This is a genomic window from Georgenia sp. Z1344 (assembly GCF_049856295.1).
Taxonomy (GTDB): Bacteria; Actinomycetota; Actinomycetes; order Actinomycetales; family Actinomycetaceae; genus JB111.
Map to the genome: position 1 here is coordinate 173,015 of NZ_JBNDMZ010000007.1, position 57,342 is coordinate 230,356.

Consider the following 57,342-nt stretch of genomic DNA (forward strand, 5'->3'; position numbering starts at 1 on the left):
GGACGCGGATCTGGTGGTCCGCTCCGGCATGGGGGGGGATGTTCGACCGTGACCTTACGGTGATGCGTCTGTGACTGGTGGTGTTCGTGAGGAAGATCACGCGCAGGTGTCGGCGCGTCACGCGACGGTGACGACGACTCGGAGTAATGAACTCGCCCTACACCACTGTGACCGATGGGGCAAACGCGTCACGTGTGACGGGACGCGTGAGGGCAGGAGCGCCCGCTGTGACGGGTGGTGCGTGAGTGGGTGTAGGGAATGTCACGAACGGGTCTCGGCGTGTGCGCCACGATCCGCCCCACGCACGACGACGAACGACCCCGCACGCCTCACCTGCTCCCCCGTACACGCGGTCCACGCACGACGACGAACGACCCCGCGCGCCACCCGTGCACCTCACCCACCCGCCGCACGCACGACGGCGGCCCGGCACCTCGTGAGGTGCCGGGCCGCCGTGGGTGAGGCGCGGAGCTGGTGTCAGCGGACCACGCCGAGGGTGTCGGTGCCGTTGCGGTCCCAGTCGCCGGCGATGACCCGGTCGTCCGCGCGGCCGAAGCCGATCTCGCGGTGCGCGTCCCCGGTCCTCAGGTCGTTGCGCATGAAGTACCGGTTCCCCCGGCGCACCGTGAACGTGTCCGTCCCGTTGCCGTCCCAGTCGCCGACGACGACCTGGTCGCCCGCCCGCCCGTAGTCGAGGACGGTCGACGCGGGGCCCGCGGCGAGCCCGTTCGTCAGGAAGTACCGGTTGCCGCGACGCACGGCGAACGTGTCCCGGCCGTTGCCGGTCCAGTCGCCCACGAGCAGCTCGTCGTCGGTCCGGCCGTAGGCGAACTCCACGTGCGCGGGACCGGACTCCATGTCGTTGCGCAGGTAGAGCACGTTGCCGCGGCGCACGCCGAGGGTGTCGGTGCCGTTGCGGTCCCAGTCCCCCACGAGGAGCTCGTCACCGGGGCGGCCGTAGTTGAGGACGATGTCCGGCACGGAGTCGTGCCCGTTCGTCAGCTCGATCGTGTTGCCGTGCCGCACGCCGACCGTGTCCCGGCCGTTGCCGGTCCAGTCGCCGACCAGCACCTCGAGGCCGCGCTCGCCGAACTCGAACTCGACCTCCGCGGTCGTGGTCCACGTGTTCGACAGGTAGAACTCGTTGCCCACCATGCCGCGGATCTCGGCCATCATCCCGGGCAGCGCCGCGGCCACGTAGGGGCCGGGGCAGATCGTCCGGGTCTGGTAGGCGACGTCCCGGTGGCCCATGATCGCCGGCAGCGGCTGGCCTGCGTAGGCGAAGCTCGTGCCGCGCGAGGTGATGCCGGTCGGGGCGTCGACGTCGACGTCGGCGAGCGCGAAGCGCCACGCGATGACGTCGCGGACGGAGTTCATGGCGGCCTGCGGCGCCGGGCCGTAGGTGAAGTCGCCCATGATCGAGACGCCGACCGTGTTCTGGTTGGCGGGCGCCGCGTGCGCACCGATCGTCATCTGCTCGTTCGGCGACCACAGCGAGCCGTAGCGGCCCTCGTACACGCGGCCCCAGCGGTCGACGAGGAAGTTGTAGCCGATGTCCCCCCAGCCGCGCGTCTGTGCGTGGTAGTAGTAGATGCTCCGCACGACCCCGGGGGCCTCGGCGTACGTGTAGGTGTTCGTCCCCGCGGTGTGGTGAACGACCGCGGCGCGCAGCTCCGAGTACTCGGGCGGCCAGAAGAAGTGGTCCTGGTTCGCGCCCCACGACCAGCGCGAGATGATGTTCGGCCGCGAGGCGATGATGTCCGGCTGGGCCTGGGCGTCGACAGAACCGGCGTCGGGAGCCGCGTCGGGCGTCGAGCCCGCGTCAGGAGCCGAACCGGCGTCGGGCGATCCTTCAAGCGCGGGCGCGTCGCCCGACCCCTCGACCTCTCCCCCGGAGCCGGCCGTCGCCGGGGCGCCGGACACGGACTGCTCGTCGATCGTCACGGCCGCGGTCCCGGGTCCGTCCGGGGCGAGCTCGACCGCGCCGGAGACGTCGGTCGGGACCAGCGTGAGGCGCAGGTCGGCGGGCAGCTCGCCGGAGCCGGGGTCGACCTGGACCTGGACGCCGTCGGACTCGGTCGTGAGGAACGGCTCGGTGCCGCCCGGCAGCGAGTCGTCACCGGGCGACTCGGGCTCGAGGTCGGCCCACGAGGACCACTCGCCGCCCGCGCGCGTGCGGACGTAGATCGAGGCGTCCTGCGGCAGCATCTCGCCCGCCGCCCACGTGACACCGGCGAGGTTGAAGCCCTCGGTGTCGATCTCCTCCGTGAGGATCGTCAGGTCGCCGGACTCCTGGGCGTCGGCCACCTCGGCGTCGATCGCGTTCGGTGCGCTCGCGCCGGGCAGCGCGCTGGCGGAGACCCGGCCCGGGTCGGCCGCGCCCGCGTCGCCGGACGCGGTGGGCTCGCCGGCGTCGTCGGTGAGGTCGAGGACCTGGAGGGGCGTCGGGTCGGAGCCGGGCGCCGGGGAGTCGGTCATGAGGTCGGCGCCGGAGTCGTCGGCGCCCTGCGGGGCGGGTGCGACCGGGTCGGCGGGGTCGGTGGACGCGGTGGGCGCGTCCGTGGGCGAGTCGTCGGGCTCGGCGACGGCGGGGCTCAGGATCGCCGGCACGCTCAGGGCGGTGACCAGGGCGGACGCGAGCACCGCCCGTCGTGGTCGTCGAAGGATCCGGACAGGGCGCTGCGGAGCAGACATGAAAGCGACACCTCGGGGGAAGGACGGGGTGGGTGATGGCGGTTGCCGCGCGCGACGGTACCGTGGCGACATGAGAATGTCTGTAGTCGGAACGGGTTATTTGGGCGCCGTTCACGCGGCATGCATGGCCAAGCTGGGCCACGAGGTCGTCGGTCTCGACGTCGACGCGACCAAGGTGGCGATGCTCTCCGAGGGGCGGGCTCCCTTCCACGAGCCGGGCTTCGACGAGCTGCTCCGCGAGCAGGTCGACTCCGGCCGGCTGACGTTCACGACCGACCCCGCGGACGTCGCCGGCGCGCGCCTCCACTTCATCGGCGTCGGCACCCCGCAGATCGAGGGCGGCTACGCGGCGGACCTCAGGTACGTCGACGCCGCCGTCGACTCCCTGCTCCCCCACCTCTCCCCGGTCGACGGCGAGCGCCCCGTCGTCGTCGGGAAGTCGACCGTGCCCGTCGGCACGGCCGAGCGCCTGTCGACCCGGATCGAGGAGGCCGGCGGCCTGCTCGTCTGGAACCCCGAGTTCCTGCGCGAGGGGTTCGCCGTCGAGGACACGATCAACCCCGACCGCATCGTCTACGGCCTCCCGAAGGACGAGGCCCTGGCCGCCGAGGCCCGCGCACCGCTCGACGAGGCCTACGCACAGCTCCTCGCCCGCGACATCCCGCTCGTGGTCACGGACTGGGCGACCGCCGAGCTCGTCAAGGTCGCCGCGAACTCGTTCCTCGCCACGAAGATCTCGTTCATCAACGCGATGGCCGAGCTGTGCGACGCCACCGGCGCCGACGTCTCCACCCTCGCCGAGGCCATCGGGCACGACGACCGGATCGGGAAGAAGTTCCTCCGCGCCGGCATCGGCTTCGGCGGCGGCTGCCTGCCCAAGGACATCCGCGCCTTCATGGCCCGCGCGGGCGAGCTCGGCGCCGACCAGTCGCTGACCTTCCTTCGCGAGGTCGACCTCATCAACGACCGCACGCGCCTGCGCGCCGTCGACATGGCCAAGAAGATCGTCGGCGGCAGCCTGCGGGGCAAGTCGGTCGCCGTGCTCGGCGCCGCGTTCAAGCCGGACAGCGACGACATGCGCAACTCCCCAGCCCTCGACATCGCGCGCCGCATCCACGACGAGGGCGCGAACGTCAAGGTCACCGACCCGGCCGCCGGTCCGGTGCTGCGCGAGCGCGGGACCCGACTCGAGGTCGTCGACTCCGCGCGCGAGGCCGCCGAGGGTGCCGACGTCGTCATGCTGCTCACCGAGTGGAAGCAGTTCAAGGAGCTCGACCCCGAGGAGCTCGGCGAGGTCGTCTCCGTCCGCGCGATCGTCGACGGCCGCAACGCGCTGGACCCGAAGGCGTGGCGCGCAGCCGGCTGGACGTACGCCGGCGTCGGCCGTCCCTGACCCGACCGCCCACGAGCCAGGAGAGACCATGAAGATCCTCGTCACCGGGGGCGCCGGGTTCATCGGCGCCAACTTCGTCCACCGCACGATCGCCGAGCGCCCGGACGCCGACGTCACCGTCCTCGACAAGCTGACCTACGCGGGGCACTCCGAGTCCCTCGCGGGGGTCGAGCGCACGCGCCTGGTCACGGGCGACATCGCCGACCGGGACACGGTCGACCCGCTGGTCGCGGAGTCGGACCTCGTCGTCCACTTCGCCGCCGAGTCGCACAACGACAACTCGCTCAACGACCCCAGCCCGTTCGTGCAGACGAACCTCGTCGGCACGTTCCAGCTGCTCGAGTCCGTGCGGCGGCACGACGTCCGGCTGCACCACATCTCCACCGACGAGGTGTACGGCGACCTCGAGCTCGACGACCCGGAGCGGTTCCACGAGACGACGCCGTACAACCCCTCCTCCCCGTACTCGGCCTCGAAGGCCGGCTCGGACCTGCTCGTGCGCGCCTGGGTGCGGTCCTTCGGGATCACGGCGACGATCTCGAACTGCTCGAACAACTACGGGCCGTTCCAGCACGTCGAGAAGTTCATCCCGCGCCAGATCACCAACCTCATCGACGGCGTGCGCCCGCGGCTCTACGGCGCGGGCGCGAACGTGCGCGACTGGATCCACGTCGACGACCACAACTCGGCGGTGTGGACGATCATCGAGAAGGGCACCCCCGGCGAGACCTACCTCATCGGCGCGGACGGCGAGAGGTCGAACAAGGAGGTCGTCGAGCTCATCCTCCAGCTCATGGGGCGCGACGCCGGCGACTACGACCACGTGACCGACCGCCCGGGCCACGACATGCGCTACGCGATCGACTCGACGCGGCTCCGCACCGAGCTCGGCTGGGAGCCGGCGTTCACCGGCTTCGAGGAGGGACTCGCCGCCACCATCGAGTGGTATCGCGAGAACGAGGGCTGGTGGCGGCCGCAGAAGGCCGCCGTCGAGGCGCGGTACAAGGCCCAGGGCCACTGACCCCTTCGCCCAGGCGGCGGGTCAGCGGGTGAGGAGGCGGGCGCGGGCCCTGAGGCCGCCCGCCACGGCGACGCGCAGCGGCAGCTGCCACCACGCGTCGTACCGCCCGCGCAGGTAGCGCTCGGCGCTGCGATGGTGCGCCCGCACCATCGGCGCCGGGCGCTCCCGCCAGCTGGCGCCCTGGTCGTGCACCACGCGCGCGGCGGGGACGTAGACGTTCTCCCAGCCCGCGCGTCCGAGCCGGTCCCCGAGGTCGGTGTCCTCGAAGAACATGAAGTAGCCCTCGTCGAAGCCGCCGACCTCGTCGAACGCCGCGCGCCGCAGGAGCAGGCACGAGCCGGACAGCCACCCCACCGCCCGGTCGGTCTCCGCCCCGAGGCCGGAGCGCTGCTGGTAGCGCGCGGTGAACGGGTTCCCCGGCCAGACCGGCGCGAGCACGGCGTGCGCGCCGCCCACCACGAGGCTCGGCACGGCGCGCGCCGAGGCGTAGACGCTCCCGTCGAGGTTGAGCACGGTCGGTCCGAGCGAGCCGGCCCGCGGGCGGGCCTCCCCCGCCTCGAGGAGCGCGTCGAGCGACCCGGGCTCCCACTCGACGTCCTGGTTGACCACGACGAGCCACGGCTCGGTCCCCCCGCGCGCGCCGAGGTTCGCGCCGGTCCCGTACCCGAGGTTCGCGCCCGGCCGGATCACCTCGGCGTCGTGCTCGGCCGCGACCCGGTCGACGTCCGCGTGCTCGCGGCCGTTGTCGACGATCGTCAGGCGGACGTCGGCGCTGGTCGCCGCCTCGAGCGTCTCCGCCATCCGCCCGAGCAGCGGCCCGGGGTCGTACGCGATCGTCACGACCTGGACGGCCCGCCCCCCGGCGCCGTCGGTGCCGTTCACCGGGCCCGCCAGGCCTTCCACGCCGAGTCCACCATCTCGTGCAGCCCGAGCTCGGCGGTGAAGCCGAGGAGGTCGCGCGCGAGCGTGACGTCGGCGACGGCGCGCGGCGGGTCGCCGGGGCGCCGCGCGGTCACCTCGGCCTCGACCGGGTCGCCGGTCACGGCCCGGACCTCGGCGAGCACCTCGCGCACGGAGCTGCCCACGCCGGTCCCCACGTTGACGACCGTGGGCGAGGGCGGCGCCCCCGCCGCGCGCCGCTCGCCGGCCCCCGCGAGGTGGTCGAGCGCGAGCAGGTGCGCCCGCGCGAGGTCGAGCACATGGACGTAGTCGCGCACGCACGTGCCGTCCTCGGTCGGGTAGTCGTCGCCGAAGATCCGCGGCGACTCCCCGGCGTCGAGCCGCTCGAACACCATGGGGATGAGGTTCTGCACGAAGGTGTCCCCGAGCAGCGGCGAGGCGGCGCCGGCGGCGTTGAAGTACCGCAGGGACATCGGGTCGAGCGTGCCGGCCGCGGCGGCGTCGTCGAGGATCTGCTCCCCGACCATCTTCGTGCGCCCGTACGGGCTCAGCGCGCTGGTCGGCGCGGTCTCGGCGAGCAGCTCGGCGTCGGAGACGCCGTACACCGAGGCCGACGACGAGAAGACGATCCGCCGGCAGCCCGTGGACTCCATCGCCCGCACCACGGTCAGCAGTCCGCCCACGTTCTGCGTCCAGTACCAGGTGGGCCGCTCCACGGACTCCCCCACCTGCTTGCGGCCGGCGAAGTGCACGACCGCGTCGATCCTGCGCTCCTCCATCACCTTGGCGAGCTTCTCCTCCGACCCCTCGGCCGCGAGGTCGAGCGTGACGAGCGTGACGCCGTCGATCCGCTCGGCGATGCCGGTGCTGAGGTCGTCGACCACGACCACGTCGTCGCCGCGCTCCCGGAGCAGGGACACGACGTGCCCGCCGATGTAGCCGGCTCCGCCGGTGATGAGGACTGCCATGCGAGCAGGTTATCCGCGCGCCGGGCCGCCGCGCGGGAGGGGCGTGCCCATGAGCACCGGCGGTGGCAGAGCGAGGCACCCTCAGTCGCAGGCCGTGATCTCCCACAGCTCGCCGTGCCCGCCGGTGGCGACGAGCTCGAACCCGTCCCCGGGCCGGAAGGTGAACAGGGTGGGGTCCCCGAGCGGCGCCATCTGGTGCCACGGCGCGGGCCCCGTGTCCCGGGTGTTGGTCCAGAAGTGGGTGACTCCGAGCCGCTCGACCACCGTGCAGACCTCGGGGTTCTCGCCGATCTCGTCGAACCGCGCGAGGAGGAACTGCCCGTCCGGCCCGCGCGGCCCGGCCAGGTGCGGGTAGACCACGTCGACCCCGCCCATCGAGTACCAGTAGGGCGTGCCGCGGAACCGGTCGCCGAGCACCACGGCGTCCTCGGGCAGCAGCTCGTCGGCCCGCCGGAACAGGTCGAGCTCGCCCTCGCCGGCGAGCATCCGGTACGTCAGGTGGCCAGGCACGAAGCTCTCCACCGCGTGGTAGGTCCGCAGGGTGTGGCGCAGCCCGCCGGAGCCGACGACGAGGACCACCAGCAGCGCCCCCGCGACAACCACCTCGGTCCGACGACGACGAACCCCCGCCGCGCCCGCCGCCTCGCGCCCGTCGCCCTTGTCGCCTGCGCCCCGCGAGCCACCCGCCCCACGCCCTCGACGCGCCGCGAGCACACCAGAAGCCAGGGCGACGCCGTCGCGCACGAGCACCGCGAGGGCGGCTGCAGCGAGCGGCGCGGCGCAGATGACGACCAGCGCGTCGAGCCGCATCGTCTCCGAGTACCAGACCCCCGTCGCCCACCGCAGCGGGTGGTCGGCCGGCCCCCAGGAGACCGCGGTCAGCGTGACGGTGACGACGAGCCCGACGGCGAGCCACCGTCCCCGCCGCAACCACCACACGAGCACCGCCCCGCCCACCGCGAGCCCGCTGATCGCGACCTGCGCGAGGGAGTCGAGCCCGCCGAGCTCGTACCCGCCGAACGAGCGCAGCGGCCGGTCGACGAGCAGGGAGGTGAGGATCCAGTCGTACCCGTCGTCGCCCGGGCGCTCGAAGGCCTGGACGGACTCGACGACGCCGTCGGCGAGGAGGGGCACGGACGCGAGGACGGCAAGCCCTGCCGCCGACCACACGGCGACGGCGACCGGGAGCCGCCGGTCGGTGCGGCGCAGTCGCCGGAACGCGCCGACCGCGGTGGCCACGAGCAGCGGCGCGGTGAGCACCAGCGTGGAGAACCAGGCGCTGCCGTGGACGAGGGCGAGCCCGAAGGCCGCGACGGCGGCGGGCAGCGCGGGGGCGGCCGTCGCCCGGACGTCGGGCAGGTTGCGCACCGCGAGGACGACGAGCGTGAGCAGCCCGGGAAGCAGGACGTGGGCGTAGGTGTAGGGGAACTGCCCCATCTGCGTGATGAGCCCGACGGGCAGGGCGAGGAAGGAGTGGGCGAGCACGGGGGCCGCCGCCGCGGCCACCGGGAGGGTCGGCCACGTGGCGCGGACGAGCCCGGCGACCGAGAGGGTCCACAGGAGCCCGACGACGACGATCGACGCGTTGACCGCCGCCGGGACTGACGGGAGGAACGGCACGACGGCGACGACCGAGTGCCAGCCCGTCGGGTAGAACGGCGCGTACCCGTAGTCGTAGAGGGGCGCGAGGCCGCCGAACGCGGAGGCGTCGCCGTACTCCCGGACGGTCTGGATCGCGCTGAGGTGGAACACGCCGTCCCACACCTGGCTGGGCCGGTCCGGCACCCCGATGCCGCGCGTCATCGCCACGACGTACAGGCCGGTGGCGACCGCCGCGGCGACGACGGCGAGCACGAGGTGGGGGCGGGCGAGCGGCGCCGGCTGGAGGACCGCGCCGGGGGCCGACAGCAGGGTCGAGCGGTCGGGGGTCCGCGGGGGCCGCGCCCGCCGAGCCGCCACGGACCGTCCCGCTCGCGGGGCCGCGGCCGAGGGCCCGGCGCGCTCGGTGAGGTCGGCGGCAGCATCCGCGGCGTCGTCGACCAGCCCGGCGGTCCGCCACGGCGCGGTTCCCAGCACGTGGCCGAGACCCGCGCAGGCCGCGGCGCCGAGCAGCATGCCGAGCAGGAATGTCGCCAGGCCCCAGCGCACGCCGAGCGCGCCGAGGACGACCGCCCACCCGGCCGAGAGCGCCACGGTCAGGGTGGCTGCGGGACCGAGCGCCACCAGCCCCCGCAGCCCGAGGAGGCGCAGCATCCCCCACCCGGGCCCCACCATGAGCGCGGTCATGGCGGCCAGCCCGGGCAGGGTCTGCGCCCAGGTCATCCGCCCGCGGGCGTCCCGGCCGCCGGGTCGTCGCAGTAGGTGAGCCGCCAGATCGAGGTGGTGCCCGCGCTGGCGACGAGCTCGAAGCCCTCGGCCGGCCGGACGTAGGCGAGACCCTCGGTCCGGTAGGAGTACTTCTGCTCGTCCTCCTGGGCGCCGCGCGGGTCGGTGTCCGTGTAGACGTGCGTGACGCCGAGGTCGCGGACGATCTCGCAGATCTCGGGGTTCGTGTAGATCTCGTCGAAGCTCGTCCCCAGGGTGGTCAGCTCCTCGCTGTCCCACTGGCCGAGCTGGCGGTAGAGCACGTTGACCCCGCCCATCGACCACAGGTAGCCGGCGCCGGAGAACGGGTCGCCGATGACGACGGCGTCGTCGGGCAGCACGTCGCCCGCGTGCGTGACGAGCTCGATCTCGTCCTGGCTGAGCATCGTGCCCCAGGCGATGCGGTCGGGCACGTAGGAGTTGACGATGACCTGGCTCTTGAGGTCGGCCCGGAGCCCGTTCGTCACGACGACGATCACCCCGAGCACGGCGACCAGCGCGACGAGCGCGGGCCGCGTGTCCGACCGGCGGCCGCGGTCGTTGAGAGTGGTGGTGGCCGCGGACGTCTCGGGCCGCCGGCGCGCGGCCGCCTGCCGTGGCGTGGCGGAGGGGTACGCGTGCTCGGCCTCCGCGCGTCCGGACCTCACGCGCTCGCCGGACATACGTTCGCCCTCCACGCGCTCGGAGTACGCACGTTCGGCCTCCGCGCGGCTGGTGTACCTGCGGTCGGCGTCGGCACCGTCGCGGGTCGGGCCGTCGACCATGCGCGGCTCCTCGACCTCGGTCGCCCTGCCCCGACCCGTCACGGTCACCCAGAGGTCCGCGAGCGAGCGGGCCGCGGCGGAGGCACCGAGCGCGGCGAGCGGCACGGCCATGATCCCGACGAGCACGACCACCCGGCTGGGCTGGGTGTACCAGGGGCCAGCGATCACGCGCAGGGCCCCGTCCTCGGGGCCGGCGGTGATGACGGTGAGGACGACGGCGCACACCCAGCCGAGCGCGACCCACCGTCCCGAGCGCAGGGTGAAGGTGACGGCGAGCCCCACCACCGTCAGCGCGGTGACGACGATCTGGCCCACGGACTGCCGCCAGTCGTAGCTGTAGACCATGGGGTTGTCGATGAGCACCTGCCCCAGCGGCCCCCAGTAGGTCTCCTGACCGCCGCGCTCGAAGCCGGTGACCATGTCGAGCACGGGGAAGTTGGCCAGGGCGACGATTCCGGCGACGAGCAGCGCCGCGAGCACCCCGAGCGTGACGTACACCGGCTGCCGGTGGCCGGCGTCCCACGCGTGGCGTGACGCCCGGTAGATGCCGACGGCCACGAGCGGCCCGGCAAGCAACATCATCGTGAAGGCCGCGGACCCGTGCGTGAGGCCGACCCCGATGAAGCCCACGAGGGACGGGACGGCGAGAGCGACCGTCGGCGCGGCGTGCGGGAGCTGGCGCAGGGCGAGGGCGACGAGTGCGAGCAGCCCGGGCATGCCGACGTGCGCCGCGCCGTAGGGCAGCAGCGAGACCACGCCGAGGAGGACGCCGGGCGTGGTGACGAACGAGGCAGCGACCAGCGGGGCCGCGACGGCGGCGAGGGGGCGCTGCGGCCAGACGGCCCGGGCGAGCGCGGCGCTCGAGATCAGCCAGATCGGACCCATGACGAACGAGGAGGCGTTGGCCGCCGTCGACGGGAGGTCGAACCCGGGCGAGACGGCGACGAACCCGTGCCACACGGCGGGGTAGAAGGGGCTCTCCAGCTCGTCGTACATCGGGGCGAGGCCGCCGAGCACGGAGGCGTTGCCGGTCTCCGCGATCGTGCGGATCGCGCCGAGGTGGAAGACGCCGTCCCAGGTCTGGACGGGCTGCCCGGGGGCAACCATGCCGCGGGCAAGGCTCACGCAATGGACGATCGTGCCGACCAGCACCATGGCCACGAGCACGGCGGTCGCGGTCCGGCCGAGCGGCACGGGCTGGACGATCTCCCTCGCGCGCGGCCCCGTCACCCACGGCGCGGTGCCGAGGCCGTGCCCGATCGCGGCGGCCAGGCCGACGCAGACGAGCAGGCCGAACAGCTGCGTGAATGTCGTGTACGGGACCCCGACGAGGTCATAGATGATGCCGAGCCCGCCCGCCGCGGAGATCGTGAGGACGGCGCCGCCGCCGACAGCGATGAGCCCGCGCACGCCGACCGCCGCGAGCATGAGCGCTCCCGGGACGATCGACGTCACGAGCATGAGGGTCGTCGGCAGGACGAACTGCGCCCAGGTCATCGCTCTCCTTCTCGATCGGCCTCGCCATTGTGGGGCGTGGGCCCGGTCGCGTCGCGGCCCGCTCCGGTCGCCTTGCTCACACCACGCCCCCCGAGGTCACGAGTCAGCCCGCGACGGCGAGCCCGTCACCCGCAGACGGCGATCTCCATGAGGCGCGCGTCCTCGTGCGCGGCGACGGTGCGCAGCGTGTCGGCGGGCACGTCGGCCTGGTCCGGGTAGCTCCAGCCGAGGAGCCGGTGCCCCGGGGTGTCGAGGTAGACGTGCGTGATGCCGAGCTCGATGATCCGTTCGCACACGTCAGGGTCCTGGCCCAGATGCTGGAGGTCGTAGAGGAGCTGGTCGGCCGGGTCGTCCGCCGCCGGGTACAGGGGACGGGGCACGACGTCCCAGCCGGCGAGCGCCGGGGCGAGGACGGCGCCGCTCGCGGGGGCACCGAGCACGCGGGCGTCCTCGGGCAGCTCGCCGGCGAGCGACCGCAGCCACTCGGCCTCGCCCACGTGCATCGAGTAGGGCCGGTCCGGGACGGCCTGGCGGGGCCCCTGGCGCACGGTCTCGGCGGAGACGGAGGCGTGCAGCCCGCCGGTGCCGAGGACGATCGCGGCGGTCACCGCCACGAGGGACACCGCCGCCACGGCGGGGGTGCTGACCGCAGGGCGTCCTTCCCCACCCCGGCGCCGCACGAGCCGGACGGCGAGCGCGACGACGCCGGCACCGCCGGTCCCGGCGATGACCGCCATCGGGGCCACGAGGAGCGCCTCGAGCCGGTCGTAGTCCTTGTACCAGAGCGCCGTGAGGTCGCGCAGCGGCCCGTCCGGCCCGGCCGCGAGGACGCGCAGGACGAGCAGGAGCAGCGCGGTCGCGAGGATCCAGCGGCCGCGCACGTGCTGGACGAGGACGAGCAGCCCGAGCGCGGCGAGCGCCGTGAGCACCCAGGCCGGGTCCTGGACCCCGGTGAGCGGGGGCACCGGGACCGCGTACTGCAGCGTCTCGGTGACCTCGCCGGCCTGGTCGAGGGAGATCCGCTCGAAGTCACCCATCGAGGACAGCAGCGGGATCGTCATCACCGCGATCCACGCCAGTGCGCCCACGAGCAGCGGCAGCGCGAGCACCGCGAGACCTGAGCCGACCCGGTGGCCCGCGGGTCCGCGCGCGATGCCGCGGGCGAGGAGCGCCATGCCCCACGCGGTGGCGGCCACGACGACGACGGCGGGCGCCGAGCCGTGGGCGAGCGTGGCCCCGAGCCCCGCGACGCCGACCGCCACCCAGGCCCGCACGTCCCTGGGACGGGCGACGCACCGCAGCCCGAGGACGAGGACCGGGAGGGTGAGGACGAGCGAGAGCGCCCACGGCCACTGGCCGTGGAAGTACATCGAGTAGTACGGGAAGGCCACCGCGGCCGACGCCACGACGACGGACAGCCCGGCGGCGTACGGCACGCGCGGCGCCGCGGCCCGGGCGAGCGCGGCCACGCCGACGAGGAAGCACCAGGCCACGACGGCGACGACGACGTGGGACGCGACGACGACGTCCGAGGCGAACGCCGGCAGCGCCGCGAGCCCGTGCCACAGCGACGGGTAGTAGACGCCGGACTCGCCGGGGAAGAGGGCGTCGAGGCCGCCGAGCGGGAACGGGCTGCCGTCGCCGGAGGTGACGAGCGCGGTGGCGGAGTAGTGGAAGATCGCGTCGCGGTGCTCGATCGGCTGCCCAAGTCCGAGCCCGCCCAGTCCGGAGGAGACCACGGCGAGCAGCACGACGAGACCGCCCACGAGCGCGAGCCCTGTGACGAGGCGGTCGCCGCGGCCGAGGTCGGGATCGGCGTCGCGGGCACCCGCCCGATCAGGGCCGGGCGCCCCGCTCGGCACGCCCGATGCGGGGCGGCGTCGTCGTCGGGCGCCCGTGAGGACGGCGGCTCCGGTGACGGCCAGGAGGACGACCCACGTGGTCGGCACCCAGGGCAGCCCCAGGGTGGGCACGAGCAGCGAGAGCACGCCGACCACCCCCGCCGTCAGCGGCAGCGCCGCGGCGAGGAGGGTGAGTCGGCGCAGCCCCAGCCACGCGTGTCCGATCGCGAGGCCGGGGCCGAGCAGCGCGAGGAGGGACAGTGCCGCGGTGGCGGCGATCCCTCCCAGCGGGGCTCCGCTGGGGTCCAACTACTGGCCGCCGCCCACCGTGATCCGGGGCGTGCCGGCCCAGCGGGCGGGATCGGTGACGTTGCGGCCGTCGGCAAGGATGCGGATGCCCGGCAGGTCGTCCGGGGTCAGCTCCTTGTACTCCGCGTGGTCCGCCTGGACGACCGCCGCGTCGACCTGCTCGCCGAGGTGGTACGGGGCCCAGCCGAACTCGCCGAGCTCGGCGTCGGAGTACATCGGGTCGTGGACGGCCACCTCGGCGCCGCGGGCGCGCAGCTCGGTGACGGTCTCGAAGACGCCGGAGAACGCGGTCTCCTTGACGCCGCCGCGGTAGCTCGCGCCGAGCACGGCGACCCGGCGGCCGGACAGGTCGCCGAGGGTCGACTCGAGCCGGCCCACCACGTAGGCGGGCATCGAGGCGTTGAGCTGGCGGGCGGTGCGCACGATCGTCGCGTCGGCGTCGGTCGAGAGGTAGAGGCGCGGGTAGACCGGGATGCAGTGGCCGCCGACCGCGATGCCCGGGCGGTGGATGTGGCTGAACGGCTGGGAGTTGCACGCCTCGATGACGGTCATGACGTCGATGCCGACCGTGTCGGCGTATCGCGCGAACTGGTTGGCCAGGCCGATGTTGACGTCCCGGTACGTGGTCTCGGCGAGCTTGGCCATCTCGGCGGCCTCCGCGTTGCCCATGTCCCACACGCCGTTGGCGCGCTCGAGGTCGGGGCGCTCGTCGAAGGTGAGCACGGCCTCGTAGAACTCGATCGCGCGGCGCGTGCCCTCGTCCGACAGGCCGCCGACGAGCTTGGGGTAGCGGCGCAGGTCCTGGAACACGCGGCCGGTGAGCACGCGCTCGGGGCTGAAGACGAGGTGGAAGTCCTCCCCCTCGGTGAGGCCGGAGATCTCCTCGATGAGCGGCTTCCACCGGTTGCGGGTGGTGCCGACCGGGAGGGTCGTCTCGTAGGAGATGAGCGTGCCCGGCGTCAGGTGCTCGGCGAGCGAGCGCGTGGCGGCGTCCATCCAGTCGAAGTCCGGGTCCCACGTGGCGTCGTCGACGAACAGCGGGACGACGAGGACGATCGCGTCGGCGCCGGGGATCGCCTCGGCGTAGTCGGTGGTGGCGCGCAGGCGGCCGGCCGGGACGAGCTCGGTCAGCTTCTCCTGGAGGTGGGCCTCGCCCGGGAAGGGCTCCTTCGCGGCGTTCACCGAGTCGACCGTCGCCGCATTGATGTCGACGCCGATCACCTCGTGCCCGGCGTCCGCGAACTGCACGGCGAGCGGCAGTCCGATCTTTCCCAGGGCGACGACGGCGATGCGCATGAGTGTCCTCTCGACTTCGGTGCGGCACGCGGTGGCCCCGCGCCCGCCTCTTCCGCGGCGGGTCCCATCGTAGGTGCCTCGACCCGCCGGGACGCCCTACCGGTCAGGCCCGCCGGTCGAGCGCGGCGAGGTCGGCCGCGACCTGGCGGGCGCGCGCGGCCCACGTGTGCTCGTGCCGCGCCTCGCGCACGTGCGCCGCCACGGCCTCGACCTCCCCCGCGTCGTCGCGCAGGGCGGCGAGCCGGTCCGCGAGCGCGTCGGCGTCGTAGTCGACCGCCCACCCGAGCCCGCCGGTCTCGATCGTCCGGCCGGCGAGCGTCCCGGTGGCCGCGAGGACCGGCTTGCCGTGACCGATGTACTCGTAGAGCTTGATCGGCGCCGCGAAGTCCCGGTACTCCGAGGGCTCGACGACGATCGAGCACGCGTCGGCCCGGCCGAACAGCGGGAGCAGGCCGTCCCCGCGCTCGTGGACCACCTCGACCCGGTCGCCGAGCCAGTCGGCGTACTCCCCGCGCGCGGCCTCCCACGAGTCCTTCGGGGTGCACAGCAGGAGGTGGACGCCGGGCGTCGCGTCGACGGCGCGCAGCAGCTCGTGCATCCGGTAGTAGGAGGTGACGTTGCCGACGTAGAGGAGTGTGAAGGGGCCCTCGGTGCGCGGCACGTCGCGGAGTGCGCCGCCCGGCGGGAGCGGCGCCATCTGCTCGGGGCGCAGGTGCGGGACGTGCACGGCGAACTCCCGCGAGGGGACGTAGACGCGGTCGAGGAGGCGGCGGTAGGCGCGCAGCTCCGCGTGGTACAGCGTCCGGGTCCCGGCGGCCACGACCGGGTGCACGCGCTCGGTGTACTCGGGGTAGCGCCAGTAGATGTCCCGGTAGAACACGCTCGTCGGCACGCCGTGGCGCCGCAGCAGCCGGGCGAGGCGCACGTCGACCACGGGGTGCGTGGGCAGGTGGTGCGGCTCGGTCAGCACGGTCGGCATCGTCGAGGACTCGCCGTACGCGAGGTCGACCCGCAGCCCGTTCTCGAGGCGTCGGCCGAGGTCGCGGACGGCCGCCGCCCGCTCCTTGCCGTGCCCGGTCACCTCGACGACCTCGTACCCGAGCCCGCGGAACGCGTCGAGCATGCGCACGGGCCGGATGCCGGAGCCCGACGTCGAGCCCTCGCCCACCGGGTAGGGGGCGTGGTAGACCATCGTCCGGCCCTGCCCCACCGACTGCTCGCTCACCGGACCGAGCCGTGGACGTGGGCGGCGAGGGCGTGCGCGTCGGCGTAGCCGGCGGCCACGGTCTCCACGGAGAAGGCGTCGCCGATCGTCGCGGCGACGTCCTCGGCGGAGAGCGTGGCGGTGCGCTCGTGCAGGTCGAGGACCGCGTCGGCGTAGGCGCCTGCGTCCTGGACGTCCACGAGCGTGCCGACGCGCGGGTCGACGTACTCGCCCTGGCCGCCCGTCGAGCCCACGACGACCGGGCGCCCCGCCACGAGCGCCTCGGCGCAGGAGACGAAGAAGTTGTCGCCGCGGGTAGGGCCGAGGAAGAGGTCGGCGCGGGCGAGCTCGCCGAGGACGCCGTCGCGGTCGAGCGTGCCGGTGAGGTGGATCCGCTCCCCCACCCCGACCTCGTCCGCCCGGTCGCGGACGGCGCTCGCGAGCGGGCCGTCGCCGACGAGGGTGAGGTGCGCCGGGTGCCCGCGGCGGCCGAGCTCGGCCACGACGTCGACGGCAAGGAGCGGGTCCTTGCGCTCGACCAGGCCGCCGACGCTGACCATGCGCAGCTCGCCGGATGGCTCGGGCCTGGCCGGGACGGTCGCCAGCGGCGGGACGATGCACGGCACCACGGCGGTCGCGCGGTCGCCGCGCACCTCGCGGATCGGGTCGGCGAGGAACTCGCACACGGCGGTGACGACGTCCGGCCGGTCGAGCAGGCGGCGCACGAGCGGGAGGACGGCGCGCGTTCCGAACCCCAGGTTCTCCGGGCTCGTCAGTCCCGAGTAGTGCTCCGTGTGCACCCACGGGGCGTCCGGGCGCCCGACGACGAACGGCAGGAGCGCGGAGATCGCGGTGGTGTGGACGACGTCGGCGCCGTCGAGGATTCCCGGCAGGGCCGCGGCGACCTGGGCGATCTGGTCCGGGCGCGAGGGCGTCATCGGCAGGCGCAGGACCTTGAGCCCCTCGTGGTAGACGTGCCGCGTGCCGTCGTCCTGGTGGCCGGGGACGAGGTGGACGACGTCGACCGTGTCCCCGCGCGAGGCCATCGCGAGCGCGTCGCGGACGACGAACGAGCCGGAGCTCGGCGCCAGGGCGGTCGGGAACCAGGTGGTGACGACGACGACTCGCATGCCCCCGAAACTACCCGGCCGCTCCGCCTCCGGCGGGAGCAGGCCGCACTAGGCTCGGTGACCGTGAAGATCCTCTCCGTCGTCGGTGCCCGCCCCCAGTTCGTCAAGCTCGCGCCGATCGCGCACGAGAGCGCCCGCCGGGGTGCCGAGCACCTCATCGTCCACACGGGCCAGCACTACGACCCGCTGCTGTCCGACGTCTTCTTCTCCGAGCTGGAGATCCCGGCGCCGGACGTCCACCTCGGCGTGGGGTCGGGGAGCCACGGCCACCAGACCGGGTCGATGCTCGCCTCGATGGACGACGTGCTCACCGAGCACCGCCCCGACTGGGTGCTCGTCTACGGCGACACGAACTCCACGCTCGCCGGCGCCGTGGCCGCCGCGAAGCTGCACGTGCCGATCGCCCACCTCGAGGCGGGCCTGCGCTCGTTCAACCGGCGGATGCCCGAGGAGATCAACCGCGTGCTCACCGACCACGCCGCGGACCTCCTGCTCGCGCCCACGCAGGTGGCGGCCGGGCACCTCGCGGACGAGGGGCTGGCCGGGCGCACCGTCGTCGTCGGCGACGTGATGACCGACGTCCTGCTCGCCACCCGCGAGGCCGTGGGCGACGCCCGCCCGGCAGCGCTGGAGGAGGAGGGACTGGCCGACGGCGAGTTCTACCTCGCCACCATCCACCGCGCGGAGTCCACCGACGACCCCGACCGGCTGCGCGCGATCGTGCAGTCCCTCGCGGGGCTCGACGCGCCGGTCCTGCTGCTCGCCCACCCGCGCCTCGTGGCCAAGGCCGAGGCGGCGGGCATCGACCTGTCCGGCGGCGCGCTGCGCACGCGCACGCCGCTCGGCTACCGGGACCTCGTGGCCGTGGCCGACCGGGCGCGCGGCGTCGTCACCGACTCGGGCGGCCTGCAGAAGGAGGCCTTCCTCCTGCGCACGCCCTGCACCACGGTGCGGACCGAGACCGAGTGGGTCGAGACCGTCGAGCTCGGCTGGAACGTGCTCGTCGAGCCGGGCGACGCGTTGCTCGCGGCCGCCACCCGGCCGCGCCCCGCGGACACCGACGCCACCCCGTACGGCGACGGCGACGCCGCCGCCCGCGTGCTCGACGCCCTGCTCGCGCCCCGCTGACCAGCGTTCACCCTCACCCACCCGCTGCCCACACACGGCCGACACGACGGAGCCCCACCATGACCACCGGCACCGACCCGCTCGACGACTGGGGCCCACAGGCACCTGTGCACCGTGGACGCAGCGGCGGGGCCGACGCGCCCTCGGCCCACCACGCCTCCACCGGCGGCGCCGACGCCTCGCAGGCACCCGAGCGCTCGTCCGCGCCCTCCGGGACGGCCGCGGGGTTGCGCCGGACGCGGGCCTACGTGGTGGGTGCCATGGTCGTCGGTGACCTCGTCGTCATCGCGGTCGGCCTGTTCCTCTTCGAGCCACCGACCCGCTGGGTCGTCCTCGCCGCCGGAGTCCTCGGCTTCGCCGCGGCCGCCTACATGTGGAACCTGTACGGCCGGCAGATCAGGGGGCTCGAGGAGGACGAGGCAGGCATCCCGCGCGCGACCCCGCGCGACCCGAACGCCTGATCCAGCACCTCCCCTCACTCACTCACCCACCCACCCACCGACCTCACCCGCGCGCCGCGAGTCCCCCGATCGCGAGCAGCGCCGTCGCCGCGGTCGCCGTCAGCGTGCGCCACGCGTTCCACCTGGTCCACGGCCGCTCGAACGCCGAACGGGCGGCAGCGAGCAGGCGATCGTCGTCGTCGGGCGCCCGGTCGAGCCGCTCGTTGAGCGGCACGTTGACCGCGAAGGTGATCGCGAGCGTGAGGACCGTCCCCGCGAGGCCGGCGACCAGCCAGGGCAGCGCGGATCCAGCTCCGTCGGCCCCGCCGGCGTCGTCCACCCTCGTCCACCCGAGCACCACGGCCGCGACGGTCGCGACCGGCGTCCCCACGAGGACCACCCCGAACAGCGGGTTGAGGATCGCCCGGTTGACCGACCGCATCGTGGCGACGAACGCGGCGTCGTCGACCCGGCGCAGGCCGGGCATCACCGCGCAGGTGAAGCCGAGGAAGAGTCCCGCGACGAGCCCGTTACCCACGGTGGCCGTGACCAGCGCGGCGGAGGCGGCACTCATCGAACAGTCCCCACCGCAGCTCCTCCGACCAGCGCGCCGATCGTCTCCTCGACGGGCGTCGTCACGCGCACCGTCCGGTCGCCGCGGGGCGCGAGCAGCCCACGTGCGTCGGCGAGGTAGAGCTCGGCGAGACTCTCCGCGACGTGGGCGTCGAAGCCGGCGCCCGCGAGCGTGCCCGCCCACGCCTCCTCCGGTACGACGACGACGTGCAGCTCCCGCCCGAGCGCCCGGCCCAGGTGACCGGCGACCTCGGCCTCGGTGACCTCGGGCCCCAGCACGTCGACCACCTCGCTCGCCCCTCCCTGCTCTCGGATCAGCTGCGCGGCAACGGCCCCGACGTCGGCGGTGGCCCCGAGCGGCAGAGGCTCGTCGGCCGACGGCGCGAGGACCGGGTACACGCCCTCGGTACGCGCGACCTCGAGCACGTCGGTGACCTTCTCCTGGAAGTGCCCGGACCGCATCGCGGTCAGCACGCTCACCCCGCGCAGCGCCTCCTCGAGCCGGTGCAGGCCGTCGACCGGGCCGGTGCCGGCCCCGAGGTCCGCACCGCCCGAGGAGAGCAGCACGACGCGAGGCACCCCGGCATCCTCCACGGCGCCCGCGATCGAGGCGGTGAGCCGGTCGGCGTGCGCATCGAGGTCGTCGGCGGTGAGGTCGAAGGGCAGGAGGGCGAACATCGCTTCCGCCCCGCGCAGGGCGTCGGTCAGGCCCGCGCGGTCCGCGAGGTCGACGACCCTTGCGTCGGCCCCGGCATCGCGCCACCGCTCGGCGTCCGCGTCGCGGCGCACGAGGACCCGCACCTCCTCCCCCTCGTCGAGCAGCCGGCGCGCGGCGGCCCCTCCGACCCGTCCCGTGGCTCCTGCGACTGCGTACATGGCGTCCTCCCCGATGTCGGTGCCGACCGGCGTGCCCGGCGCGGCACCACCGACGCTAGAAGCTCCCTCCAGGCGTTCCCAGCCCCGTTCCGCCGTCGTTCTTGTCCGATCGTCCGGAAGCACTGTCGCGACCCGGCCGGATACGCAAGGCTGAGGTCATGCTGACGACACCCTGGGAGACCCGCGACCGGCTCGCGCGGGCCCTGCAGACGCTGCGGATGCGCGGCATCTTCTACGGGCACTCCGAGCTGACCGCGCCGTGGTCGCTGCGGATGCCGACCGTGCCCGACTCGCTCAGCTTCCACGTCGTCACGTCGGGGGCCTGCCGGCTCGAGGTCGGGGGCAGCGACCCGGTCGAGCTCGGCCCCGGCGATCTCGCGCTGGTCCCGCACGGGCGCGGGCACGACATCGCGAGCGGCGAGGGCGCCGGCACGCCGCGTCCCGTCGAGGACCTCCCCCAGGAGTGGCTGGGCGAGCACTACGCGGTCCTCGAGCACGGCGGTGGCGGCGCGCACACCCGGCTGATCTGCGGGATCGTCGGCTTCGACGAGCCGGCCGCGCGCGAGCTGACGAGCCGCCTGCCGGCCGTCCTCACCGTCGACGCCGACGCCTCCCCGGTCGGCTCGGCGATCCGCGACACGCTCCGCCTCATGGTCGACGAGCTCACCCGCCCGCGCGCCGGCAGCGAGGCCGTGGCCACCCGGCTGGCTGACATCCTCGTGGTCCAGGTCATCCGGGACTGGCTCGCGCACGACGACGCCGCACGGGACGGTTGGCTCACCGCCCTGCGGGACGACCGCATCGGCCGCGCGCTCGACGCGATCCACGCCGAGCCGGGCGGCGACTGGAGCGTGGATCGGCTCGCGCGCACCGCCACGATGTCCCGGTCGACGTTCGCGGCGCGGTTCTCCGAGCTGGTCGGCGAGACGCCGAACGGGTACCTCACCCGGTGGCGGATGCGGCTGGCCCAGGAGCGGCTCGCCGGCGGCGACGCGACGGCCGCCCAGGTCGCCGCCGAGCTCGGCTACCGGTCCGACGCCGCCTTCAGCCGCGCGTTCGTCCGTGCGGTCGGCCGGACGCCGGGGGCCGTCAGGGCGGCCGCGCGCGCGATCTCCACCTGAGCCTCCCCGTCACGCCGACCGCGGCCACGAGAGGTCAGCCGGACGAGGAACCCCGTCGCTCGCGCGCGGCCCGGTCAGCCGCGTCGGGTGGGTCCGCCGGTGAGTGCGCGCCGGACGCGTCCTCCGGGGCGGGCGGTTCGACCGCCTCGGGCGCGCCGGACGCGTCGTCCGGGGCCGCTGCCTCGGTACGAGCCGACCGGGCGGACGCCCCACCGCCCCCGTCGCCGAGCACGAGGCGGCGCAGCCACCGGGGCTCGGCCAGGATCCCGTCGAACGGCAGCTTGTCGCACACGACCCTGAGCAGCACTGGGACACCTACCGCGTACACGAGGAGAAGGAGGACGACGACTCCGGGTCGGGGCTCGGCGAAGGCGCGAGCCGGGCCCTCCACCAGCCATAGCCCCACAAGCAACAAGGGCATGTGGGCCACGTAGATCGGAAGGGTACGCCGCCCCAGCCAACTCCACAGCGCGAACCCTGGTATCCGTGAAAGTCCGATACCTACGAGTGCGACAGCCGTTAGGCCGAGTAGCGCCAGCAGTACGACGTCGGTCCGGTTGTTCGTTAGGACTAGGTCGAACTCGTTACGAGCGATTGCAAGGGGAATGAAGCAGAGCGCCGAGATCGCGCCCAGCACGACCAGCCACCGCTGCCGTACGCGAAGGGCAGGGGCGACGAGGAAGCCGATGAGGAAGAACGGCGCGTAGGTGAAGAGCGGCACCGTTTGCCTGCCGAGGTTCGGGAGTTCCGGGCTCAACAACATCGCCAACGCAACGGCAACGATCAGCACGGGGTAGGAACGCAGGAGTCGCGCCATCAGCGTCATGACGGCAAGTGCCCAGATGAACCACAAGTAGTCCTCAGGCAGCAGCGCTTGCTCGAGTGCCCACGCCGCCACCCCGTCCGGCAACGTCGTCGCGACCGAGAAGCGCCAGCTCCGCACTACGAGTTCGACGAGTAGCCAGACCCCCAAGACCCACGCCATGGGAACGATGCGTGTGCCTATCACCGTCCGCCAGCTTCGCGAGGCAGCATGGAGAAATAGGGCACCAGAGAGCGCGAACAGAGCAGGGATACGGATGGCCTGCGCCACCCGCACCGCAGGCTCCAACTCAGGGAACGGCATACCCCCCATACGCATGAAGTAGAGAGTGTGCCCAAGCACGACGAGAACAACGAGAAATCCACGCGCGGCATCGATCCACGCGACGCGGCCACGGCTGGGCTGTGCGGACTCGTCGCCGGGGCTCACGCGACGACCACGGTGCGCACGTCGTCGGGCCGCATCCAATGGTGGGGGTCGGCGATTCTCCGCCACACACACCGGATGCCAAGGCTCATCCCGTCGAGGCTACCGGAAACCGCCCGACGCTCCGGTGCCCACTTCTCCTCGGCTTGTTTCGCTCTGCGCGGGTACCCGTGCTCGAGGAAGAACTCCCCTCCCGAGGTCCTGCGCCGTGCGGACATGACCGAGACCATGGTCGCCGATCGCTACCGGCACGGAGGACCCATGACGTACGACGCCGCAGGACCACCCGATGGACCGCCCCGGGGCACCCCGTCGCAGGGCACCCCGCCGCGGGGCACCCCGCCGCAGACCGGCGTACACGTGCCGCACCCGCGCGGCGAGGTGATCACCGGCCTCGCCGTCGACTCCTCCACCGCCACGACACGCCTCGTCGGCTACGGCGTCGGCGTGGTGGTGGGGCTCGTGATCGCCGGGTACCACGGCGTCCAGCTCGTCCGCGCGCTCGGGTCGGGCGACGCGCAGACCTCCGACTACGTGACTCCGCTCGGCCTGTCCGTCGTCGGACTCGGCGTGATCGCCGTCTTCGGCATCGCGATCGGGCAGGTCGTGCGGGGTCGCCGCGAGGGCGACGACGCGATCGACCTGCTCGTCACGCCGTCCGGCGTCGTCGGTCCCGGCGGGCTCGGGATCCCGTGGGACGAGATGCACCAGGTCGTGGTCGACGCGCTCCCGCTCGGCACCGGGTCCACCCTCGTGCAGCGGATCTCGACGATGTCCCGGGAGCGGGCGATCCGGCGCCCCGACCGCGACATGACCGCCCGCGAGTACAAGCGCAGGGTGCGGAGCCACGAGCAGGCGGTCGCGCGCCGCACCCCGGTCCTCGTCGTAGTCGAGCTGCGCGACCCGTCGGGCGTCCTCGCGCGCGCCGCCACCGAGCGACAGCGCGGCGCCGTCGTGCCGAACCACCGCCCCCCGCACGTCCGCATCGAGCTGACCGAGCACCCCGGGGACGAGATCGCGCACGTCCTCACGGCCCTCGATCAGCAGCTCGGCGAGCACGGCCTGCTCCTCCACCGGCGCTGACGTGCCGCAGCGCGAGACGCGCGAGCCGTACCCGGCCTCGCGACCGCACCCGGGGCCGCAGCCGCACGGTCCGCAGCCCTACGACACCCCCGCGGTCGGCCGAGGCCACGTCGTCGCGGGCCTGGGCGCGAACCGGAAGGAGGCCGGCGAACGGATCACCATCTACTGCGTCCTCCTGGTCGCCGTCGCTGCGCTCGCCGTCTGGCTCGTCGTCGGCCTCGTCGACTCCCTCACCCCGGAGCGCGTCGGTCCCCTCCAGGTCGAGATGCCGTGGTCCCCGATCCCGACGGCGATCATCTCTGTCGTCCTCGTCCACGTCCTCGGCGCGATCGGGGTCCTCGTCGTCGGCATCGTCCAGCAGGACCGGCGGCGCACGTCCGGCGACGAGGCGATCCAGCTCCTCGTCACCACGGCCGGCCTCACCGGGCCGGGCGGGCTCGACATCCCCTGGGACGAGATCCGGGGCGTGCGCGTCGGCCCGCTCCCGATCGCCCACGGAGCCGACGCCGTCGAGATCGGTGGCATCTGGCTCCTCTCGAGCCTCGGTCGCACGAGGCGACAGGGGCAGTACCTCGCGGGCCGGGCCGCCGGGCACTCGGTCCGCTCCCGCCCACCGGTGCTCGTGCTCATCGACCTCGTCACGCCCGCCGGCGTCATCGAGCGGGCCGTCACGGACCGGCAGCGCCGCGCGGTCCACGTCGCCGGACTCACGTCGCACGTGCGGGTCGAGCTGACGGACCAGCCGGCCGACCGCCTCGAGTTCGTCGTCCGCGTCCTCGCCGAGGAGCTGGGCCGCCGCGGGCGCGGGCTGTACCAGCTCTGACGGACCTGGCCCGGACACGTCCCGTGCACGGACGACGGCCCCGGACCTGGGAAGGTCCGGGGCCGTCGTTCAACGCGATCGGTCGAGCAGCACCGTCAGTCGAGCAGCGCGAGCGCCGTCGGCGAGTCCGTCGCCGACAGGGCGAGGTCCTCGAACTCGTTGACGCCGTCGAGCTGGACACCCATCGCGATGTTCGTGACGCGCTCGAGGATGACCTCGACGACGACGGGCACCCGCGACTCCTGCGCCATCGCGCGGGCCTTGGTGAACGAGGACTCGAGGTCCTCCGGGTCGGTCACGCGCAGGGCCTTGCAGCCGAGGCCCTCGGCCACCTTGACGTGGTCGACCCCGTACTCGGCGACCTCGGTCGAGTTGATGTTCTCGAACGCGAGGGACACGTGGTAGTCCATGTCGAACGCGCGCTGCGACTGCCGGATGAGCCCGAGGTAGGCGTTGTTGACGACCACGTGGACGTACGGCAGGTGGTGCTGCGCGCCGACCGCGAGCTCCTCGAGCATGAACTGGAAGTCGTAGTCCCCGGACAGGGCGACGACGTTCGCGTCCGGCAGGGCGGCGGCGACGCCGAGCGCGGCGGGCCCCGTCCAGCCGAGCGGCCCGGCCTGGCCGGCGTTGATCCAGTGCCGCGAGGCATAGGTGTGGAGGAACTGGGCGCCGGCGATCTGCGAGAGGCCGATCGTCGTCACGTAGACCGTGTCCCGGTCGAACGCCCGGTTCATCTCCTGGTAGACGCGCTGCGGCTTGATCGGCGTCTCCGGGAAGTTCGTCTTCCGCTGGAGGGTGCCCTTGCGGCCGCGGGTGTCGTCGGCCCAGGTCGACCAGTCGGGCACCTGCCCGGCGGCCTTGCGCTCCTTCGCCACCTCGACGGCGGTGCGCAGGAACGCCCCGGCGTCGGAGACGATGCCGTACTCGGGCGCGAACACGCGACCGATCTGGGTGGGCTCGATGTCGACGTGGATGAAGGTGCGGCCCTGGCGGTAGACGTCGAGGCCGCCGGTGTGGCGGTTGGCCCAGCGGTTGCCGATCCCGAGGACCACGTCGGACTCGAGGAACGTGGCGTTCGCGTAGCGCTGCGAGGTCTGGATGCCGACCATGCCGGAGGCGAGCGGGTGGTCGTCGGGGATCGCGCCCCAGCCCATGAGGGTGGAGACGACCGGGACGCCGAGGGTCTCGGCGAGCTCGACGAGCTCGGCCTCCGCGCCGGCGTTGACGATCCCGCCGCCCGCGATGACGATCGGTCGCTCGGCGGCGAGCAGCATGTCGAGCGCCTTGTCGACCTGCGGACGCGTGGCGGCCGGCTGCACCACGGGCAGCGGCTCGTACGTGTCGGGGTCGAACTCGATCTCGGCGAGCTGGACGTCGATCGGCAGGTCGATGAGCACCGGGCCGGGGCGGCCGGAGCGCATGAGCTGGAAGGCCTTGGCGAACACTCCCGGGACCTGGGCGGCCTCGAGGACGGTCTTCGCCATCTTCGTCACCGGCGCGGCGATCGAGGCGATGTCGACCGCCTGGAAGTCCTCCTTGTCGAGCTTCGCGACGGGCGCCTGGCCGGTGATGCACAGGATCGGCATCGAGTCGGCCCATGCGGCGTACAGCCCGGTGATCATGTCCGTGCCGGCGGGACCGGAGGTGCCGATGCAGACGCCGATGTTGCCGCGCTCGGCGCGGGTGTACCCGTCGGCCATGTGCGAGGCACCCTCGACGTGGCGGGCGAGGACGTGGTGGATGCCGCCGTGCTTGCGCATGGCGTCGTAGAAGGGGTTGATGGCGGCGCCCGGGAGGCCGAACGCGTGGGTCGCGTTCTCCTTCTCGAGGATGGCCACCGCGGCGTCGACCGCGCGCATTCGAGGCATGTCGATCTCCTAGGGGGTTCGGTGGGTCACTCGCGCCCGGACAGGCGGGCGATGGTCTGGAAGAGGCCGGAGTGGTCGAGCGAGCCGTCCCCGGTGGCGAGCGCGGCGGCCATGAGCTGACCGACGAGCGCGCCGACGGGGGCGACGACGCCCTCCTCGCGCGCGGCCGACGTGAAGATGCCGAGGTCCTTGTGGTGCAGCTCGATCCGGAAGCCCGGGTCGAAGGACCGGTCGAGGATCTTCTGCGCCTTCTGGTCGAGCACCTTGGACCCGGCGAGACCGCCGCCGAGGACCTCGATCGCGGCCGAGGTGTCGACGCCGTACGCCTCGAGGAACACGACCGCCTCGGCCAGCAGCGCGATGTTGCCGGCGACGATCAGCTGGTTCGCGGCCTTGACGGTCTGCCCGGAGCCGGACGGGCCGACGTGGACGATCGTCTTGCCCACGACGTCGAAGATCTCCTTCGCCGCGGCGAAGTCCTCCTCCGCCCCGCCGACCATGATCGACAGCGCCGCGTTCTTGGCGCCGGCCTCGCCGCCGGAGACGGGTGCGTCGAGCAGGCGGATGCCCTTCTCCTTCGCCTCCTCGGCGAGCTCGACGGTGACGTCGGGCCGGATCGAGGAGAAGTCGATGACGAGCGTGCCCTGCGCGGCGTTCGCGTACACGCCGTCCTCGCCGGTGAGGACGTCGCGCACGTCCGGGGAGTCCGGAACCATGACGGCGACGACGTCGGCGCCGGTCACGGCCTCCGCCACTGAGGAGGCGGCGATGCCTCCCGCCTCGACGAGGGGGGCGGTCTTGTCGGGCGTGCGGTTGTAGCCCCGCACGGTGTGCCCGGCGTTCTGCAGGTGGACGGCCATCGGGCTGCCCATGATGCCGAGGCCGATGAAGGCGATGGTGCTCATTGGTCGGTCCCCAATCTGTGAGGTGGTCGTGAGGGTCAGGCGGAGCGCTGCTCGCGCGGGAGCCAGGCGAACGGGTCGGCGTCGGCGGTCTTGTACTCGAGCCCGACGGGGCCCGTGTAGCCGGTCGCCCGGACGTCGTCGATCCAGCGGGTGATCGGCAGGTCGCCGCTGCCGGGCGCGCCGCGCCCGGGGGCGTCGGCGATCTGCACGTGAGCGATCCGGTCGGCGTAGGCCGCGATGTCGGCGTCGACGTCGGAGCCGTTGACGGCCAGGTGGTACACGTCGAGCAGGAGGCCGAGGTTCGTGGCACCGTGCTCGTCCCGCACCCGGTCGAGGACCCCGACGACGTCGGCAGAGGTCTTCAGCGGGTAGGCGTCGGCCCCGGAGACGGGCTCGAGGAGGATCGTGCCGCCGATGCGGTCGACCGCCTGGGCGGCGAGCGCGAGGTTCTCGGCGCCGAGGGCGTCCTGCTCGGCCGGGTCCACGCCGTCGACGCGCTTGCCGTAGAGCGCGTTGAAGGCGCGGCAGCCGGTGCGCTCGCCGATCGCGGTGACGACGTCGAGGTTCGCGCGCAGCTCGGCGGAGCGCTCGGGCCACGAGATCAGGCCGCGGTCGCCGCCGGGCATGTCGCCCGCGTTGAGGTTGAGGCCGGTCAGCTGGACGCCGGCGTCGTCGATCGCCTTGAGGAGCGCGTCGATCTCGTCCTGCTCCGGCGTCGAGGTCGGGAAGTGCCACCACAGCTCGATGCCGTCGAAGCCTGCCGCAGCCGCGGCCGCAGGGCGCTCGAGGAGCGGGAGGTCGGTGAGCAGGATCGAGCAGTTGACGGTGTAGAGGACGTCGTCGGCCATCAGGTTCCTTTTCCGCTTTGTGGATGTTTCCTTCCTGATGTCGAAAACATTAGCAGCGGCGCCGGGAGGGGTCAACAGACCGGTCAGCACACGACGACGGCCGGGACCCGTCGCGGGTCCCGGCCGTTCGCGGCACTGCGGTCGGGGTACCGATCGCCACGACGCACGTCATCCGGCGGCGCCGACCGCCCCGAGCCCGTCGGCGATCTCCTGGGCGGCCCGGCGCAGGAGGGGTACCGCCCGCGCGCCGAACGCGTCGTCGACCCGCGAGCTCGGGCCGGAGACCGAGATCCCGGTGCGCACGGGCGTCCCGGGCACGGCCATCGCATAGCAGCGCACACCGAGCTCCTGCTCCTCGTCGTCGATCGAGTAGCCGTGCGCACGCACCACCTCGAGCCGCTCGACGAGCTGTCCGAGCGTCGCGGCCGACCGCGGCGTGGGCTGGGCGATGTCCCGACCGACGAGCCGTTCGACGTCGGCGTCCGACATCGTGGCGAGGATCGCCTTGCCCACCCCGGTCGCGTGCGCGAGGGCGCGTCGTCCCACCTCGGTGAACATGCGCATCGACCGGGTCGACTGGACCTGGCCGATGTAGACGATCATCGGACCGTCGAGCGTGGCCATGTTCGCGGACTCCCCGAGCTGGTCGGCGAGGCGCTGGAGGATCGGCCGGCTCGCGACGCCGAGCTGACGGTTCGCGGCCTCCCCGAGGGGGACGAGCCGAGGCCCGAGCGCGTAGCTCCGGCTGGGCATCTGCCGGACGTGGCCGAGGGTGACCATCGTGCGCAGCAGCCGGTGGATCGTCGGCAGCGGGAGCTCGACCGTGGCCGACAGGTCGGACAGGGTCATCTCACCGCCCGCCGCCGCGATGATCTCGAGGACCCGGAACGCGCGCTCGACGGACTGGACACCGCCGCCCTGACCTGTGCTCATCGTCGGACCTCTCTCGTGCTCGTCGCTGACTCGTCCGCGGCCGCCACGGCCGCTCCCTTGTGCCCGATCGCCGCCGCTGACATGCTATCCGCAACGCGATAGCGCTTTTCCGTATCGAGGAATCTACCTCGTCTCCCGGCGCCCGGTGAGCGAGCGCCCCAGCTCCTGCCCGAGGCCGCGCAGCGCGCTCGCGCCCTGCCGCACGGACCGACCCGACGCCCGTCCGACCACCCGTCCCGACAACCGACCGACCGGCACTCCCGCCGCTCGATCGCCCATCGAAAGGACCTCCCGTGAGCCTCTCCCTCGACACCGCCCGGACCCTCGTCGCCGGCACCCTCGCGACGGCCGCCGAGCGCGGGCTCAAGCCGCTCGCCGTCGCCGTGCTCGACCAGGCCGGTCTCGTCATCGCGGCCGAGCGTCAGGACGGCACCTCCGCGCGCCGCCTCGACATCGCGCACGGCAAGGGGCACGGCGCCATCGCGCTCGGCATGGGGTCGCGGGCGATCCAGGCACGCGCCGAGCAGCAGCCCTACTTCGTCTCGGCGGCGACCGCCGCGGTGGGCGGCGCGCTCATCCCGGTCGCCGGCGGCGTGCTCGTCAAGGACGCGAACGGCACCGTGCTCGGCGCGATCGGCGTCTCGGGCGACACCTCCGACAACGACGAGGCCGCCGCCGTCGCGGCGATCGAGGCCGCGGGCCTCGTCGCGCAGGTCGACTGACCGGGCGCCCATGCGGCGTCTACCGCCCGGGCCGGCCGGCGAGCGCGTCGACGTCCGCGGCCGACGCGCCCACGGCCGTCTCGAGCTCCGCCACCGCGATGGCCCCGCAGTCGGTGCCGCGCGCGAGGAACCAGGCGAGCGCGCGTGCCGTCGCCGGCTCGTCCATCACGGCCCCATCCTCGCGCGCGAGGTAGATCCGCAGGCGCTCGGCGGCGGGCAGGAAGCCCTCCCGGTAGTAGGCGTACGTCACGGCGAACCGGCCCGGCAGGTGACCGGGGTGCATGTCCCAGCCCTGGAGGTAGCCCCGCTCGAGGGACCGCCGCACGAGGCGGCCGTGCAGCGCCCACGCCGCGCGCACCTGCTCGGCGTCGCCCACCGGCAGCACGTTCGTCGAGCCGTCGGAGAGCCGCACGCCGGTGCCGGCCGCGGCGAGCTGCATGACGGCCTTCGCGTGGTCCGCGGCCGGGTGCTCCATCGACTGGAAGCGCGCGGCGATGCCGAGCGAGGCGGAATAGTCGTAGGTGCCGTAGTGCAACCCGGTCACCCGGCCGCCGCCGGCGTGGATCATCCGGGCCACGAGCGCGGTCCCGTCGGAGCCGAGCACGGCCTGCGGGGTCTCGACCTGGATCTCGAACCGCAGGCGTCCCGCCGGCAGGTCGTGCAGGGCCTCGAGCCGCTCGCAGACGAGCACCATCGCCTCGACCTGCTCGACCGAGGTCACCTTCGGCAGCGTGAGAACGAGGCCCGCCGGCAGCTCGCCCGACCCGGCGAGCTCCCCGAGGAACAGGTCGAGGGTCCGCAGGCCGCGCGCACGCGTCGGGGCCTCGAAGCTCTTGAACCGGATGCCGACGAACGGGGTCGAGCGCCCCTCGTCCACCTCGGCGCGGACCGCACGGGCCGCCGCGAGCGCGTGCCCGTCCTCGTCGTCGCCCCGGTCCCCGTAGCCGTCCTCGAGGTCGATGCGCAGGTCCTCGATCGGCTCGCTCGCGAGCTTCGACTCGACGAGCGCGCCCACCTCCGCCCGGAGGTCCTCCCGCACACCGACGGCGTCGAGCAGCGCGGCGGTCCCACCGCCCTCCTCGACCACGGCCAGCGCCCGCTCGCCCCACTCCCCCGCGAGGCCCGCGCGGAAGCGGTCCGCGGGGACGTACACGGTGTGCACGGGCTGGCGGGTGCCGTCGTCGCCGGGGTAGGTGCGCGCCAGGTGCTCGTCGGCACCGGCGAGCATCGCGTCGACGTCGTCGTACGTGCCGGCGTCGAGGGACGGTCGAGGGCTGGTCATGCGATCGCTCCGATCGTTGGGCCGGTCGGTTCCGGCACGTGGAAGAATGCGTCGGGTCTCGGCTCCGGGTTCGCGCCCGGGCCCCGCACCACCATCCGACCGACGGCGAGGGGAACATGATGGCGAGTGGTTCCGGCGTGCAGTCGGTCGACCGGGCGATCGACCTCCTCGAGCTCCTCACGGACCTCGGCGGGGACGCCGCCCTCAGCGAGCTCGCGGCCGCCTCGGAGCTCCCGCTGCCGACGATCCACCGCCTCATGCGCACGATGGTCGACCGTGGGTACGCCCGGCAGCTGGCGTCGCGCCGCTACACCCTGGGCCCCCGCCTCATCCGCCTCGGCGAGAGCGCGGGTCGCCAGCTCGGGGCCGGCGCCCGGCCGCACCTCGAGCGGGTCGCCCGCGAGCTCGGCGAGAGCGCGAACCTCGCGATGATCGACCGCGACATGGCGGTGTACGTGGCGCAGGCGTCGTCCTCGCACTCGATGCGGATGTTCACCGAGGTCGGCCGGCGCGTGTTCTGCCACTGCACGGGCGTGGGGAAGATGGTGCTCTCCGAGCTGCCCGAGCAGACCGTGCGCGAGATCGTCGGCCGGGTCGGGATGCCCGCCGTGACCGAGAAGAGCATCGTCGACATCGACGCCCTCCTCGCCGAGCTCGACCGGGTCCGCGAGCAGGGCTGGGCGATGGACGACGGCGAGCAGGAGCTCGGCGTGCGCTGCTTCGCCGTCACGGTGCCGGGCGCCCCCACCCCGACCGCGCTCTCGGTGTCCGGCCCCGAGGCGCGCGTGACCTACGAGTTCGGCGACCGGGCGGTCCCGCTCCTGCACGAGGTCGCCACGGCCGTCGCCACCGAGCTGCTCCCGTCCGTCTGACGGGTCGGCGGAACGAGGAGGACACCCATGCCCGACGACGACGCCGCCGCGCTGCGGCCCGCCCTCGCCGAGATCGCCCGCGACCTCGCGGCCCTGGCGCCGAACGACCGGGTCCAGCTCCTCGTCGAGCTCGGTGACGAGCTGCCCGGGCTGCCGCAGCGGCTGGTCGACCACCCCGAGCTGCTCGAGGCGGTGCGGGAGTGCCAGGCCCCCGTGCACGTGCGGGCCGAGGTCGACGGGACGGGCGAGGACGCGCCGGTGACGGTCCACGTCTCGGCGGCCCCACAGGCGCCGGTCACGCGTGGCTTCGCGGGGATCGTCGTCGTCGGGCTGGCCGGGGCCACGGCGGGCGAGGTGCTCGCCGTCCCCGCGGACCTGCCCACCCGGCTCGGCCTCGAGGATGTCGTCAGCCCGCTCCGGCTGACCGGGATGGCCGGCCTCCTCGCCCGCGTGCAGCGGCAGGTCGCGGAGGCCGCCGAGCTGCACCGGTCGGCCGACGGCTGATCCCGCCCGCCCGACCGACCGGTGCCCGCTCATCGGTTGACGTCGTCCGCGCGCCTGGCCGGTCGCGCGGAGTCCTCGGCCCGGGTGAGGTGCGGCCAGGCGAGGTCGGCGTCGCTCGCGCGGTCGGCCGCACGGTCGAGCGAGGACGCGGAGCCGGACCGGCGCCCGTGCCCCAGCCTGCGCCGCGCGGAGCGCTCGGCCTGCTCGCGGGCCGCGTGCTCGGCGCGCCGACGACCGTCGAGCTGGGCGAAGTAGGCCGAGCGGCGCTCCTGCTCGTCCTCCGCGATGTTCGCGCGGGCCGTGGACCCGGCCGTGAAGACCGACGGGTCCTTCGACCGGCCCCAGCGGATCTCGTTGAACAGCAGGTTGAGGATGACGGAGACGATCGCCGCGGCGCTGATGCCCGAGTGGAAGATCATGCCGACCCACTCCGGGAACCCGGCGTAGAAGTCCGGCACCGCGATCGGGATGATGCCGAACGCCAGGGACACCGCGACGAGGGTGAGGTTGAGGTTCCCGTCGTACTTGACCTTCGACAGCGTCCGGATGCCCGAGACGGCGACGGAACCGAAGAGGACGATGCCGGCGCCGCCGAGGACCGGGTTGGGGATGGCGGCGACGACCCGGCCGAGCAGCGGCACGAGGCCGACGAGCACGAGCACGCCACCGCCCGCAGCCACCGCGAACCGGCTCTTGATGCCGGTGATCGCCACGAGCCCGACGTTCTGCGCGAAGGCCGTGATCGGGAACGTGTTGAACACGGGAGCGATGAGCGACGCACCCATGTCCGCACGCAGGCCGTCGCCGACCCGTCGGGCGTCGACCTTGGTCTCGACGATCTCACCGACGGCGAGGATGTCCGCCGTCGTCTCGGTCATCGCGATGAAGATGACGACCGTCATCGAGATGATCGCGCCGATCTCGAAGGTCGGTGCGCCGAAGTGGAACGGCGACGGGACGGCGACGACGTCGCCCTCCGGGATGCCCGAGAAGTCGGCCATCCCGACGGCGGCCGCGAAGGCCGTTCCGACGACGAGGCCGATGAGGATCGACAGCCGCGAGAACGTGCCGGTGGTGAACCGGCTGAGCACGAGGATGACGAGCAGCGTGAACATCGCGAGCCCGATGTTCTCCGGGGCACCCCAGCTCGGGCTCCCGTTGCCGCCCATCATCCAGCCGGCGGCCACCGGCAGCAGCGAGATCCCGATCGTCGCGATGATCGTGCCCGTGACGACGGGCGGGAAGAACCGCACCACCTGGGAGAAGAACGACGACACGACCAGACCGATCGCCGCCGCCACGAGGACGGCGCCGAAGATCGTCGTCACGCTGCCCCCGCCGACGACGATGGTGGTCATCGTCGAGACGGAGACGAACGAGACGCCCTGGACGAGCGGGAGCTGGGAGCCGAAGAACGGCAGGCCGATCGTCTGCACCACGGTGCCGAGCCCGCTGACGAACAGGGCGGCCGAGATGAGGATGCCCTGGTCGGTGGCGCTCATGCCGGCCGCCTGGCCGACGATGATCGGCGGCGCGATGACGCCACCGAGCATCGTCAGGACGTGCTGCAACCCGAAGAGGGTCGTCTTGCCGGCTCCGTACGTCTCGTCCTCGGGCCTCTTGCCCTTCTCGACGGCGTCGGCTGTGGTCGTACTCATGTCTCCCGGGCTCCTTCGCTCAGGTGGTGGCGGACGGAGGGGCGGGTCAGCAGAAGCCGGCGGAGGTCGCCCAGGCGCGCGGCTCGGGGGCGACGCCCTCGCGGCGCACCTCGCCCTCGATGAGCCCGTAGGGACGGTCGGCCGCGTAGAAGACCTCGCCCGGGTTGTCGAGCCCGAACGGCTCGAGGTCCACGAGGAAGTGGTGGAGGTTCGGCATGGAGAACTTGATCTCGCCGATCTCGGGGTGCGCCTCGAGCACGCGGCGGCCCATCTCGTACAGGGTCTGCTGCAGCGCGAGGCTGTGCACGTCGGCGAACGTCTCGAGCAGGATCCGGCGGACGTCGTCGTAGACGGCGTTGAAGTCGATCGACGTGTCGAGGTAGCGCCACTTGGCGGTCACCGACGTGGCGAGCACGCGGTCCGTGGTCTCGACCAGCGAGGTGAAGCGGTCGCGCGGGAACCCGTGGAACTCCGAGCCCGTCGACTTGAGGACGGCGAGGTCCTCGATGCCCGCCACCACGAAGGTGTCGGCGCCGTCGCGCTGGACGAGCGCGGTGCGGGTCTCGACGTCGGTGCGGACGAAGGAGTGGTTGTGCTCGCCGTCGGCCGAGTTGTTCGCGAGCGACGTGGGGATGTGCTCCCACGTGTGCTCCTTGACCTGCCAGCGACCGCCGGTGACCCAGTCGAACGAGCTGGTGAAGTGCTCCGCGAGGCGCAGGCCGAAGTCCTCCGGCGAGCCGATGCCGTCGCGCGCGAGGCCGAAGACCGTGTTCTTCTGCGTGTCGGTGGCCACGACCGGGCTGTTGTCGCCCTCGGTGTGCGCCACGGTGAAGTCGCCGCGGAGCTGCGAGGTCACCGAGAGGTCGGTGATGCAGTGCCGCGCCTCCTGGCGGTCGACCTTGACGAGGCGGACCTCCGCCTTGCCGTACTGGTTCTCGCCGAGGACGATGCCGCCGGTCCCGTTCGTGGTGGTGCTCTCGCTCATGCCCAGCTCCCTCGTTGGTCCTGTGCCGTCCGGATGCCGTGTCCTCGCTGCCGGTCCGCGCCTCGCGGGCCTGCGCCGCAGGGGGTGCGGCCATCCACTCTGACGTCCTTGTCGTTTTCATGAGGTGGAATAACTAATCCACCATGCGGCATCAAGTTACGACCGGGCACGGGTCGTGTCAAGAGACGCGTCACGAGGTGCGGGGCGGTGTCGGCGCGCAGAACCCCGTCGCTCACGCTACCCGCGCCGGACGGGCCACGGAGAGGTCGTGGGGTGGCCACGGAGAGGTCGCGGGGTGGCCACGGAGAGGTCGTGGGGTGGCCACGGAGAGGTCGTGGACGATTAGCGTGGCGCGCGGGCATCCTTCGACCCGGCCGCACTCTCGAGCAGGAGCACCACCATGACGACCTCCTCCGTCACACCCCTCCCCGACGACGACGAGCGCCGGCTCCGTGACGTCATCGCCCGCTCGGCGGCGGCGCGGGAGCAGGGACGGCACCCGTTCGCCGCGATCGTCGTCGGGGCCGACGGGACGGTGCTCGGTGAGGCGGTCAACAACTCGTCCGGCCCCGGCGGCGACCCGACGCAGCACGCCGAGCTCCTCGCCGCGGCCGCCGCCGCCCGGTCCGCCGGCCCCGACGGGATGCGCGGCAGCACGCTCTACACGAGCGCTGAGCCGTGCGCGATGTGCGCGGGGGCCGCGTACTGGACCGGGGTCGGTCGCGTCGTCTACGCGCTGAGCGAGTCGCGCCTGCTGACGATCACGGGCTCGCACCCCGAGAACCCGACGCTCGACCTGCCCTGCCGCGAGGTCTTCGCCCGCGGCCAGCGCGAGGTCACGGTCTCGGGCCCGCACCTCGAGGACGAGGCCGCGCAGGCGCACGAGGGGTTCTGGGTGTAGCACCACCCGCCCACCACCTCCCCACTTTCACGGATCGGAACTTCTCTTCCAGAATCTATTGCGCAACTGAGCGAGTCCCGCTAACGTCCCTGCCACCGACGCGTCGTTGTTCACGGCATGGATAACCATCGACGCGCTGCGAGTCCTCAACCGTGCCGAAGCTGCAGCCTCCGCCCTGTGCGATGCCGGCTGCGTCGAGGAGCGTGTGGCGATGACGCCGAGGCCCATCACACCTGTGCGCCGGGACGATGTCCCGGTGCTGTCATGACCATCTACCGCGCCCGGGTGCTCGACACCCCGGGGGACGCCACGAGCATCGGTCGGCCGGTCGATCTGCGGTCGGACGAGGACTGCGCGCTCGTCGTCGTCGGAGGGACGATCGTCGCCCGGACCGACTACGCGACGGCCCGCGCGGACCATCCGGACGACGACGTGGTCGACCTGCGCGACGGCATCCTCCTGCCGGGCATGGTCGACACCCACGTCCACTACCCCCAGGTTCGGGCCATCGGCGGCCTCGGCATGCCGCTGCTCGACTGGCTCGACACCTGCGCCCTGCCCGAGGAGGCCCGCCTCGCCGACCCCGCGTACGCGCAGGAGGTCGCCCGCGACTTCGTCGGTGGCCTCGTCGGTGCCGGCACCACGACCGCGCTCGTCTTCGGCTCCCACTTCGAGGGCGCGGTCGACGCTCTCTTCACGGAGGCCGAGAGCTCGGGGCTGCGCGTGACGTCGGGGCTCGTCGTCTCGGACCGCACGCTGCCCGGCGAGCTGCTGGCGGGCCCCGCCGACAGCCTCGAGGCGGGCCGTCGGCTCGCCGAGCGGTGGCACGGCAAGGGGCGGCTCCGGTACGCGGTCACCCCGCGGTTCGCCCTCTCGACCACCGACGAGATGCTCGCCGCGTGCGGGGAGCTGCTCGACGACGACCTGTGGTTCACCACCCACGTCAACGAGAACGTGCAGGAGATCGCCGACGTCCGTGAGCTGTTCCCGGACGCCCGGCACTACGTCGACACCTACGACCGGCACGGGCTCATCAACGAGCGGTCGGTGTTCGCCCACAACGTGCACCCGACCGAGCACGGGCTCGAGGTGCTCGGCGCCGCGGGGGCCGCCGTCGCGCACTGCCCCACCTCCAACGCGGCCCTCGGCAGCGGCCTCTTCCCCCTGCGCGACCACCTCGACGCCGGGGTGACCGTGGCGCTGGGTTCCGACGTCGGGGCCGGGACGGGTTTCAGCCTGCTCAAGGAGGGGCTGCAGGCCTACTTCGCGCAGCAGCTGCGCCCCGACGGCGTGCCGCTCGGCGCGCCCGACCTCCTCCACCTCGCCACGCGATCGGGCGCCACGGCGCTCGGGCTCGACGAGACGGTGGGCGACCTCTCGGTCGGCAAGCAGTTCGACGCCGTGCTGCTGCGCCCCGGCCCGCGCGGGTCGCTGCGCACCTCCCTGCGGCACGCGGCCGACCCTGCCGACGCGCTCGCCACGATCTTCGCCCTCGGCACTCCCGCCGACATCGACACCGTGTGGATCGGCGGCGACGTCGCCGCCCTCCCCCACGACTGAGCGAGGGACAGGCCCTCGCACAACCACCGCACGTCCGCAGTCCTCAGCGCGACACGAACGCCCATGGAGGCCGGCATGACCAGCAAGGACGACAAGCACGACCGCAGGACCCGCAGCGCCACCGGCACGCACCCGGAGTCACCGACGACGACGGACGCGAGCCCCGACGACGTTGAAGGCACGGCCCACGCCGCGAGACCGGCCGACGGCGCGGCCCACGCCGCGAGACCGGCCGACGACGCGGGCACGGCGACCGAGGCCGGCGCCACCGCCCGCCCCGCGGATACGGACAGCGCCACCCCCGCACCCAAGAACTGGTTCGACAAGTGGTTCGGGATCACCGCGGCGGGGTCCTCGATCCCCCGGGAGCTCCGCGCGGGTCTCGTCACGTTCCTCACGATGAGCTACATCCTCTTCGTCAACCCCGAGGTGCTCGGCGCGGCGATCGACGTGCCGAACGGCCAGGTCCAGCTCCTCATGACGACCGCGATGGCGGCCGCCATCGGCTGTCTCCTCATGGGCGTCATCGCCCGGTACCCGTTCGCCCAGGCACCGGGCATGGGGCTCAACGCCTTCTTCTCCTTCACCGTGGTGCTGGGCATGGGGGTCGAGTGGCAGACCGCCCTCGGGGCCGTGTTCATCTCCGGCATCCTCTTCGTCGTCCTCAGCGTCATCGGTGCCCGCAAGGCGATCGTCATGGCGATCCCCATGAGCATCAAGCTGGCGATCATGGCCGGCATCGGCTGCTTCCTCGCCTTCCTCGGCCTGCGCAACGCCGGGCTCGTGGTCACGGACGAGGCCACGCTCGTCACTCTCGGCGACCTCACGGCACCGGACGCGTGGATCGCCGTCGTCGGGCTCCTCGTCACGGCCGTGCTGCTGCAGCTGCGGATCAAGGGCGCGCTCCTGTGGGGCATCATCGCCTCCGCGATCATCGCCATCGTCAGCCGCGCCGAGGTCTACACCGGAGCCGACGGCAGCCCCGCGGCGTTCGGCGGCTTCTCCGACGGCATCATCGCCGCACCGGTGTGGCCCTCCGACCTCGTGGGACAGCTCGACATCGCCGGCGCCATCGGGATCGGCCTGTTCAGCGTCGTGTTCACGTTCTTCTTCGTCGACTTCTTCGACGCGACCGGGACCCTCACCGGCCTCGCGCAGAAGTCCGGGCACCTCTCGGAGAGCGGCGACATGCCGCGGGCCAAGACGGCCTTCTCGATGGACGGACTGGCCACGATGGTCGGCGCCACGCTCGGCACCTCGACCGTCAGCGCCTACGTCGAGAGCGCGTCCGGCATCCAGGACGGCGGGCGCACCGGCGTCAGCTCGTCGTTCACAGGAATCCTGTTCGCCGTCTCGATGGTGCTGTGGCCCGTCATGGGCGCCGTCCCCGGCGCCGCGACGGCACCGATCCTCATCCTCGTCGGCGCGATGATGATGGACGGGATCCGGCACATCGACTGGGACGAGATCGCCGAGGGCGTGCCCTCGTTCCTCACGATCATCGTCATGCCGCTGACCTTCTCGATCGCCAACGGCGTGAGCATCGGCGTCATCAGCTACTGCGCGATCCAGATGTTCACGGGCGGGATCCGCAAGGTCCACCCCGTGCTCTACATCGTCGCCATCCTGCTCGCCGTCAGATACATCTTCTTCGTGTAAGCGCCGGTGCCCCGGCAGGAGCACCGCGCTCCGGCCGGCGCACCGTTGACCAGCCCTGCCGCCCTCGGACCCTCACCGTCGCTGCCACTGCCACTACTTCACCCCGGAGTCACCATGACCGTCTGGCTCAAGAACCCGCTCGCCATCCACACCGGCACGTCCGACGACACCGGGGGCGGCCTCGTCATCGACCCGGAGGCCGGGACCGTCGTCGAGCTGGTCCCCACCGGAGGTTCGCCGTCGTCGGCACCGGGAACTGTGGTGGATGCCGGGTCGCACGTCGTGGTGCCGGGTCTCGTCAACACCCATCACCACTTCTACCAGACCCTCACGAGGGCCTGGGCGCCGGTCGCCGACGTCCCGCTGTTCCCGTGGCTCGTCAACCTCTACCCCGTGTGGGCGCGGCTGCACCCGCGTGCCCTCGAGCTCGCGACGACGGTGGCGATGGCCGAGCTCCTGCGCTCCGGGTGCACGACGGCGGCCGACCACCACTACATCTTCCCGGGCGGGCTCGAGGACGCGGTCGACATCCAGGTCGGCGTCACGCGCCGGCTCGGCATGCGCGCCACGCTCACGCGTGGGTCGATGACGCTCGGGAAGGAGGACGGCGGGCTGCCTCCGCAGTCCGTCGTCGAGGATCCCGACACGATCCTCGCGGACTCCCAGCGGCTCATCGACACCCACCACGAGCGCGGGGACGGCGCCCAGGTGCAGATCGCGCTCGCGCCCTGCTCCCCGTTCTCGGTGACGACGTCGATCATGCGGGACAGCGCCGAGCTCGCCGAGCGCAACGACGTCCGCCTGCACACCCACCTGGCCGAGACCGACGACGAGCAGGACTTCTGCCTCGAGCGGTTCGGCATGCGCACCGTGGACTACCTCGAGTCGGTCGGGTGGCTGACGGATCGGACGTGGCTCGCGCACGGGATCCACTTCGACGACGACGAGATCGCCCGGCTCGGCGGCGCCGGGACCGCCGTGGCGCACTGCCCGTCGTCGAACATGCGGCTCGCGTCCGGGGTCTGCCGCGGCGTCGAGCTCGAGGACGCCGGCGTCCCGCTCGGGGTCGGGGTCGACGGGTCGGCGTCCAACGACGGGTCCAACATGATCACCGAGGTCCGCCAGGCCATGTATCTGCAGCGGTTGCAGTACGGGGCCGAGAAGGTGACGGTGCGCCGGGCCATCGACTGGGCCACGCAGGGGTCGGCCCGCGCGCTCGGGCGCACCGACATCGGTGTGCTCGCGCCCGGCAAGCAGGCGGATCTCGCCATGTTCCGGCAGGACGACCTCCAGTTCTCCGGGAGCCACGACCCGCTGTCCGCACTCCTGCTGTGCGGGACCGAGCGGGCCGACCGGGTGATGGTCGGTGGACAGTGGCGCGTCGAGGACGGTCAGGTGCTCGGGCTCGACGTCGCCGAGCTGGTCGCCGAGCACTCCGCTGTTGCGAAGAAGCTGGTCGCGGGCTGAGTAGCGCACAGGCTGAGGAACGCACAGGTTGTCCAGCAGCGGAACAGCGAGGCATCGGGGCAGCCGCCCTCCACCACCAGACCACCGGGCTCGACCGCCACCACCACCGCCGGCTGCCCCGCACGCGTCGCTGCCACAGCTCGAACGGTGAGATCTGTGCCCAGGATTCTTCGAGCTCGGCCTCGGGCGCGAGTAATCAGTAGTCAGTAGTCAGAAGTCAGCCCGTCGGAATGGGGCCACGTTCGTCGTGGGGCGCGAGCAGTCATCCCTATGCGTAGGGATCGTCGAGCTCGTCGCAGGGGTCGGCATCTGGTGGCGGATCGCCGCCCTCCGCCGCGGACCCTCGCCGCGTTCTCGGCCGCCTGTCGTTCCCGGCGCCGTTCCTGTTGAGCGATACGCCTTCGGGAGGTGGCCCGGGATCTGCCAGGTGTGTCGGGGCGGCGACGTACGTGTGGCCCGTCGGGGTCGTGACCGTCAGGGACGTCGCGTCAGCCTGATGGGTCCAGCCCGCCTGCTCCTTGATGAGATTGCATCTCTTGCACAGCCCTGACGCGTTCTCGAACCTCGTCTGCCCACCGTCGGCCCACCGCATCGCGTGGTCGATGTCGCGGATCGGTGCCCCGCACCACGGGTTGCGACAGTCGTCGTCCCGAAGCAGAACCATCCGTCGCAACCTGTTGCTGAAGGTGCGAGACCGGGCATCCATCTTCGTGATCAGCCCGGTGGTCGGCTCGGTCCAGATCCGCCGGAGCTCGACGTCGTTGGCCTGCGTCTCGTTGAGCATGCCGCGAGCCACGAACGCGGGGATCGGCCCCTGGCCAGGCACCCACGCCGGGTCGTCCCCGCCGAGCAGGGTCTCGTCCGTCATCACCAGCGTGAGGTCGACATCCCGGGGTTCGGAGAGCCCGACGCCCGTCACGCGTTCGACGAACAGGTCCGCCACCAGCTGCGAACGCGACCTGCCATCCGCGCCGACCGGCCGACCGACCGACGCGAGGTCAGCGGCAGGCCCAGAGCCAGAGGGGCCGCCGGGACCGGAGGCAGAACCAGAAACGTCGGGAGGCGCGGATGCTGAGGAAGAAGAGAGCACGGCGCCTGGCTCGATGTGGCCAAGCGTCGTGATCTCCCCCGTGGTCAGGTTGATCGAGGCGCTCGGCTCAACCTTGGCCGCATCCGTCGGGAACGTCTCGACGGCGGAACCATCACCGTTGCCGTTGCCGTTGCCGTTGCCGTTGCCGTTGCCGTTGCCGTTGCCGTTGCCGATCATCCCGGCGCTCGCTGCATTCCCTGTGAGAATCCGGTCGGCCTCGTCCATGAGCGAGTCGTAGACGCGCCGCGCCTGGGAGACCGGGAGATGGGCGGTGAGGAAGCACATCCCCGGCTCGGTCGCAGGCCGAATCGTCACCCGCCGCGTCTTCTCGGCCTCCGTGGCACGGCGCGTCGCGGCCTCCGCGTCGAGCCGCTGGGCGATCCGCTTGGCCCGGTGGGAGACCTGCCGATCGCTCAGTCCGCCCAGGACCGGCGCGAGCTCCTCGTCCACCGTCCGGCGATCGGCCTGACCGAGCTCACGCACCTCGTTGACGAGGAGGTGAGCCCGCGACTCCGACAGCTCGCCGGACTCCATGAGGTCCAGGGCGTAGGGCATGTCGCGCACGACGACCTGAGCCGCGGACAGCCGACGCTGGCCCGACGACGCGGACTCGCGCCGGGCAAGCGCGATCTCGTCCGCGACACCGATCCCCTGGCGGGCCTTCGGCACCCCGTTGATGCCTTCGCGGGTGCATCGCAGGACGTCGAACATGGCCGTCGCTCGCATCTGGGCCGCTGCTGCCGCGGACTTGAGGCCTTCGGCTGCGGCGATGATGTCGATCGCGTCCGGTTCGGCCGTGACCTGGATGTCCGCCAGAGCCTCGGTCACGAAGCGCATGCCTTCGGCCGTCTTCAGGACGTGCCTGATCATGTCTCGCTCCACGTCCGCCCAGAACCTGGTCTCCACCGTCTTCACCCCCGCCCGCCACATCGCGGCCACTCGCATCGAACTGTTGTTCGATTGGCTCTCAGTTTATCGCGACGGATGGTGATCAAACAAGACCAATCGACATATCTGTGGACGCACAGGCATCAGATGTACCTGTGGACCCGGGTCGATGCGGACGGCGTCACGGACACGGGCGACTCAGCAGGGCTTCCGCTCGGGGCCCGGCTCGGTCGCCGGACGACTCTGTGACCTGGTGACGCGCTGACTCGGTGACGCACAGCGTCACTGAGGGGTGACTCGGCGACTCGGTGACTCGGTAACTCGCAGCGTCGTTGGGGGGGTGACTCGGCGCCCCGGTCACCCGGTGACCCGGTCACCCGGTCACCCGGTCACCCGGTGACCCGGTGAGCCTGTGAGCCTGTGAGCCTGTGAGCCGGTGACGCGCAACGCCGGTGGGCGTGGCAGGGCGGTCGGCGACCGCGCGGAACGGCGCTCCTGCCGGGCGCGCGGTCCATATGGGCGTGCGGCCCAGACGGACGGTAGCGCCGGCAGTAGGCAGCACCTGCGCAAGTGGTCGAGCAGCGCCTGCACGAGCAGAGGGCAGCACCGGCGGGAGGACGCACACGTCGACGAGCGCGACGAGCCCGACGAGGGACGAGGAGGGACGACGAGGGACGAGGAGGGACGACGAGCGCGACGAGCGCGACGAGCCCGACGAGGGACGAGGAGGGACGACGAGGGACGAGGAGGGACGACGAGCGCGACGAGCGCGACGAGCGCGACGAGCGCGACGAGCGCGATCGCACCACAGCTCACCGAGGCAGCCACGAGCCGGGACGAGCCCGTCGGGTCCGATCGGGACCGCAGATCTCGGCCTGTCCGCGTCGCTGACGGCCACCGCTCAACGGCGCACGCGGAACTGCGTGGAGCACGACCGGCACCGTCGGACGACAGGCGGGTGCCGGGCGGGGCGCGGCGCCGGTGTTCAGGGTGCGGTGTGCGTCGTGCCGCGCGCGGCGGCCGGGCGCGGGGGCAGTGCCCCAAGCGCACCGCCGCGAGGCAGCCTGACCGAGCAGTCGGTGCGAGCTCCCCGGACCAGGTGCGAAAGTCAGCGCGCCGGTTCGGCACCCACCACGCGGCCGACACGAGCGCCGGCAGCACCAGCACCAGCACCGGCACCAGCACCAGCACCAGCACCAGCACCAGCACCAGCCTGCGCCCCGGCCGACGACCACTCGGACGGCACGACCGTCCCACTCCCCCAGCCGCGCGCGATCTCGGCGCCCTCGAGGATCTGCACGAGCGACGCGGCAGCACTGATCGCGATCACCTCGGGAGTCTTCCCTGTGATCCCGGGAATCCCGACGGGGCTGTGGATCGACTCGATGGCCTCACCGGAATGCCCGGCGTCGGCGAGGCGCTTGCGGAACCGCAGCCACTTGGCGCGCGACCCGATGAGGCCCACGCTCCCGAGGTCGCCGCGAGTGATCGCGGCGTCGCAGAGGAACAGGTCCTCGGAGTGGTCGTGGCTCATGATCATCACGTGGGTGCGGGCGGGCAGCCCGCGCAGGACCACCTCGGGCGCGGGCGCGTGGTGCCGGTGCACGGTGGCGTTCCCGACGACGTCGGCGAGCCGCTCGGCGTCGACCATCTCCGCCCGGCTGTCCACCAGGTGGAGCGAGATCGGCAGCCGCGCGAGGATCCGACCCAGCTCGAGCCCGACGTGCCCGAGCCCGAACACGGCGATCGACGGCCGCGCACCGAACGGTTCGAGCAGCACCGTGACGTCGCCGCCGCAGCACTGCGTGCCGTGCGTGTTGTCGGCGTGCTCGTTGAGCCCGAACGACATCTGCTCCGGCGACGTCCCACCCTCGACGATCACCGCGCGCGCACGCTCGACGACGCTCGCCTCGAGGTTCCCCCCACCGACGCTCCCCCACGTCTCGTCGGCGCCGACCACCATCTTCGCCCCGGCCTCCCGCGGCGCGTGGCCGCGCACGGTGAGGACGGTGGCGAGCACGCCCGGACGCGACTCCTCACGGAGGCGCTGCAGGGCGGCGAGCCAGTCCATCACGCCACCACCGTCAGGTCCCGGAGACGGGCACCGGCGACGAGGGCCGGTGTTCGGCGTCGGAGGGGCTGGTCGCAGCACCGTTCGACGCCGATCCGTTCACGACGTCGCCGCCGTGGTGCACGCCGGCCGTGGCGGGCGAGTCGGGAATGCCCACGACGTCGGACACCCCGCCGTCGGACCCGGTCTCCGCCCCCTCGGCACCAGCACCCTCAGCACGAGCATCGGCATCCCCCGGCGACCGCACGGACTCGATCGCCCAGTACACCGCCTCCGGCGTGGCCGGGCTCGCCAGCTTGACCTCGGTGCCCGGCTCGCCGAACGCCGCGACGGCGGTGCGCAGCGCCTCGCGCACCGCGAAGGCGAGCAGCAGCGGCGGCTCGCCGACGGCCTTCGAGCCGTAGACGACGCCGGTCTCCTCCGCCCGCTCGAGGAAGTGGACGTTGAGCTCCTCCGGCATCTCCGAGAAGCTCGGCAGCTTGTAGGTGCTCGCCGCCTGGGTGGCGAGGCGCCCGCGCCGCTCGGTGTCGGACTGGTCCCAGACGAGCTCCTCCTGGGTCAGCCAGCCGACACCCTGGACGTACCCGCCCTCGACCTGCCCGACGTCGACGAGCGGCGAGAGGCTGTCCCCGACGTCGTGGACGATGTCGGTGCGCAGGAACCGGTAGGCACCCGTGAAGCCGTCGACCTCGACCTCGGACACCGCGACGCCGTAGGCGAAGTAGCGGAACGGCTCGCCCTGGAACGTCTTGGCGTTCCAGTGCAGCCCGGGCGTGCGGAAGTACCCGGCGGCGAACAGCGGCACCCGCTGGAAGTAGGCCTTGTGCGCGAGCTGAGCGAACGTCAGCTCGGCGTCCGCGCGCCCGAGCGCGGTCACGGTGCCCCCGGAGAACCTCACGTCCTCGGGGTGGCAGTTGAACTCCCGCGCCGCCACGTCGGCCATGTTGCCGCGGATCTGGTCGCAGGCGTTCTTCACGGCGCCGCCGTTGAGGTCGGCGCCGGTGCTGGCCGCCGTCGCGGACGTGTTGGGCACCTTGTCGGTCCGGGTGGGCGCGAGCCGCACGTCCGCGAGCTCGACCCCGAGGGCCGTGGCCGCGACCTGCCGCATCTTCGTGTGCAGGCCCTGCCCCATCTCCGTGCCGCCGTGGTTGATGAGGACGGACCCGTCCTTGTACACGTGCACGAGCGCGCCGGCCTGGTTGAACGCCGTGAGGTTGAACGAGATGCCGAACTTCACGGGCGTCATCGCGATCGCCCGCTTCGTGTGCCGGTGGCTCGCGTTGAACTCCTCGACCCGGCGCGTGCGCTCGGCGTGGTCCGACGAGTCGAGCGCCTGCTGCCACAGCGCCTCGAGCCGCTCCGCGTGCCGCACGGGCATGAGGTACGGCGTCGAGTCGCCCGGCCGGTAGAAGTTCCGCCGGCGCAGCTCACCCGGCTCGATGCCGAGCAGGGGTGCGCACCGCCCGAGGATGTCCTCCATCACGAGTGCGCCCTGCGGGCCGCCGAACCCGCGGAAGGCCGTGTTCGACGTCTTGTGCGTCTGGGCGATCCGGCCGCGGATCCGCGCGTCGGGGATGAAGTACGCGTTGTCGATGTGGCACAGCGCGCGGGCGAGGACGGGCTCGGACAGGTCGAGCGACCAGCCGCCGTCGGCCGTCAGGGTGGCGTCGAGACCGACGATCCGTCCGTCGTCGTCGAACCCGATCTCCCACGAGGCGTGGAAGCCGTGCCGCTTGCCGGTCATCGTCAGGTCCTGGGTGCGGTTGTAGCGCACGCGGACCGGCCGACCCGTGAGGACGGCACCGAGGGCGGCGACCGCGGCCGGCCCGTTCGCCTGCGCCTCCTTGCCGCCGAACCCGCCGCCCATCCGCAGGCTCTGCACGGTCACCGCGTGGTTGTGGAGCCCGAGGACGTGGGCGATGATCTCCTGCGTCTCAGAGGGGTGCTGGGTCGAGGACTGGACGAAGACCTGTCCGCCCTCGTCGACCGTGGCCAGCGCCGCCTGGGTCTCGAGGTAGAAGTGCTCCTGGCCGGCGAACTCGAACTCGCCGGAGAACCGGTGGGTGGCGCCCGCGAGCGCGGAGGAGGCGTCGCCCCGGTCGATCATCGGCTGCGAGCCCTGGAAGGACTCCTGCTCGATGGCCTCCGTGAGGGTGAGGATCGACGGCAGCGGCTCGTACTCGACCTCGACGGCCTCGGCACCGAGCCGGGCGGCCTCGAGGCTCTCGCCGAGCACCCACGCCACCGCGTGGCCGTACTGCATGACCTCCGGCGGGAACAGCGGCTCGTCGGCCTTGGTCCCGGCGTCGTTGACGCCGGGGACGTCCGCGGAGGTGAGCACGCGGACGACGCCCTCCACGTCGTACGCCGGCTCCGGCCGCAGCGACACGATGCGCGCGTGGGCGTGCGGCGCCTGGACCGGCCAGGCGTGGAGGACCCCCAGGGTCCGCACCGTGAGGTCGTCGGTGTACAGGGCGGTGCCCGTGACGTGCAGGCCGGCGCTCTCGTGCGGGACGCTGCGTCCGACGATCGGGTTGACGGGACGCTCGGACAGGGCGCTCATCGGGCCACCTCCAGGACCTCGGACGGGCTGTTCTCCACGTAGAAGCGGCACAGGGCCTGACCGAGCATCGCGCTGCGGTAGCGCGAGCTCGCCCGGTGGTCGTCCATCGGGGTGCCCTCGCCGGACATGACCTCGGCGGCCGCGGACACGGTCTCCTCGGTCCACGGGCGGCCGCGCAGGGCCTCCTCGGTGGCGAGCGCGCGCACCGGCGTGGCGGCGATCCCGCCGACGCCGATGCGGATGTCGGCCACGACCCCGTCCTCGATCCGGGCGGCGATCGCGACGGCCACGCTCGAGATGTCGTCGAACCGGCGCTTGGCGATCTTGTAGAACGCGGTGGTCGGGGCGAGCGGCAGCGGGATCCGCACCGCCCTGATGATCTCGCCGGGCTCGCGCACCGTCTGGCGGTAGCCCGTGAAGTACCCCGCGAGGTCGACCTCCCGCTCGCCGTCGCGCGAGGCGAGGACGAGGGAGGCGCCGAGCGCGAGCAGCGCCGGCGGTGCGTCGCCGATGGGCGAGCCTGTGCCGAGGTTGCCGCCGAACGTGGCGCCGTTGCGGATCAGGCGCGAGGCGAACTGCGGGAACAGCTCGGCGAGCAGGGGGATCTCGCCGTCGAGCGTGCGCTCGATCTCCGAGAGCGTGAGCGCGGCGCCGATCTCGACGTGGTCCTCGGCGCGCGTGAGGGTGCGCAGCTCGGGCAGGCGGTCGATCGCCAGCAGCACCGGCGGACGCGTGTGCCGGATGTTGAGCTCGACACCGAGGTCGGTCGCACCAGCGACGATCTGCGCGTCGGGCTGCTCGGCGAGGCGGTCGAGGAGCTCCGCGAGGGTGGCGGGGCGGACGAACTCCGCCTCGCCGTGCGCGTAGGAGGTGGGGCGGGCGTCCGGACCGGCGGACTCGGCGCGACGTGCCAGCGGGTCCTCGGGGGCCGGGGAGCCCAGCGCGTACGCGGCGTCCCGGATCGGGCGGTAGCCGGTGCAACGACAGAGGTTGCCGGACAGGGAGTGGAGGTCGAAGCCGTTCGGGCCGACCTCGTGCGCGTGGGCGTCGCTCGCGTCGACGTCGAGGACCGAGGTGTCGACCACCGTGGAGGCACCCTCAGGCGTCGCGTCGGTGACGGTGCCGTCCGGGCTGGCGGTGCCGTCCGGGCTCGCGGTGCCGTCCGGGCTGGCGGTGCCGTCCGGGACGACGGCCCCCGACGACGACACCCCCGCCCGCTCGGGCCGGTAGTACTCCGCCGCCATCGAGCAGATGAAGCCGGGCGTGCAGTAGCCGCACTGGGAACCGCCGCGGTCGGCCATCTCGCGCTGGACGGGGTGGAGGTCCTCCACCGCGCAGGCCCCGGGCGCCGTGCCGAAGCCCTCGCTCGTGACGATCTCCTGGCCGTCGAAGGCGAGGGCCGGGGGCAGGCAGGCGTTGACGGAGGTCCACCGCGACCGCCCCTCGCCGTCGGGCCGTGCCACGAGGACCGCGCAGGCGCCGCACTCACCCTCGGCGCAGCCCTCCTTGGCGCCGGTCAGCCCGAGCGAGCGCAACCAGTCGAGGAGGTTCGTGTGGACGGGGGCACCGGAGATCTCCCGGTCCTCACCGTTGACGTTCACCGTGATGCGGGCCATTGCTCACTTCCCTGTCGAGCTCGACGTGCAGTCGTGGGGCGGTTCGCGCGTCCCCGACCCCTTGGGTCGATGCGTCCACCGTCCGGGCCCCCACGGCAACCCCGGCGTGTGCGGACATTCTACGCGGAGACTCCGCGGTCGGGCAATATTTCGGAAGAGTTCTCTCGCATCGTGAAGTTCACGACGACGACAGCCGGTTGCTCAGCTCCCGCGATAGGTCGAGTAGGCGAACGGGCTGAGCAGGCACGGCACGTGATAGTGGTCGCGCCCCTCATCGACGAAGAAGTCGATCGTCACCGACGGGTAGAAGGTCTCGACGCCCTGGGCGCGGAAGTACTCGCCGGTGGCGAAGGTGATCCGGTAGGTGCCGGGGTCGATCACCTCGGGGCCGAGGTCGCGGATGCGGCCGTCGGAGTTCGTGGTGCCGGCGGCGACCTCGGTCGCGGTCTCGGCCCCGGCGGCACCCGAGGCGCCGTCGCCCTCGATGCGCGAGAGACGGACGGCGATGCCGGCGGCGGGGATGCCGGTGACGGCGTCGAGGACGTGGGTGGTGACGTGCGAGGTCATGCGAGCTCTCCCTTGAGACGAAGGACGGCGATCTCCCGCAGCTGCTCGGCGCAGACGCGGCGTTCGGTGGCGGGGTCGTTGGTCAGGCGCTGCTCGAGGGCGGCGAGGATCTCCTCGGCGTCCCGGCCGGCGGCGCGGATGAGGAAGACGTGGCCGAACCGCTCCTCGTAGGCGAGGTTGCCGGCGCGCAGGCGCTCGGCCACCGAGGCGTCGGAGCCGTCGACGCCCGCCTGCTCGCGGGCCGAGTGCGCGGCGTCCGGGTCGTCGCCCGTGGCGCGCTCCCCGATGCGCGGGTGGCGGGCGAGGGCGCCGTCCACCTCCTCGTCGGTCCACGGGTCGGCGGCGGTCTCCGCGGCGCGGACGACGTCCTCGACGCCGGCGTAGGGGCGGCCGGCGACGATCTCGTCGGCCCAGCGCGGCACCCGCACGGCGGCGAGCAGGATCTCGCGCGCGGCGTCCGCGTCCTCGTTGAATCGCGTGAGTGCGGTGGTCATGCGGCACCTTCTGATAGTTTCGGATCGCGGAACAGAACTTCCAGATGACGAACGTAGAAGGCGCGCTCGCCGCCTGTCAACATCCTCCCCGACGGGGCGATCGGGCGCAGGGCGATCGGGCGCGAGGTGCACGTGCCGAGGCCACGCTGCCACGCACCCGCACTGCCGCGCACCCGACCATGGAAGCATCGAGACCGAGCCCGACGACGGAAGGACCCGACGATGACCGACCAGACCCGCAGGCCCGCCCCCACCTACTGGGCGACGCACGGCGGCCACCCGCCGCAGACCGACCTGCTCACCGACCGCGCGATGTTCCGCGAGGCGTACGCGGTCATCCCGCGCGGCACGCAGATGGACATCGTCACCTCGAACCTGCCGCACTGGCGCGGCACCCGGCTGTGGGTGCTCGCGCGGCCGCTCACCGGTTTCGCGGAGACGTTCTCCCAGTACCTCGTCGAGGTCTCCCCCGGCGGCGGCTCGGACCGCCCCGAGGACGACCCGGGCGCCGAGGCCGTCCTCTTCGTCATGGAGGGCGAGCTGGAGCTGACGCTGGGCGAGGACGCGACTCCGCACCACCTCACGGCCGGCTCCTACGTCTTCCTCGCCCCCGGCGAGACCTGGACCCTGGCCAACGACGGCGACGAGCCGGCCCGCTTCATGTGGATCCGCAAGGCCTACCAGCGGGTCGACGGGATCGAGCCGCCCGCCTCGTTCGTGACGAACGAGCGCGACGTCGACCCCACCCCGATGCCGGACACCGAGGGCCGCTGGGCCACCACGCGGTTCGTCGACCCGACCGACGTCCGCCACGACATGCACGTGACGATCGTGACGTTCCAGCCGGGCGGGATCATTCCGTTCGCGGAGACCCACGTGATGGAGCACGGGCTCTACGTCCTCGAGGGTCAGGCCGTCTACCGGCTCAACGAGGACTGGGTCGAGGTCCAGGCCGGCGACTTCATGTGGCTGCGCGCCTTCTGCCCGCAGGCCTGCTACGCCGGCGGCCCCGCCCCGTTCCGCTACCTGCTCTACAAGGACGTCAACCGGCACGCGCCGCTCTTCCTGGGCGGGATGCACCGGTAGGTCGCCGGCGTCCGGGAGGCGCCGGGCGGTCGCCGGCGACCACCTGTCGCCGGCGCGACCTCGAGGTCAGGCGTCGCCCCGCCGGAGCAGTCGACCGTGCGGGGTGTCGCCGACCTCGTCGCCGCGCAGGAAGGTGCGGCGGACGACGCCGGTGAGCTCGCGGCCGTCGTAGGCGGAGATCGGGTTGCGGTGGCGCAGCTCCTTGGCGACCACGGTGAAGGAGTCGTCCGGCGCGAGGACGGCCAGGTCGGCGTCGTACCCGACGCCGATGCGCCCCTTCCGGGCCAGGCCCACCCGCGCGGCGGGCCGGGCCGACATCCACTCGACGACCCGCTCGAGCGGGATCCCGCGGCGGCGCGCCTCGGTCCACACGATCGGCAGCTCGAGCTGCACGGAGGAGATCCCGCCCCACGCGACGGCGAAGTCGCCGTGCTCGAGGTCCTTGAGCTCGACCGTCGAGGGCGAGTGGTCGCTCGCGACGTAGTCGATCGTCCCGTCGAGGAGGCCCTCCCACAGCAGGTCGCGGTTGGCATCCTCCCGGATCGGCGGGCAGCACTTGAACGCGGTGGCGCCGTCGGCGATGTCCTCCGCGTTGAGCGCGAGGTAGTGGGGGCAGGTCTCGGCGGAGATGTCGACCCCGTCCGCCTTGGCGCTGCGCAGCATCGGCAGGGCGTCCGAGGAGGACAGGTGGAGGACGTGGCTGCGTGCGCCGGCCCAGCGGGTGCGCTCGATGAGCTGCGCGATCGCGAGGTTCTCGGCCCCGCGAGGCCGCGAGTCGAGGAACTTCTTGTACGTGGCGCCCTCGGCCTGGGGCGCGCGGCCGATCGAGCGGTCGTCCTCGGCGTGGACGATCATCATCCCGCCGAACGAGGCGAGCTCGCCCAGGTAGTCCTCGAGCTCGTCGGCCTCGAGGTGGGGGAACTCGTCCACCCCGGAGCCGGACAGGAAGCACTTGAAGCCGAACACGCCGTCCTCGTGCAGCTCGCGCAGGTCGGCCCGGTTGCCGGGGACCGCGCCGCCCCAGAGCCCGACGTCGACGAACGCCTGCGGCTCCGCGACCAACCGCTTGTACTCCAGCGCCGGCCGGTTGACGGTCGAGGGGATCGAGTTGAGCGGCATGTCGACGATCGTCGTCACGCCGCCGGCCGCGGCCGCGCGGGTCGCGCTGGCGAAGCCCTCCCACTCGGTGCGGCCGGGCTCGTTGACGTGCACGTGGGCGTCGACGAGGCCGCTGATCAGCACCTCGTCCTCGGCGAGCTCGACCACGCGGTCGCCGGTCAGGCCGGCTCCGAGGGGCTCGACGGCGACGATCGACCCGTCGCGCACGCCGATCTCCCGCGGGGCGAACCCGTCCTCGCCGAGGACCCGGCCGCCGCGCAGCACGAGGTCGAACGCGCCGTCCTCGCGGGTACGCACAGCGTCACCGGCAGGCGCAGCGTCACCGGCACCCGCGGGCACGGGCCGTTCGTCGTCGTCGGGCAGGCCGTGCTCCGTGCGGAAGGCGCGGATCTGCTCCCGGATGCGCGCGGGGTCGTTGACGTCGGCCACGACGGCGCCGGGGCCGTGGGTCGGGACGTCGCTCTGCTCGCTCATCGGATCTCCTTCGATCGGTGGGGGCAGCCGCCCTCCGGCCGTTCCGCGACCCGTTGCCGCGTCGCCGCCACTCCCTCGCCACGATTCCACTTGGCGAGAGACAGATTCTGCACACCGGAAGCCTACGGCGGTGGTCGAGTAACGGTCAACGACTCACGACACCTCGCGCGACTACCCTCGGCCTGCTGCCTGAGACACGGTCGCACAGTCGACGCACCGCCACGCAGCCTTACCGTCACACAGCCACACCGCCACGCAGCCCGAGGAGAACCATGACGAACGACGCCGGCACGGCGAGCCACGGCGGCCAGGGCAGCGGCGGCCAGCTTGCGCGGTTCGTCGTCGACCCGGCCGAGCACCGGTCGAAGGTGCGCAAGCAGTGGCTGGCGCTGCTCGGCTTCTCGGTGCTCGCCGTCATCTGCATCGGCGGGCTGCTGTCCGGCGAGGTCACGCGACGGCTGTTCATGATCGTCCTGCTGGGGATCGTCGGCGTGCTCGGCGCCGGCGGCGCGATCTGGCGGCTGATCAGGCTCCGCGCCGAGCGGCGCACGGGCGACGACGCGATCGACCTCGTCGTCACCGAGAACGAGCTCGTCGGGCCGGGCGGGCTCGCGATCCCCTGGTACGAGGTGGCGGGCGTCGAGATGTCGGCGTCGACCCCGGTGACCGCGCAGGGGACGCGGGACGCCGAGCGGTCCGCCGCGCTCGTGCGGATCCTGCTCACCGACCCACGATCCACCCTCGAGCGCACCACCACTCCCCTGCAGGCCGCCGCCGTCCGCACGAGCGAGGGGGCGCCGCACGTGCGGGTCGAGCTGGGCGAGCGGTCGGCCGCCGACGTCGCGCTCCTGCGCGCGGTCCTCGACGCCGAGCTGGCCCCGCGCGGCCAGCGGGTGACCGAGGTCAGGGGCTGAGCAGAATCAGCTGCTGAGCGCTGGGGGCACTACCAGGTCAGCGTCCGCAGCCCAGGGAAACCGGTGACGGCGCGGTCCACGGACACCAGCACGAGATTCTCCGTCATCGCCTGAGCGACGAGGAGGCGGTCGAACGGGTCGCGATGGGCCCAGTCGAGACGGCCCGCAAGGAGCGCGGCATCGGTCTCGAGCGGGAGCTCGGTCGCCCCGATCTCGGCGACACGCGGTGACCAGCCGGCGAGGAGACCCTCCGCCTCCGTGAGTCGCCCGAGCCGATGCTTCGTCGACACCTCCATGGCCGACACCGCCGAGACGACGAGCCCCGATCCTCGATCGGCCAGCGCGTCGCGCACGTGTTCAGGCACACGGTGCGGTGCCGCGAGGAGCCACAGCAGGACGTGCGTGTCGAGGAGATGGTTCACTCCCACGCGGCCAGCTCACTCTCCGGGAGCGGCTCGTCGACGTCGTCCGGTACGTCGAAGGACATCGTGCCGAAGGTGCGAGGCGGCGCCCCGTCGACGGCGACCAACCGGGCCACGGGCACGCCGGCCCGGGCGATGACGACATCCTCACCCCGGCTCGCTCGCACCAGGAGCTCGGAGAGTCGGGTCTTCGCCTCCTGCACGTTCGCCATCTCGGTCATGACGCCATGATACTCCTGGTCTGGTCAACCTGACCAGACCAGAGGAGCCGCGGCCGGACATGACGGGCAGAACGGCCCGCCGCGAGCCGGATGACGACGTCGGACGATCCCTAGGGTCGTGGGTATGCAGCCGCTCGTGCCCACGTCCCGTCCGCTGTCCCCCGCCGAGCTCGTCGACTGGATCGACCACCGCGACCAGATCCACACCGAGCAGCTCGGCCAGGAGTACGCCCTGGCGACGACGTCGGGCACGCTCCTCGTCACCGGCACCGCTCCCGAGCACGGGCCCCTCGTCGTCCGGGCCGACCGGAGCGGCGTCAGCGTCGGCGACCACCGGTGGGCGGCCGCGGACATCCGGGCGGCCCTCGTCCACGCGCCGGGCCTGCTGAGCGCGGACGAGGAGCGGGCCGCGCGCGAGGAGCTGGTCGCACGGACCCCGTACGCGAGCCACCCGATGGTCGCGAAGGCGATGCTCGCCCGGACCGACGCCACACGGGAGGTCGGCGCCCGCATCCTGCTCGACGTCGCTCCCGGCCCCGTCGTCATCGAGCTCGAGGGCGTCCTCGCCTTCCAGGTGGCGCGCCTCCACGGGGCGTTGTGGCTGGCCCGCGGTGCGGACGCGGAGGCGGACATCGCGTGGGGGCCGTCTGACGTCGACACCGACCCGTGGCCCGAGCCGCTGCAGGAGTTCCTCGCCGCGGGCGGGGACCTCGCCGCGGTCGACCCTCCCGCACGTCCCCGGACGGAGGCGCCACTCCGTCTGCCGGTCGTCGGCGAGCCCGACGCGCTGCGCCCCGAGGAGTCGGCGGGCTACGCGCGCTACCGCCTCGGCCTCCTCGGGACTCCGCCCACCACCGATCTCCTGCGCGTGACGGAGACGATCGAGGAGGCACCGCCCAAGGGCCGTCGCGGACTACGCGGACTGTTCGGATCCTCCAGCCGGCAGGTCGAGAAGGAGCGGACCTTGCGCGCCGGTCCGGACGGGGTCGAGATCGACGGCGAGCACCACGGGTGGGACGCGGTCTCCCGGCTCATGGTCCGCATCGGCGAGCTCCGGCTCGCCGACACCTGGACCGGATTCCTCCGCGAGCTACGCCATCTGCTGCCCGACGCGAGCAACCAGTACCTCTCCGAGGTGCTCCTCCTGTCCGGTGGGTCGCACCACCTGGTCGACGGCGAGATCGAGCTCGACGCCGGGGGCGGGCCTCGGACCCTGACGCTGGCCGGTGAGCGGGTGTTCCAGCTCGCGTCCTGGCTGCCGGTGGTGCGCGCGGCCGCGCGGGACCACGGGGTCGACGCCGACTGGGAGCTGCCGGCCTGGTACGTGCGGGACTAGAGGCGATCCACTACGCCCGCCCGGCGCGGGCCGCCAGCGCCCCGACCGCCTCGCCCCACGCGGTGATCTGCTGCTCGGCGGACAGCTCCCGCGCCGCGGCGTCTGAGCCTGCCTTCCACCGCGCCACCTCGGCCGGGTCGAGCCGATCGAGGAGCGCGACGAGGTCGGTCTCCTCGTAGCCGGCCGTCACGGCGCCGAGCCTGTGCTCGCGGACGAGGCCCGCCATCTCGGGGTTGGGGCCGACGACGATCCCGAGGCGCGCCTGGACGAAGTCGAAGAACTTGTTCGGCAGCGTCCACTCGAGGTTGAAGGTCACGGGCGGCACGAGGAAGAGGCCGACGTCGTAGCCGGCGAGTGTCTCGACAAGCTCGTCGGCGGGCACGGCGTCGTGCAGCGTGACCTTCTCGGAGGCGTCGGCGAGCGCCGCGATCTCCGCGAGGTAGGTGGGGTCGGACGGCATGAGGTAGAGGTCGAGCGTGGCCCCCGACGTCGAGGCCTCGACGGCCCGCACCATCACCTCGAGCGCGCGCACGCGCGTCGCTCCCCCGGAATGGACGAGGCGCACGGGCTCGCCGACCGGCGTCGGGCTCGCGTCCCGGAACGGGGCGGCGTTGACGACCACCCCCGCCCGCACCCCGTACTCACGCTCGTACTCGCGCGCCAACCCCGCACCCACCGTCGTCACGGAGTCGCACAGCGGCAGGAAGGTCCGGACGAGCCACCGGTAGTAGGGCGCGACGAAGAGCCGCCACCGCGGCGAGGCCTCGTGCTGGCGCGGCGCGTACTCGTGGAGGTCGGCGTGCACGCCGCCGCGCGGGTGCAGCCCGAGGGCCAGGGGCACGGTGTCGGCGTCGTTGGCGACGACGACGTCGAACTGCCCCACCGGCAGCACCTCCCGCAGGTACGCGTTGACGGCGTTGTCCCGGTAGACCGCGGCGAACCGGCGCTGCATGAGCAGGAGCCGGTCCTTGTGCCAGGCGACGAGCTCGTCGGGGATCTGCACGTGCTCGACCACGCCGTCGGGAGCCGGCCCGTAGCCGACCGAGGTGACGTCGTGGTCGCGCGCGAGGAGCCGGATCTGGCGCAGCAGCCGGGCGTCCGAGGTGAGGATCGAGTACGAGATGACGAGCACCGAGGGGCGGGAGGTCGGTGCGTCGGCGGCGTGCGTCATGGCGCCCATGCTCCCACCCGCGGCCCCCGTCGCCCGGCACACTGTCCGTATGAGCCCCAGCCTGCGCGACGTCATGGCCGCCGGCGTGCGGCGCCTGCCCGACGAGCGGCGGGAAGCCGTCGAACGGCGGCTGTTCGCCCGCGAGCTTCGTGCGGCCGGCGAGCTCGTGCCCTACCTGCCGGACGACCGCACCGCGGGACTGCTCGTCGGCCCGACGAACACGGCGGGCCAGGGCTACCTGTGGGCGCGGGCCGTCGAGGAGCACCTGGGCGGCGTGGCCGCGCGCTCGGTCACCCTCGAGCGTCCCGGCGGCGTCGACCGCTTCTCCTACCCGACCGATGTCGCCCTGCCGCTCGCCCTGCGCCCGGGCCGGGCGGCGTGGCGCGACGGGGTGCTCGCGCGGTTCAGCCACGCCCTGTTCGAGACGGGCTACTCCCCGACGACGATGACCACGGCGGTGGCGGACCGT

The 57,342-nt window shown here is 73.0% G+C and carries 47 protein-coding genes (1 of these 47 running past the window's edge); 18 read left to right on the forward strand and 29 right to left on the reverse strand.

Features of this window, described 5'->3' with window-relative positions:
* Positions 1-477 precede the first annotated feature (477 nt).
* On the reverse strand, positions 478-2,694 hold the full coding sequence (locus tag ACPYO6_RS09465) for an N-acetylmuramoyl-L-alanine amidase (protein WP_425714608.1): 2,217 nt from the start codon (positions 2,692-2,694) through the stop codon (positions 478-480).
* A 70-nt stretch (positions 2,695-2,764) separates the two neighbouring features.
* On the opposite strand from ACPYO6_RS09465, the gene ACPYO6_RS09470 reads away from it, so the two are divergent.
* Entirely contained in the window at positions 2,765-4,087 is a 1,323-nt protein-coding gene (locus ACPYO6_RS09470) for a UDP-glucose dehydrogenase family protein (protein WP_425714609.1), read from the forward strand.
* Between the two features lie 28 nt (positions 4,088-4,115).
* Positions 4,116-5,108, forward strand: a complete 993-nt coding sequence (rfbB, locus tag ACPYO6_RS09475) for a dTDP-glucose 4,6-dehydratase (RefSeq protein ID WP_425714610.1) — start codon at positions 4,116-4,118, stop codon at positions 5,106-5,108.
* Positions 5,109-5,129: 21 nt separating this feature from the next.
* Here the strand turns inward: rfbB and ACPYO6_RS09480 are convergent, their stop codons facing one another.
* From ACPYO6_RS09480 to ACPYO6_RS09515, 8 genes are all read right to left on the reverse strand, one after another.
* A complete protein-coding gene (locus ACPYO6_RS09480; RefSeq protein ID WP_425714611.1) occupies positions 5,130-6,011 on the reverse strand; it encodes a glycosyltransferase family 2 protein in 882 nt (293 codons plus the stop codon).
* The gene (gene galE / locus ACPYO6_RS09485; RefSeq protein WP_425714612.1) at positions 5,987-6,976 is read right to left on the reverse strand and encodes a UDP-glucose 4-epimerase GalE; all 990 of its coding nucleotides are present in this window, start codon (positions 6,974-6,976) and stop codon (positions 5,987-5,989) included. Before galE ends, ACPYO6_RS09480 begins: the two co-directional genes overlap by 25 nt.
* A gap of 81 nt (positions 6,977-7,057) precedes the next feature.
* On the reverse strand, positions 7,058-9,298 hold the full coding sequence (locus tag ACPYO6_RS09490) for a DUF6541 family protein (RefSeq protein WP_425714613.1): 2,241 nt from the start codon (positions 9,296-9,298) through the stop codon (positions 7,058-7,060).
* Complete coding sequence (locus ACPYO6_RS09495) at positions 9,295-11,601, reverse strand: DUF6541 family protein (RefSeq protein ID WP_425714614.1); 2,307 nt, start codon at positions 11,599-11,601, stop codon at positions 9,295-9,297. Before ACPYO6_RS09495 ends, ACPYO6_RS09490 begins: the two co-directional genes overlap by 4 nt.
* Before the next feature lie 125 nt (positions 11,602-11,726).
* Entirely contained in the window at positions 11,727-13,751 is a 2,025-nt protein-coding gene (locus tag ACPYO6_RS09500) for a DUF6541 family protein (RefSeq protein WP_425714615.1), read from the reverse strand.
* Entirely contained in the window at positions 13,752-15,047 is a 1,296-nt protein-coding gene (locus ACPYO6_RS09505; protein ID WP_425714616.1) for a nucleotide sugar dehydrogenase, read from the reverse strand.
* Between the two features lie 103 nt (positions 15,048-15,150).
* A complete protein-coding gene (locus tag ACPYO6_RS09510) occupies positions 15,151-16,272 on the reverse strand; it encodes a glycosyltransferase (protein WP_425714617.1) in 1,122 nt (373 codons plus the stop codon).
* Positions 16,269-17,381, reverse strand: coding sequence for a glycosyltransferase (locus ACPYO6_RS09515; protein WP_425714618.1), 1,113 nt, complete (start codon positions 17,379-17,381; stop codon positions 16,269-16,271). Before ACPYO6_RS09515 ends, ACPYO6_RS09510 begins: the two co-directional genes overlap by 4 nt.
* A gap of 63 nt (positions 17,382-17,444) precedes the next feature.
* Here ACPYO6_RS09515 and wecB point away from each other — a divergent pair, with 63 nt between their 5' ends.
* Entirely contained in the window at positions 17,445-18,509 is a 1,065-nt protein-coding gene (gene wecB / locus ACPYO6_RS09520; RefSeq protein ID WP_425714619.1) for a non-hydrolyzing UDP-N-acetylglucosamine 2-epimerase, read from the forward strand.
* Positions 18,510-18,568: 59 nt separating this feature from the next.
* Positions 18,569-18,970, forward strand: a complete 402-nt coding sequence (locus ACPYO6_RS09525) for a hypothetical protein (protein WP_425714620.1) — start codon at positions 18,569-18,571, stop codon at positions 18,968-18,970.
* 43 nt (positions 18,971-19,013) lie between these two features.
* On the opposite strand, the gene ACPYO6_RS09530 is transcribed toward ACPYO6_RS09525, so the two are convergent.
* Positions 19,014-19,523 (reverse strand): DUF1772 domain-containing protein, encoded by a 510-nt coding sequence (locus ACPYO6_RS09530; protein WP_425714621.1) that lies wholly within the window; start codon positions 19,521-19,523, stop codon positions 19,014-19,016.
* Complete coding sequence (locus ACPYO6_RS09535; protein ID WP_425714622.1) at positions 19,520-20,398, reverse strand: NAD(P)H-binding protein; 879 nt, start codon at positions 20,396-20,398, stop codon at positions 19,520-19,522. The genes ACPYO6_RS09530 and ACPYO6_RS09535 overlap by 4 nt, the downstream gene beginning before the upstream one ends.
* A gap of 158 nt (positions 20,399-20,556) precedes the next feature.
* On the opposite strand from ACPYO6_RS09535, the gene ACPYO6_RS09540 reads away from it, so the two are divergent.
* A complete protein-coding gene (locus ACPYO6_RS09540; RefSeq protein WP_425714623.1) occupies positions 20,557-21,519 on the forward strand; it encodes a cupin domain-containing protein in 963 nt (320 codons plus the stop codon).
* A gap of 34 nt (positions 21,520-21,553) precedes the next feature.
* Here the strand turns inward: ACPYO6_RS09540 and ACPYO6_RS09545 are convergent, their stop codons facing one another.
* Positions 21,554-22,771 carry an acyltransferase family protein gene (locus ACPYO6_RS09545; RefSeq protein ID WP_425714624.1) on the reverse strand — a complete coding sequence of 406 codons (1,218 nt, stop codon included), beginning with the start codon at positions 22,769-22,771 and terminating at the stop codon, positions 21,554-21,556.
* A 258-nt stretch (positions 22,772-23,029) separates the two neighbouring features.
* Between ACPYO6_RS09545 and ACPYO6_RS09550 the strand changes: the two genes are divergently transcribed.
* Positions 23,030-23,851 carry a hypothetical protein gene (locus ACPYO6_RS09550; RefSeq protein ID WP_425714625.1) on the forward strand — a complete coding sequence of 274 codons (822 nt, stop codon included), beginning with the start codon at positions 23,030-23,032 and terminating at the stop codon, positions 23,849-23,851.
* A gap of 1 nt (position 23,852) precedes the next feature.
* A complete protein-coding gene (locus tag ACPYO6_RS09555; protein ID WP_425714626.1) occupies positions 23,853-24,674 on the forward strand; it encodes a hypothetical protein in 822 nt (273 codons plus the stop codon).
* Positions 24,675-24,769: 95 nt separating this feature from the next.
* Here ACPYO6_RS09555 and gcl read toward each other — a convergent pair whose 3' ends face one another.
* The 4 genes from gcl to ACPYO6_RS09575 all read right to left on the reverse strand — a co-directional run bounded on the left by gcl (position 24,770) and on the right by ACPYO6_RS09575 (position 29,231).
* Positions 24,770-26,545 (reverse strand): glyoxylate carboligase, encoded by a 1,776-nt coding sequence (gene gcl / locus ACPYO6_RS09560; protein WP_425714627.1) that lies wholly within the window; start codon positions 26,543-26,545, stop codon positions 24,770-24,772.
* Positions 26,546-26,571: 26 nt separating this feature from the next.
* Positions 26,572-27,450, reverse strand: a complete 879-nt coding sequence (locus tag ACPYO6_RS09565; RefSeq protein ID WP_425714628.1) for a 2-hydroxy-3-oxopropionate reductase — start codon at positions 27,448-27,450, stop codon at positions 26,572-26,574.
* 35 nt (positions 27,451-27,485) lie between these two features.
* Positions 27,486-28,298 (reverse strand): hydroxypyruvate isomerase family protein, encoded by an 813-nt coding sequence (locus ACPYO6_RS09570; RefSeq protein WP_425714629.1) that lies wholly within the window; start codon positions 28,296-28,298, stop codon positions 27,486-27,488.
* A 168-nt stretch (positions 28,299-28,466) separates the two neighbouring features.
* On the reverse strand, positions 28,467-29,231 hold the full coding sequence (locus ACPYO6_RS09575; RefSeq protein WP_425714630.1) for an IclR family transcriptional regulator: 765 nt from the start codon (positions 29,229-29,231) through the stop codon (positions 28,467-28,469).
* A gap of 293 nt (positions 29,232-29,524) precedes the next feature.
* Here ACPYO6_RS09575 and ACPYO6_RS09580 point away from each other — a divergent pair, with 293 nt between their 5' ends.
* Complete coding sequence (locus tag ACPYO6_RS09580; protein WP_425714631.1) at positions 29,525-29,953, forward strand: GlcG/HbpS family heme-binding protein; 429 nt, start codon at positions 29,525-29,527, stop codon at positions 29,951-29,953.
* A gap of 19 nt (positions 29,954-29,972) precedes the next feature.
* Here ACPYO6_RS09580 and ACPYO6_RS09585 read toward each other — a convergent pair whose 3' ends face one another.
* Positions 29,973-31,235: a DUF6986 family protein gene (locus ACPYO6_RS09585; RefSeq protein WP_425714632.1), complete on the reverse strand. Its 1,263-nt coding sequence runs from the start codon at positions 31,233-31,235 to the stop codon at positions 29,973-29,975.
* Between the two features lie 116 nt (positions 31,236-31,351).
* On the opposite strand from ACPYO6_RS09585, the gene ACPYO6_RS09590 reads away from it, so the two are divergent.
* Both ACPYO6_RS09590 and ACPYO6_RS09595 read left to right on the forward strand, forming a co-directional pair.
* Positions 31,352-32,107, forward strand: coding sequence for an IclR family transcriptional regulator (locus ACPYO6_RS09590; RefSeq protein ID WP_425714633.1), 756 nt, complete (start codon positions 31,352-31,354; stop codon positions 32,105-32,107).
* Between the two features lie 27 nt (positions 32,108-32,134).
* Positions 32,135-32,611 carry a SufE family protein gene (locus ACPYO6_RS09595; RefSeq protein WP_425714634.1) on the forward strand — a complete coding sequence of 159 codons (477 nt, stop codon included), beginning with the start codon at positions 32,135-32,137 and terminating at the stop codon, positions 32,609-32,611.
* Between the two features lie 29 nt (positions 32,612-32,640).
* On the opposite strand, the gene ACPYO6_RS09600 is transcribed toward ACPYO6_RS09595, so the two are convergent.
* Together ACPYO6_RS09600 and pucL are read right to left on the reverse strand one after the other, a co-directional pair.
* Positions 32,641-34,269: a solute carrier family 23 protein gene (locus ACPYO6_RS09600; RefSeq protein WP_425714635.1), complete on the reverse strand. Its 1,629-nt coding sequence runs from the start codon at positions 34,267-34,269 to the stop codon at positions 32,641-32,643.
* 46 nt (positions 34,270-34,315) lie between these two features.
* The gene (pucL, locus tag ACPYO6_RS09605) at positions 34,316-35,254 is read right to left on the reverse strand and encodes a factor-independent urate hydroxylase (RefSeq protein WP_425714636.1); all 939 of its coding nucleotides are present in this window, start codon (positions 35,252-35,254) and stop codon (positions 34,316-34,318) included.
* A gap of 400 nt (positions 35,255-35,654) precedes the next feature.
* On the opposite strand from pucL, the gene ACPYO6_RS09610 reads away from it, so the two are divergent.
* The 4 genes from ACPYO6_RS09610 (at position 35,655) to ACPYO6_RS09625 (ending at position 40,841) form a co-directional block, all read left to right on the forward strand.
* A complete protein-coding gene (locus tag ACPYO6_RS09610) occupies positions 35,655-36,155 on the forward strand; it encodes a nucleoside deaminase (RefSeq protein WP_425714637.1) in 501 nt (166 codons plus the stop codon).
* Between the two features lie 264 nt (positions 36,156-36,419).
* Complete coding sequence (gene guaD, locus ACPYO6_RS09615; RefSeq protein ID WP_425714638.1) at positions 36,420-37,715, forward strand: guanine deaminase; 1,296 nt, start codon at positions 36,420-36,422, stop codon at positions 37,713-37,715.
* A 75-nt stretch (positions 37,716-37,790) separates the two neighbouring features.
* On the forward strand, positions 37,791-39,374 hold the full coding sequence (locus ACPYO6_RS09620; RefSeq protein WP_425714639.1) for an NCS2 family permease: 1,584 nt from the start codon (positions 37,791-37,793) through the stop codon (positions 39,372-39,374).
* Between the two features lie 114 nt (positions 39,375-39,488).
* Positions 39,489-40,841 carry an 8-oxoguanine deaminase gene (locus ACPYO6_RS09625; protein WP_425714640.1) on the forward strand — a complete coding sequence of 451 codons (1,353 nt, stop codon included), beginning with the start codon at positions 39,489-39,491 and terminating at the stop codon, positions 40,839-40,841.
* Positions 40,842-41,109: 268 nt separating this feature from the next.
* Here ACPYO6_RS09625 and ACPYO6_RS09630 read toward each other — a convergent pair whose 3' ends face one another.
* The 6 genes from ACPYO6_RS09630 to uraD all read right to left on the reverse strand — a co-directional run bounded on the left by ACPYO6_RS09630 (position 41,110) and on the right by uraD (position 50,130).
* Entirely contained in the window at positions 41,110-42,801 is a 1,692-nt protein-coding gene (locus ACPYO6_RS09630; RefSeq protein WP_425714641.1) for a DUF222 domain-containing protein, read from the reverse strand.
* A gap of 1,126 nt (positions 42,802-43,927) precedes the next feature.
* Positions 43,928-44,890, reverse strand: coding sequence for a xanthine dehydrogenase accessory protein XdhC (gene xdhC, locus ACPYO6_RS09635; protein ID WP_425714667.1), 963 nt, complete (start codon positions 44,888-44,890; stop codon positions 43,928-43,930).
* A gap of 13 nt (positions 44,891-44,903) precedes the next feature.
* Positions 44,904-47,453: a xanthine dehydrogenase molybdopterin binding subunit gene (gene xdhB / locus ACPYO6_RS09640; protein WP_425714642.1), complete on the reverse strand. Its 2,550-nt coding sequence runs from the start codon at positions 47,451-47,453 to the stop codon at positions 44,904-44,906.
* Positions 47,450-49,069 (reverse strand): xanthine dehydrogenase small subunit, encoded by a 1,620-nt coding sequence (locus ACPYO6_RS09645; protein WP_425714643.1) that lies wholly within the window; start codon positions 49,067-49,069, stop codon positions 47,450-47,452. Before ACPYO6_RS09645 ends, xdhB begins: the two co-directional genes overlap by 4 nt.
* A 201-nt stretch (positions 49,070-49,270) precedes the next feature.
* On the reverse strand, positions 49,271-49,636 hold the full coding sequence (uraH, locus tag ACPYO6_RS09650; RefSeq protein ID WP_425714644.1) for a hydroxyisourate hydrolase: 366 nt from the start codon (positions 49,634-49,636) through the stop codon (positions 49,271-49,273).
* Positions 49,633-50,130: a 2-oxo-4-hydroxy-4-carboxy-5-ureidoimidazoline decarboxylase gene (gene uraD, locus ACPYO6_RS09655; RefSeq protein WP_425714645.1), complete on the reverse strand. Its 498-nt coding sequence runs from the start codon at positions 50,128-50,130 to the stop codon at positions 49,633-49,635. Before uraD ends, uraH begins: the two co-directional genes overlap by 4 nt.
* A 222-nt stretch (positions 50,131-50,352) precedes the next feature.
* Between uraD and ACPYO6_RS09660 the strand changes: the two genes are divergently transcribed.
* A complete protein-coding gene (locus ACPYO6_RS09660) occupies positions 50,353-51,216 on the forward strand; it encodes a bifunctional allantoicase/(S)-ureidoglycine aminohydrolase (RefSeq protein ID WP_425714646.1) in 864 nt (287 codons plus the stop codon).
* A 66-nt stretch (positions 51,217-51,282) separates the two neighbouring features.
* Here the strand turns inward: ACPYO6_RS09660 and allB are convergent, their stop codons facing one another.
* Positions 51,283-52,809, reverse strand: coding sequence for an allantoinase AllB (gene allB, locus ACPYO6_RS09665; protein ID WP_425714647.1), 1,527 nt, complete (start codon positions 52,807-52,809; stop codon positions 51,283-51,285).
* Positions 52,810-53,081: 272 nt separating this feature from the next.
* Here allB and ACPYO6_RS09670 point away from each other — a divergent pair, with 272 nt between their 5' ends.
* On the forward strand, positions 53,082-53,723 hold the full coding sequence (locus ACPYO6_RS09670) for a hypothetical protein (protein ID WP_425714648.1): 642 nt from the start codon (positions 53,082-53,084) through the stop codon (positions 53,721-53,723).
* Between the two features lie 29 nt (positions 53,724-53,752).
* Here the strand turns inward: ACPYO6_RS09670 and ACPYO6_RS09675 are convergent, their stop codons facing one another.
* Both ACPYO6_RS09675 and ACPYO6_RS09680 read right to left on the reverse strand, forming a co-directional pair.
* Entirely contained in the window at positions 53,753-54,151 is a 399-nt protein-coding gene (locus tag ACPYO6_RS09675; RefSeq protein ID WP_425714649.1) for a type II toxin-antitoxin system VapC family toxin, read from the reverse strand.
* Complete coding sequence (locus ACPYO6_RS09680) at positions 54,142-54,366, reverse strand: type II toxin-antitoxin system Phd/YefM family antitoxin (RefSeq protein ID WP_425714650.1); 225 nt, start codon at positions 54,364-54,366, stop codon at positions 54,142-54,144. Before ACPYO6_RS09680 ends, ACPYO6_RS09675 begins: the two co-directional genes overlap by 10 nt.
* Before the next feature lie 124 nt (positions 54,367-54,490).
* Here ACPYO6_RS09680 and ACPYO6_RS09685 point away from each other — a divergent pair, with 124 nt between their 5' ends.
* The gene (locus ACPYO6_RS09685) at positions 54,491-55,702 is read left to right on the forward strand and encodes a hypothetical protein (protein ID WP_425714651.1); all 1,212 of its coding nucleotides are present in this window, start codon (positions 54,491-54,493) and stop codon (positions 55,700-55,702) included.
* A gap of 10 nt (positions 55,703-55,712) precedes the next feature.
* On the opposite strand, the gene ACPYO6_RS09690 is transcribed toward ACPYO6_RS09685, so the two are convergent.
* On the reverse strand, positions 55,713-56,873 hold the full coding sequence (locus tag ACPYO6_RS09690) for a glycosyltransferase family 1 protein (protein ID WP_425714652.1): 1,161 nt from the start codon (positions 56,871-56,873) through the stop codon (positions 55,713-55,715).
* Positions 56,874-56,922: 49 nt separating this feature from the next.
* On the opposite strand from ACPYO6_RS09690, the gene ACPYO6_RS09695 reads away from it, so the two are divergent.
* On the forward strand, positions 56,923-57,342 hold the beginning of the coding sequence (locus ACPYO6_RS09695) for a glycosyltransferase (RefSeq protein WP_425714653.1). 765 nt of this gene lie beyond the right edge of the window; the window shows 420 of its 1,185 coding nt (coding positions 1-420); it begins with the start codon at positions 56,923-56,925; its stop codon lies off the right edge, out of view.

Excerpts from the sequence above, each read along its gene's own strand:
- ACPYO6_RS09465 (WP_425714608.1), bottom strand. The coding sequence starts at position 2,694 with ATGTCTGCTCCGCAGCGCCCTGTCCGGATCCTTCGACGACCACGACGG.
- ACPYO6_RS09470 (WP_425714609.1), top strand. The coding sequence starts at position 2,765 with ATGAGAATGTCTGTAGTCGGAACGGGTTATTTGGGCGCCGTTCACGCG.
- rfbB (WP_425714610.1), top strand. The coding sequence starts at position 4,116 with ATGAAGATCCTCGTCACCGGGGGCGCCGGGTTCATCGGCGCCAACTTC.
- galE (WP_425714612.1), bottom strand. The coding sequence starts at position 6,976 with ATGGCAGTCCTCATCACCGGCGGAGCCGGCTACATCGGCGGGCACGTC.
- ACPYO6_RS09490 (WP_425714613.1), bottom strand. The coding sequence starts at position 9,298 with ATGACCTGGGCGCAGACCCTGCCCGGGCTGGCCGCCATGACCGCGCTC.
- ACPYO6_RS09495 (WP_425714614.1), bottom strand. The coding sequence starts at position 11,601 with ATGACCTGGGCGCAGTTCGTCCTGCCGACGACCCTCATGCTCGTGACG.
- ACPYO6_RS09505 (WP_425714616.1), bottom strand. The coding sequence starts at position 15,047 with ATGCGCATCGCCGTCGTCGCCCTGGGAAAGATCGGACTGCCGCTCGCC.
- ACPYO6_RS09515 (WP_425714618.1), bottom strand. The coding sequence starts at position 17,381 with ATGCGAGTCGTCGTCGTCACCACCTGGTTCCCGACCGCCCTGGCGCCG.
- ACPYO6_RS09525 (WP_425714620.1), top strand. The coding sequence starts at position 18,569 with ATGACCACCGGCACCGACCCGCTCGACGACTGGGGCCCACAGGCACCT.
- ACPYO6_RS09530 (WP_425714621.1), bottom strand. The coding sequence starts at position 19,523 with ATGAGTGCCGCCTCCGCCGCGCTGGTCACGGCCACCGTGGGTAACGGG.
- ACPYO6_RS09535 (WP_425714622.1), bottom strand. The coding sequence starts at position 20,398 with ATGTACGCAGTCGCAGGAGCCACGGGACGGGTCGGAGGGGCCGCCGCG.
- ACPYO6_RS09540 (WP_425714623.1), top strand. The coding sequence starts at position 20,557 with ATGCTGACGACACCCTGGGAGACCCGCGACCGGCTCGCGCGGGCCCTG.
- ACPYO6_RS09550 (WP_425714625.1), top strand. The coding sequence starts at position 23,030 with ATGACGTACGACGCCGCAGGACCACCCGATGGACCGCCCCGGGGCACC.
- gcl (WP_425714627.1), bottom strand. The coding sequence starts at position 26,545 with ATGCCTCGAATGCGCGCGGTCGACGCCGCGGTGGCCATCCTCGAGAAG.
- ACPYO6_RS09565 (WP_425714628.1), bottom strand. The coding sequence starts at position 27,450 with ATGAGCACCATCGCCTTCATCGGCCTCGGCATCATGGGCAGCCCGATG.
- ACPYO6_RS09570 (WP_425714629.1), bottom strand. The coding sequence starts at position 28,298 with ATGGCCGACGACGTCCTCTACACCGTCAACTGCTCGATCCTGCTCACC.
- ACPYO6_RS09575 (WP_425714630.1), bottom strand. The coding sequence starts at position 29,231 with ATGAGCACAGGTCAGGGCGGCGGTGTCCAGTCCGTCGAGCGCGCGTTC.
- ACPYO6_RS09585 (WP_425714632.1), bottom strand. The coding sequence starts at position 31,235 with ATGACCAGCCCTCGACCGTCCCTCGACGCCGGCACGTACGACGACGTC.
- ACPYO6_RS09590 (WP_425714633.1), top strand. The coding sequence starts at position 31,352 with ATGATGGCGAGTGGTTCCGGCGTGCAGTCGGTCGACCGGGCGATCGAC.
- ACPYO6_RS09595 (WP_425714634.1), top strand. The coding sequence starts at position 32,135 with ATGCCCGACGACGACGCCGCCGCGCTGCGGCCCGCCCTCGCCGAGATC.
- ACPYO6_RS09600 (WP_425714635.1), bottom strand. The coding sequence starts at position 34,269 with ATGAGTACGACCACAGCCGACGCCGTCGAGAAGGGCAAGAGGCCCGAG.
- pucL (WP_425714636.1), bottom strand. The coding sequence starts at position 35,254 with ATGAGCGAGAGCACCACCACGAACGGGACCGGCGGCATCGTCCTCGGC.
- ACPYO6_RS09610 (WP_425714637.1), top strand. The coding sequence starts at position 35,655 with ATGACGACCTCCTCCGTCACACCCCTCCCCGACGACGACGAGCGCCGG.
- guaD (WP_425714638.1), top strand. The coding sequence starts at position 36,420 with ATGACCATCTACCGCGCCCGGGTGCTCGACACCCCGGGGGACGCCACG.
- ACPYO6_RS09620 (WP_425714639.1), top strand. The coding sequence starts at position 37,791 with ATGACCAGCAAGGACGACAAGCACGACCGCAGGACCCGCAGCGCCACC.
- ACPYO6_RS09625 (WP_425714640.1), top strand. The coding sequence starts at position 39,489 with ATGACCGTCTGGCTCAAGAACCCGCTCGCCATCCACACCGGCACGTCC.
- ACPYO6_RS09630 (WP_425714641.1), bottom strand. The coding sequence starts at position 42,801 with ATGATCAGGCACGTCCTGAAGACGGCCGAAGGCATGCGCTTCGTGACC.
- xdhC (WP_425714667.1), bottom strand. The coding sequence starts at position 44,890 with ATGGACTGGCTCGCCGCCCTGCAGCGCCTCCGTGAGGAGTCGCGTCCG.
- xdhB (WP_425714642.1), bottom strand. The coding sequence starts at position 47,453 with ATGAGCGCCCTGTCCGAGCGTCCCGTCAACCCGATCGTCGGACGCAGC.
- ACPYO6_RS09645 (WP_425714643.1), bottom strand. The coding sequence starts at position 49,069 with ATGGCCCGCATCACGGTGAACGTCAACGGTGAGGACCGGGAGATCTCC.
- uraH (WP_425714644.1), bottom strand. The coding sequence starts at position 49,636 with ATGACCTCGCACGTCACCACCCACGTCCTCGACGCCGTCACCGGCATC.
- uraD (WP_425714645.1), bottom strand. The coding sequence starts at position 50,130 with ATGACCACCGCACTCACGCGATTCAACGAGGACGCGGACGCCGCGCGC.
- ACPYO6_RS09660 (WP_425714646.1), top strand. The coding sequence starts at position 50,353 with ATGACCGACCAGACCCGCAGGCCCGCCCCCACCTACTGGGCGACGCAC.
- allB (WP_425714647.1), bottom strand. The coding sequence starts at position 52,809 with ATGAGCGAGCAGAGCGACGTCCCGACCCACGGCCCCGGCGCCGTCGTG.
- ACPYO6_RS09670 (WP_425714648.1), top strand. The coding sequence starts at position 53,082 with ATGACGAACGACGCCGGCACGGCGAGCCACGGCGGCCAGGGCAGCGGC.
- ACPYO6_RS09680 (WP_425714650.1), bottom strand. The coding sequence starts at position 54,366 with ATGACCGAGATGGCGAACGTGCAGGAGGCGAAGACCCGACTCTCCGAG.
- ACPYO6_RS09685 (WP_425714651.1), top strand. The coding sequence starts at position 54,491 with ATGCAGCCGCTCGTGCCCACGTCCCGTCCGCTGTCCCCCGCCGAGCTC.
- ACPYO6_RS09690 (WP_425714652.1), bottom strand. The coding sequence starts at position 56,873 with ATGACGCACGCCGCCGACGCACCGACCTCCCGCCCCTCGGTGCTCGTC.